The sequence below is a fragment of the Paraburkholderia sp. MM6662-R1 genome, from assembly GCF_050436245.1.
Taxonomy (GTDB): domain Bacteria; phylum Pseudomonadota; class Gammaproteobacteria; order Burkholderiales; family Burkholderiaceae; genus Paraburkholderia; species Paraburkholderia tuberum.
Window position 1 is genome coordinate 1,487,374 of record NZ_JBNDLV010000004.1, and the last position, 57,671, is coordinate 1,545,044.

Below are 57,671 nucleotides of genomic sequence, written 5' to 3' on the forward strand. Positions count from 1 at the left end.
GACGCGACGCTGCGCCTCGGCGGCGAAAACTACGTGTTGTGGGGTGGCCGCGAAGGCTACGACACGCTGCTGAACACCGACCTCGTGCGCGAGCGCGAGCAGTTCGCGCGCTTCCTGCACATGGTCGTCGAACACAAGCACCGGATCGGTTTCAAGGGTGCGCTGCTGATCGAGCCGAAGCCGCAGGAGCCGACCAAGCATCAATACGACTACGACGTCGCGACCGTGCACGGCTTTCTGCTGCAGCACGGCCTCGACAAGGAGATTCGCGTCAACATCGAGGCGAATCACGCGACGCTGGCGGGGCACTCGTTCCATCACGAGATTGCGACCGCATTTGCGCTCGGCATCTTCGGTAGCGTCGATGCGAATCGCGGCGATCCGCAAAATGGCTGGGACACCGACCAATTTCCCAACAGCGTCGAGGAACTCACGCTGGCCTTATACGAAATCCTGCGCCACGGCGGCTTCACGAGCGGCGGCATGAACTTCGATGCGAAAGTGCGGCGCCAGAGTGTCGATGCGGAAGACCTGTTTTATGGCCACGTCGGCGCGATCGACAACCTCGCGCTAGGCCTCGAACGCGCCGCGGTGCTGGTCGAAAACGAGCGCCTCGAGCAGTTCAAGCGGCAACGCTACGCGGGCTGGGATGGCGAGTTCGGCCGCAAGATCCTGTCCGGCGGGTATTCGCTGTCGACGCTCGCCGCGGACACGCTGGCGCGCGATCTGAATCCGCGGCATGTGAGCGGGCAGCAGGAACACATGGAAAACATCGTAAATCAGGCGATTTATAGCGGACGTTGAATAAAGATCGCGCGGCCACGTCGACCGCGCGCACCAGCAAGCTGTGGGTTGTCGCTTGTCCGAGTCTGCGGCTCGCAGCGCAGACCGATATGTCCGGTATTCCGGCTATCACTACACAAAAAGGAGACATCAATGAAATTTGCAATGCGTCGTAACGTCCTGAGTTCGCTGTTGTGCGGCGCGGTACTCGCCAGCCTGTCGCTCGCCGCGCCGCTCGCGCACGCCAGCAAGGCTCATCCGGAAATCGGCTTCTGTATCGACGATCTGCGCGTCGAGCGCTGGTCGCGCGATCGCGACTATTTCGTCGCCGCGGCGGAAAAGCTCGGCGCGAAGGTGTCGGTGCAATCGGCCGATGCGAGCGAAGAGCGCCAGATCTCGCAGATCGAAAACCTGATCTCGCGCGGCGTCGACGTGATTGTGATCGTGCCGTTCAACTCGAAGACGCTCGGCAACGTCGTGGCCGAAGCACGCAAAGCGGGCATCAAGGTCGTGTCGTATGACCGCCTGATTCTCGACGCCGATATCGACGCCTATATCTCGTTCGACAACGAGAAGGTCGGCGAGATGCAGGCGCAGGGCGTCTATGACGTGCGGCCGAAGGGCAACTACTTCCTGCTCGGCGGCGCGCCGACCGACAACAACGCGAAGATGCTGCGCCAAGGCCAACTGAAGGTGCTGCAACCGGCGATCGACAAGGGTGACATCAAGGTGGTCGGCCAGCAGTGGGTGCCGGAGTGGAGCGCATCGACCGCGCTGCGCATCATGGAAGACGCGCTGACCGCGAACAACAACAAGATCGACGCAGTCGTCGCGTCGAATGACGGCACCGCGGGCGGCGCGATCCAGGCGCTCGCCGCGCAGGGCCTCGCGGGCAAGGTACCGATCTCGGGTCAGGATGCCGACCTCGCTGCCGTGAAGCGCGTGGCGGCCGGCACGCAGACGATGACGGTCTACAAGCCGCTGAAGCTGATCGCGAGCGAAGCGGCGAAGCTGTCGGTCGCGCTTGCCAAGGGTGACAAGCCGGCGTTCAACGCGCAATACGACAACGGCAAGAAGAAGGTCGATACGGTGCTGCTGCAGCCGATCAAGCTGACCAAGGCGAACCTCGACACCGTCGTGAAGGACGGCTTCTACACGCAAGAGCAACTCGCGAGCAAATAACACAGAGACGGGCTATGTGAACGCCACGCTCCCGGGTCATCGCGCCCGGGAGCGTGATCGAACATTGGCCCAACTTGCAGCGAGGCATAGCGAATGACCCAACCTGTTCTGACGATGCGCGGCATCGTCAAAGCTTTTTCCGGCGTGAAGGCGCTCGACGGCATTGATCTGACCGTATCGCCGGGCGAATGCGTGGGCCTGTGCGGCGAAAACGGCGCGGGCAAATCGACGCTGATGAAGGTGCTGTCCGGCGTGTATCCGCACGGTACGTGGGATGGCGAAATAACCTGGGAAGGCGAGACGCTAAAGGCCGCGAGCGTACGCGACACCGAACGCGCGGGCATCATCATCATCCATCAGGAACTGATGCTCGTGCCGGAGTTGTCGGTCGCGGAAAATATCTTTCTCGGCAACGAAATCACGCTGCCCGGCGGCCGCATGAACTACGCGGCGATGTATCAGCGCGCCGACGAACTGTTGCGCGACCTCGGCATCAGCGGCATCAACGCCGCGCAGCCCGTGATGAACTACGGGGGCGGCCATCAGCAGCTGATCGAAATCGCAAAGGCGCTGAACAAGCGCGCAAAGCTGCTGATCCTCGACGAACCGTCGTCGTCGCTGACCGCCTCCGAAATCGCGATTCTGCTCGATATCGTGCGCGATCTGAAGCGGCGCGGCATTGCCTGCGTGTACATCTCGCACAAGCTCGACGAAGTCGCGGCCGTCTGCGACACGATCAGCGTGATTCGCGACGGCCGCCATGTCGCGACCGAGCCGATGCACGCCCTGACGACCGAGCGGATCATCTCGCTGATGGTCGGCCGAGAGATCAAGAACCTGTTTCCGCGCGAGCCGCATCCGATCGGCGACGTGATCTTCGAAGCGCGCAACGTGACCTGTTTCGACGTGACGAATCCGCGCCGCAAGCGCGTGGACGACGTGTCGTTCTCGTTGCGGCGCGGCGAAATTCTCGGTGTCGCCGGGCTCGTCGGCGCGGGCCGCACCGAACTGATGCAGGCGGTTTTCGGCGCGTATGCAGGCATCAGCGAGGCGCACGTCGTGCTCGACGGCAAGCCGCTGAAAATTCGCGCGCCCATCGACGCGATTCGCGCCGGCATCGCGATGGTGCCCGAGGATCGCAAACGCCACGGCATCGTGCCGGGCATGAGCGTCGGTCATAACATCACGCTTGCGGTGTTGCAGCGTTTCGCGACGGGCGGACGTATCGATTCCGCGGCCGAACTCGACACGATTCAGACGGAAATGAAGCGGCTTTCCGTGCGCGCCGCCAATCCGATGTTATCGATTGCAAGTCTGTCGGGCGGCAATCAGCAGAAGGCCGTGCTCACGCGCATGCTGCTGACCAACCCGACCGTGCTGATTCTCGACGAACCGACACGCGGCGTCGACGTCGGCGCCAAATACGAGATCTACAAGCTGATCTTCCAGCTGGCGCAGCGCGGCATGTCGATCGTGATGGTGTCGTCCGAATTGCCGGAAGTGCTCGGCATCAGCGACCGAGTGCTCGTGATCGGCGAAGGCGAGTTGCGAGGCGATTTCATCAACGACGGTCTCACGCAGGAAGACATTCTCGGCGCCGCGATCCGCCCCGTGCATCTATCTTCGAACCCAACCGCAGCGAGTGCCGCATGACTCCCGAAGTAACTTCCCAACGCACCGACAACGCTGTGCCGCGAGGCGCATTCGGCGGCACGCAACGGATCCAGCAACTGTTCGCGCGCTACAAGATTCTCGCGCTGCTGATCGCCGTCGCCGTGATCTGGATTTTCTTTTCGGCGCTCACGCACGGCGCGTTCGTCACGCCGCGCAATCTGTCGAATCTGCTGCGGCAGATGTCGATTACCGGCATGCTCGCGTGCGGCATGGTGTTCGTGATCATCGCCGGTGAAATCGATCTGTCGGTCGGTTCGCTGCTTGGTTTGCTCGGCGGCGTTGCGGCGATTCTCGACGTGAACCGGCACTGGCCGATCGGCGTGACGCTTCCGGTCGTGTTGCTGCTCGGCATCGCGGTCGGCGTGTTCAACGGCTGGTGGTCGACATATCGGCGCGTGCCGTCGTTTATCGTCGGGCTCGGCGGCATGCTCGCGTATCGCGGCATTCTGCTCGGCATTACCGGAGGGTCGACGATCGCGCCGGTGTCGGACAGCTTCGTGTTCGTCGGCCAGGGCTACCTGCCGCGGCTCGCCGGCGACACGCTCGCCGTCGTGCTGTTCCTGCTGCTGGCATTCCTGACGATCCGCCAGCGCGCGAATCGGCAGCGTTATCAGTTGCGCGTCGTGCCGTTCTGGCAGGACGTCGCGAAGGTGATCGGCGCAGGCGCGATTCTCGCCGGCTTCATCGCGATGCTCGACAGTTACGGCGGCATTCCGGTGCCGGTGTTGCTGCTGCTCGCGCTGCTCGGCGTCTTCACATGGATCGCGACGCAGACCGTGTTCGGACGCCGCATCTACGCGGTCGGCTCGAACCTCGAAGCGACGCGGCTGTCGGGTGTCAACACCGACCGCGTGAAGCTCGCGATCTTCGCGCTGATGGGGCTGATGTGCGCGTTTGCCGGCATCGTCAACACGGCGCGGCTCGCGGCCGGTTCGCCGTCGGCGGGCTCGATGGGCGAACTCGACGCGATCGCCGCGTGCTTTATCGGCGGCACCTCGATGCGCGGCGGCTCCGGCACCGTGTATGGCGCGCTGATCGGCGCGCTCGTCATGGCGAGCCTCGACAACGGCATGTCCATGCTCGACGTCGACGCGTACTGGCAGATGATCGTGAAGGGCGGCATCCTCGTGCTGGCCGTGTGGATCGACGTGGTGTCGGGTTCGAACCGCCGTTGATCCGGTCGCATGATCGCCTGATTGAATCAAGCGCAAGGTTCGCGGTGTGCCGGCGGTGACTTACGCCGGCACACCGCCGCCTCTGCGCGGTCGCAGTTAATGAAACACCCCACGACTTTCCCCCGCCGCTTTCAGTCCCCGCCTTCCCACGCCGCGCGGCCGCTCGAGGCTCACGCGCGCATTTAAGTCTCACGCTCGCCGATTCGTCTTATTACTATTCGCAGACAAAGACGGGTGCATCGGCGCTGTCGCCGCTTTCCTACCATCGAGCCAGCCGGGCGAGCCATGCCATGTTGACGCGCAGAACCTTTCTGCTTGGCGGCGCCAGTGCGTTGGGCGGGCTGCTGGTCGGCTGGGCCGTAGTGCCGCCGCGCCAGCGCCTGATGACGTCGACGCCGCTGCCGACGCAAGGCACTGAGGTTGGGCTGAACGGCTGGGTCAAGATCGACGCCGACAACCGCGTGACGATCATGGTGCCGAAGGCCGAAATGGGGCAGGGCATCCATACGGGGCTTGCGATGCTGCTCGCCGAGGAGCTCGACGCCGACTGGCCGCAGGTGAAAGTCGAAGAGGCGCCGATCGACCGGATCTACAACGCGGTGCAGAGCATCGTCGACGATCTGCCGTTTCGCCCCGACGACGACAGCTACATCCGGCGCGGCACCGTGTGGATCACGAGCAAGGCAGTGCGTGAGATCGGCACGATGATGACGGGCGGCTCCTCGAGCATGAACGATCTCTGGACGCCGATGCGCGAAGCCGGCGCGTCGGCGCGTGTGATGCTGATCGCGGCGGCGGCCGAGCGCTGGGACGTGCCGGTCCGCGAATGCCGCGCGGAAAAGGGCTGCGTGCTGCACCCGTGGGGGCACAAGGCGACGTTCGGCGAGTTGTCGTCGATGGCCGCGCGCCAGCCGCTGCCGCGCAGCGTCGTCCTGAAGCAGCCGGCCGACTTCAGGCTGATCGGCCAGCCCGTGCGGCGCATCGAAGCCGCGTCGAAAATCGACGGTGCGGCGCGCTTCGGCATCGACGTGTTGCCCGACGGTTTGGTCTATGCAAGCGTCGTGATGTGTCCGACGCTCGGCGGCACGGTCGCGCATTTCGACGCGACGCCCGCGCAAAAGATACGGGGCTTCATCAAGGCGTTCGCCGTGCCGCCGTACGCGGGCGGCACCGGCGGCGTGGCAGTGATCGCGGACAACGCGTTTCGCGCGATGAGCGCGGTCGAGGCGATCAACGTGACCTGGCATGACGGCGCGGCCGCGAAGGTGTCGAGCGCGGCGGTGGACTGCCGCCTCGTCGAGGCGCTCGACCATACGGACGGTCACGTGTATTACCACGTCGGCAACGTCGACAACGCGATGAGTCGCGCGGCGCGCACGATCGAAGCGGTCTATCACGCACCGTATCTCGCGCATGGCGCGGTCGAGCCGCTGAACTGCACGGTGCAGGTCGCGGACGGCGCGGCGACCGTCTGGGTGTCGACGCAGATGCCGCGGCTCGCGCGGCATCATGCGGCGAAAGTGCTCGGCCTCGACGTCGATCTCGTCGATGTACAGACGCAGTTGTTGGGCGGCGCGTTCGGCCGGCGCCTCGAACTCGATTTCGTCGCGCAGGCCGCGGCGATCGCGCGCGAGGCCGATGGCCGTCCGGTGCAAACCATCTGGTCGCGCGCGCAGGACTTCACGCACGACTTCTACCGGCCCGCATGCGCGGCATGGCTTCAGGCCGGCTTCGACGAGCACGGCACGCTGGTCGCCTGGCACGCGAAGTCGGCGGGTCAGGCGATCGTGCCGGATGCGCTCGCGCGTTACTACGGCGTGCCGCACATCCCGATCGACAAGACCACCTGCGAAGGCGCGTTCGATCAGCCCTACGAGTGGCCGGCCGCGCGCGTGTCGCACAAGATAGTCGAATTGCCGGTGCCGATCGGCTTCTGGCGCTCGGTCGGCCACTCGCATCAGGCCTTCTTCACCGAGAGCTTCACCGACGAAGCCGCCGCCGCGGCCGGCCAGGACCCGATCGCGTTTCGCGCGATGCTGCTCGTGCAGCATCCGCGTCATCTGGCGGTCCTGAAGCGTGTCGAGAAGTTGTCCGACTGGGGGCGTCCGCTAAAACCCGCCGCCGATGGCGCGCGTTGCGCTCATGGCGTCGCGTTGCACGAGGCGTTCGGCAGCGTGGTCGCGCAGGTCGCGGAGGTGTCGATCGGCGCGAACCGGCAGATTCGCGTGCATCGGGTGGTGTGCGTGATCGATTGCGGCTTGCCGGTGAATCCGAACCTGATCCGTCAGCAGATGGAAGGCGGCATCGTGTTCGGGTTGTCGAGCGCGTTGCAGAACGAGATCACGATCGTCAACGGCCAGGTGCAGCAGAAGAACTTCGTGGACTTTCCGGTCGTGCGGATGAACGGGTGCCCTGCGATCGAAGTCGACATCATGCCGAGCCAGCTGCACCCGCAAGGTGTCGGCGAGCCGGGCGTGCCGCCGATCGCGCCGGCGGTGGGCAATGCGGTGTTCGCACTGACGGGGCAGCGTTTGCGGACGCTGCCGTTGCGGCTTGCATGACGGACGGTGGATGAGCAAAAGCTTGCGGTGTAGCGCGGCGACTCAGGAGGCAAGCATGGCGGTACTGAATATCAACGGACGCAAGGTGAAGGTCGATGCCGATCCGGACATGCCGCTGCTATGGGTGCTGCGCTGCGATCTCGGCATGACCGGCACCAAGTTCGGCTGCGGCGTGGGCATCTGCGGCGCATGCACGATCAATCTCGACGATGCCGCGTGCTTCGCGTGCCAGACGTTGATGTCGAGCCTGCATACGCAGAAGATCACGACGATCGAGGGTTTGCAGGGACGCGAGGCGCAGGCGCTGAAGGCCGCGTGGATCGAACTCGACGTGGTGCAGTGCGGTTATTGTCAGAGCGCGCAATTGATGGCGGCTTGCGCGTTGCTGAAGCACAAGTCCGATCCGACCGATGCCGACATCGACGAGGCGATGACGCCGGTGGTGTGCCGTTGCGGCACGTACCCGCGGGTGCGGGCGGCGATACATCAGGCGGCGGCGAAAGTGCGGAACAGCTAGCCACTCTTTCGGTCCACCGCCCGCCCAACTCAATTCGCCAACATTTCGACCACCGCAACCACCGCGGTGAAGATACCGATGCATCCGCCCAACGTGACTACACCCTGCATGAATGGCGACATACGAGACCTCGTAGCGTGAAGTGGTGTCACGTATTTAACCGAAAGTGAAAGCAAAAAGAAAGATTGTCAAAAATAAATCGTAAGACGGCCGATCAAGGCGCTTTCGCAGTTGCGGCCGCCGACGCTCCCGACTTCGCGGACGGCTTGGCCGCGACAGGTGTTGCCTTCAGCTGCGGCCGCGTTTCACCCGGCGTGCTTTGCCCGCCAACTTCCCACCCGCCGCCCAGCGACAGGAACAGATTGACCTGATCGATCGCCACCTGGCCCTCCGCCGCCGCGAGCTGCGATTTCGCGGCCGTCAGCGTGCGCGTCGCGTCGAGATCGGAGATGAACGACTCGCGCCCGGCGCGATACAGCCGATGCGTTTCATCCGCCGATTGCGTCGCCGACTTCAGCGCCGCGCGCAGCGATTCGGCGCGCGCGTAATCGGACGCGTAGGTCGCGAGGTTGGTCTCGGTTTCGCGCAGCGCGGTCAGCACCACGCCGTCGAACTTCGCGAGCGCGACCTGGCTCGACGCTTCGGCTTCGTGCACCCGTTGGCGCGCGCCGTTGGTCGGGAAGGTCCAGCTGATCAGCGGACCGAAGGCCCAACGCGCCGTCGGCGAGGTGGGAATGTCTTCCAGAATGCCGGTGAAGCCCGCCGACGCGCCAATGCTGATGCTCGGATAAAGCGCCCCGGTCGCGACGCCGATGCGCGCCGTCGACGCCGCAAGCTGACGCTCGGCTTCGTGCACGTCCGGGCGTCGCCGCAGCAGCCCGGCGCCGTCGCCGATCGGAATCGGCTGGTGGATTTGCGGCAGCCGGTCGCAGGCGAGCACGGCCGGCGGCAATTGCGATGGCGCCTGGGCGAGCAGCATCGCGAGCCGGTATTGTGCGATCTTGCGGCGCGCGGTGTAGCGCGGAATGTCTGCCGTCAGAGTCTCGACCTGAGTCTGGCCGCTCGTGACCGCGGTCTGGTTTCCGCGTCCCGCGTCGCGCAGACGGCGCGACACGTCCACGCGCTCCTTCTGTAGCGCGAGCGATTGCTGCGCGATGCGCAGCTCCTCGGCCGCCGAGCATTGTTCGACGTACGAGCGCACCACGTCCGCGACGACAGTGATGCGCGCGAGGTCGCCTGCGGCTTCCACGGCCTCGGTGTCCGCCGCCGCCGCTTCGACGCCGCGGCGCAGCTTGCCGAACAGGTCGATTTCGTACGAGACGTTGATGCCCATGTCACCCAGGTTGGCGACCGGCAGTTTCTCGAAGAGCAGGTATTGCTCGGCCGATTCCTGCGCGCGCTGGATCGCCACCGACGCGTTGCCCGAAAAACCGCCCTGCGCTTGCGCTATGCCCAGCGCCTCGCGCGAGCGCGCGAGATTCGCGGTCGCGACGCGCAGGTCGGTATTCGATTTCAACGCCTGGTCGACCAGACCGTTCAGCACCGGATCGTCGTACAGCTTCCACCAGACGGTCGGCAGATTGAGGGTTGACGTCAGCATGGGATCGGCGCCCTCGAGCGCTCCGTTCGCGAGCGGGGCATTGACGAGCGCCTGTTTCGGCAGCGTGTAGTTCGGCCCGACGTTGATGCAGCCGTTCAGCGCGACGGTGAGCGGCAATAACGGCAGCAGCGGCAGCAGCGGCAGCAGCGGCAGCAGCGGCAAGCGCGGCGCCAGCGCGGACAAGGTACGCACGAACTTCATTGCGACGCGCCCGACGGTGCGGTGCCCGACCCAGCGGACCCGGACGCCACCGACGAACCCGGCGCCACCGGCGCAACCGAAGCGGCGACCGTGCCAGATGCGCCACCCGTGCCCGACACGGCTCGTCTCCTGAGCGGCGACAGGTCACGCACCGACACCGTCGCGGTACGCCCCGCGATCAGGCGGAAATCAGCGGGCACTTCATCGAGCGCGACCCGCACCGGAATGCGCTGCGCGAGCCGCACCCAGCTGAACGCCGGGTTCACGTTCGGCAGCAGATTGGCGCTTTGCGTGCGGTCGCGGTCTTCGATACCGGCGACGATGCTTTGCACGTGCCCGCGCAGCGGCTTCGGCTCGCCCATTACGATGATGTCGACCGGCTGGCCGATGTCGATGCCGCGCAGCTTGGTTTCCTCGAAGTAGCCGTCGACGCGGAACGAATGCATGTCGACCACCGCGACCACCGCGCGGCCGGCCGCGACGAATTCGCCGGCGCGCGGCGCGCGGTCGTTCAGATAGCCGTCTACCGGGCTTTTGATCGTCGAGCGCTCGAGGTTCAGCTTCGCGGTGTCGATCGCGACGTTCGCGTCGGCAAGCGCGGCTTCGCCCGCCTCGACGCGCGAGCGGCTTTCTTCGAGTACTTCGGCGGCGACGAGATTGCCGAGCTGACGATTGCGCGCGTATTCGCGGCGGGCCTGATCGAGCGTCGCGCGGCGCTGCTGCGCCGTTGCCTCGGCCTGACGCAATGCGAGCGTGTAGCGCGCCTGATCGATCCTGAACAGCACCTGGCCCTGCTTGACTTGCTGGTTGTCCATGACCTCGACCGACGAAATCAGTCCCGACACGTCGGGCGCGACCTGGATCACGTCGGCGCGTACGCGCCCGTCGCGGGTCCACGGCGCGAACATGTAGTAGTTGACGAGTTTCCACAGCACCAATGCTGCGACCACTACGACGATCAGGGTCAGCAGGATCTGACCGACGGAGAACCAGGTTTTTTTCACGTTATTAGTCTGTGCGAAACGACGACGACAAGGCCCAGCACCAGCACATAGACGCCGAGATCGAAGATGGAGCGATGCCAGACGAAGCGGTAAAAGCCGGTGTAATCGAGCGCGGTGCGAATGCCGAGGTTGATCAGATACGCGATCAACATCAGCACCAGCACGGACGGTACGAACACGCCGAAGATATCGATTTCACCGATCATCGCGGGAACTGGGAAAAGGGGGAGGCGGGGTGCGAAGGCGGGCGCAAGCAGGGGCGCAAGCAGGGGCGCAAGAATGGGTGCATCACGCGGCGGCCTCCGGTTCGGTCGGCGTTGGTTTCGTGAGGGTCGCCGGAAACAGCGAAAGACGCAAGCCGACCAGCGCGTGCAGCGCATCGCGCAACTGACGCGCCGAGGTCCGCGAGGTCTCGGTCGGCGCCGCGGCATTGGCGAGCCCCTGCGCGGTGACGCGCGCGACGGCCACGTCGATCAACGACATCAGGCTGTCCGGCACCGGCTCGCGGTGGCGTCGATCGATGCAGCTCTCGTAGTATGTACGCACTCCATCGAGAACATGGTCGATCGCGCCGGCCGCTTCGCCGCCGAGCTTGCGTGTGAGGCGGCGCAGGTCCAGCGCATTGAAGCCGATGCGCAGATCGCGGAAGCTCTCGATCGACGGATGGCGGTAGTCGTCGGTTGCAGCGAGGCGCGGGATCAATTGCATCAGCCGGTCGAGCATGCGCGCGGCGAGATTGCGCGGGTCTTCGATCGGCCGCGTCGACGCGCTCAGCGCGACGTCGGCCCAGCTCGAGCGCAACAGGCGCGCCGCGGCCAGCTCGGCGCCGAATGGGCGCGTTGCACGGGTCCACAAGTATGCATAGAGCAGGCCGGAGAGGCCCGCGAGGTTGGCGTTCAGGAACGTCAGGAAGTTCGCGTCGTACGCGTCCTGAATGCTGATGAAGGTGGCCGTGTTCACCGCGACCAGCACCGTCACCATGTTGAACTGCGGGCGCGGAATCAGCGTGCCGACCAGAATGAACGGCGCGGCGAACAGGATCACCAGCATCGGGAAGTCGTGCACCTGCGGCAGCACGACGAACAGATAGAGGCCCGCGGCCACCACGGCGACGCCAGTCGCGAGGAAGAAGCGGAACACGAACGGCGCGGGTTCGTCGAGCGCGGCGAAGAAGCAGCAGGCGACCGCCGCGAGCGTGACCGCGCTCGCGCCGTCGTTCCAGCCCGAGCCGATCCACAGCGCGCACGCGAGCACCACAGCCGCGGCCGCCGACACGGTCGCGAACAGCATCATGCCGCGATCGTAGAAGCGCTCGGTGCCGCCGAGTCGCCAGTGACGGAAATGCGGCCGCCACGAACCTTCCTCGCGCGTGATGATGATGCGCAGCGAGCGGCAGTCTTGCCACACGTCGATCACTTGCGCGAGGCGCCATAGTGCATTCGACAGCAGCGCGCCGTCCCAATGCGTGAGCGCGGCGGCGGGCGGGTGCATCGCGGCGATGCGCGCGCGCAGCGCGTTGGCGGTCTCGTCCGCGTGATAACCCTCGCTCGGCGCGGGCAGCGGTTGGTTGAACCACTTGATGACGTCGTCGATCAGCGTCTGAAGTCCTTCGGGCCAGTGTTGCGGGCCGTTGTTGTAGAGCGCGAGCAGCGGATCGGCGAGCGACGACATGATCGGCAGCAGCAGTTGCATGCGGCCACGTAGTTCATGCGCGCGCGCGAGGACGTCGGGCCGCGTGTGATCGTAGGCGAGCTGGCTCAGCAGCAGTTCGAGACCGTTGATCGTGCTCGCGAGTCGTTGCCGGGCACCGGAAATCGCCGAGCTTGCGATACGGCCCGACAGCGTTTCGGTCGCGTAGAACGCGGCGTCGCGAAACCATGCGTCGGTGCGCTCGATGATCGTCGGCGCGAGCCGGCTCGGAAACACCGCGCTGCCGACGATACTCGCGCACACGATGCCGAGAATGATCTCCTCGGTCCGGCTCACGGCGAGATCGAAGACGCCGGTCGGATTCGTCACCGACGGCAGCGCGATGATCGGCATCGTATAGGCCGCCAGCATGAACACGTAGCTGCGCGCGGTGCGGTCGGACACCGCGAGGTAGAGCATCGTGCCGATCCACGCCGCGACGACCACGCTGAACAGGTACGGCGATTCGACGAACGGCGGCACCAGCAGCACCGCGCCCGACGCGCCGAGCGCAGTGCCCAGCGCACGATAGATCGCTTTCGAGCGGGTCGCGCCGACGAACGGGTTCGACACGATGTAGACGGTCGCCATCGCCCAGTACGGCCGCGGCAGTTCGAACGCGAGGCCGATGTAAAGCGCGAGCATGGCCGCGGCGAACGTTTTGACGGAAAACAGCCAGTCGCGGAGAGTGGGATAGACCATGAACCGTTACGCGGAATCGGCGTTGTGCGGCGCGGTGGCTCGCGCGCCGCTCTTGGTGGACTTGCGCGCCTTGGCGGTGCCGCGTGATTTGCCGGCCGTTTTGGCAGCGCTTTTGCCGCTCGTCCGTTTGACCTTGCTGGCAAGCGCCTCGCCTTTGGCGGGCTCGCGCTTCGCCGACGAGGTGCGCTTCGTCGCCTCGTGCCTGACCGATTCCGGGCGCACCGGCTGCGCGCGTTCGTGACGCGTGTCGCGCTCGACGCTTCCCGGTTCGGCGCGTCCGGCGGCATCGGCCGTGAATGCGCCGAGCACGCGCAGGGCGGCTTCGAGATCGTCGCGCGATACGCCTTTGAGCGCCTGCGCGCGCAACGTGACCAGCTCCTCTTCCATCTTCGCGGTGATGGCGCGGCCTTCGTCGGTCAGTACGACGGTCTTCGCGCGGCGGTCTTCGGGATCTTCGTCGCGGCGCATCAGGCCGGCCGCGCACAACTGGTCGAGCAGCCGCACGAGGGACGGCCCCTCGATGCCGATGTGATCGGCGAGCGTGACCTGACGCACCGCCGAGCCGAGCCGGCTCGCGGTCAGAAGCGGCGTCGCGCACGCTTCGGATACGTTGAAGGCCGCGAGCACACCGTGACTCGTGCGCCGCCACTTTCTGGCGGCGACGACCAGCGTGCTGCTGACGGTGCGGCGCAGGGCATCGAGATTCGACATGGCCGGTATTGTATTTCCAAAATATTCGTTAGCAAACTATTGAATTGGAAATCGTGACCGAACCGGAGGAGCGTGCGGCGCGAATGCGACAGCGGCATTAAATCGGTGGCCAGGAGGTGGGCTTACAGAATCGTTGGGTGTGCGGTGCGCCGCGATTCAATGGGCATTTTGATGCAAGTGGTCTACTTGATTCACTCGAGCTTGATTCACGCGAGCAGCCCGATCCGCACCGTGCGCGCCAGCTCGTCGAGCTGAAACGGCTTGCGCAGGATCGTGCAATGCTTGACTGCGAGATCGGCAATGTCGACGTCCGCATAACCGGTCGCCAGGACCACCGGTAGATCGGCACGAAGCTTGCGCGCCGCGGCGATCACGTCGATGCCGTTCATGCCCGGCATCGCGAAGTCGACCATCAGCAGATCGGGATGATCGTCGACGAGGCGGTCAAGGCCGGCCTGGCCGTCGGCGGCCTCGGTCACCGTGTAGCCGAGCATGCGCAACGATTCAACGAGCATCGCGCGCACTTCGCTGTCGTCCTCGACCACGAGCACGCGCTTGTCGCCGACCGCGTTCGCTTCCGCATCGGACTCCGCTTCGCTGTGCGCGGCCACTCGCTCGCGCATCGGCAGCCAGATCTGCACCGTGGTGCCGGTACCTTCTTCGCTGAAGATGCGCGCGGCGCCGCCCGCCTGCCTCGCGATGCCATACACCTGGCTCAGGCCTAGCCCCGTGCCCTTGCCGATCGGCTTGGTCGTGAAGAACGGATCGAACACGCGCGACACGACGTCTGGCGGAATGCCCTCACCCGTGTCGGCGACTTCGATCACGACGTAGCGGCCATGCTTCAGCGTCTGGTCGGGCGCGTCGCGCAGGGTCACGTGGATGTCGAGGCGCCCGCCGGCCGGCATCGCGTCGCGCGCGTTGATCGCGAGATTGAGCACCGCGAGCTCGAGCTGATTTGCGTCGGCCTGGGTCCACATTTCGGTGCGCTCGAAGTCGTTGTCATAGCGGATGCTCGAGCCGAGCGACACAGCGATGATGTCGCGCATGCCCTGCAGCAGCGCGACCACGTCGATCGCTTTCAGATTCGGGTTGCTGTTGCGCGAGAAAGTCAGCAACTGGCCGGTCAGTTTCGCGCCGCGCTCGGTCGCGCGCTTGACGGTGGCCGCCATGCCGCGCAGGCGTTCGTCGCCGCTCACGCGCGCGATCAGTTCCGCGTTGACCATGATCACGTTCAGCAGATTGTTGAAGTCGTGCGCGATGCCGCCGGTCAGCTGACCGAGCGCCTCCATCTTCTGCGATTGCACGAGCACGGCCTGAACCTTCGCGCGTTCGTGGATCTCGGCCATCAGCCGGTCGTTGGCTGACGCAAGTTCGTGCGTGCGCGCGGCGATGCGGCTTTCCAGCGAATCGTTCAGCTGCTCCAGCGCGTCCTGTGCCTCGATGCGCTCGGCAAGCAGCCTTCGCGATTCATATTGCCGTCCGCGGGCCCGCAACGACGACACGACCGCGCGCCGCAACGTTTCCGAATTGAGCGGACGTTCGAGCACCACTACGTTGCCGAGCCGTTCGAGCACTTCGAGCCCGCGCGCGGATCGATGGCCGATGCTGCGGGCGGCGAGCAGGATGAACGGGAAGTCGGACCATGCGGGCTGCCGTTCGAGCCACGCATACAGGCTCGAGCCGTGGCCGTTCGCGAGCGCTTCCTCGGTGAGCAGCGCGGTGCCCGCGCCGACGTCGAGCTCGGTGGTGAGCGCGTCGGCGTCGTCGCAGGTCACGCAGGCGCGTGCCTCATTGTGCAGAACGGCGGTGATCACTTCGGCGTCGCGGCCGAACGGTGCGAGGATGAGGACACGCTGCTCCATCGCTCACTGTCCTGACATATCGATCAGATGGTTCGTCGCGCCGAGCATCGTGGTGCTGCCGCGATACGAGGGCAGGCCCGACAGCACGCCCTCGAAGTCGCGCAGCGCTTCGCCGACCTCGACGCCTTCGGTGCCGAGGCGGAACTGGCGGATCGTGCGCTCATGATCGTTCGCGCGGCTCTTGACGGCGGTAATTGCCGTCAGCACTTCGCCGTGGTGCTCGAAATAGCGGAACAGCACGACCACGTCGCTCAGATAACTGACGTCGACCTCGGTCTGCACTTCGCCGATGATGCCGTGCTGCCCGAGCACGAGCATCGTGACCACGCCCTGCTGATTCAGATAGCCGAGCAATTCGTGCATGTGCAGCAGCAGGTAGCGCTCGCCGGGCATCGCCTGCAGATAGGCGTTCAGGCTGTCGACCGCGACATAGCGCACGTGCTCGTTTTCGACCGCGTTGCGCACGTCGCTCGACAGCTCGCCCGGCGAGATTTCCGCGGGATCGATCTGGCGCAGCATCAGCAGACCGCTTTCGACGTGCGGCGCGAGATCCATGCCGAGCGTCGCGCAGCGTGTGACCAGCGTGCTGAGCGTTTCGTCGAATACGTAGTACGCGCAACGCTCGCCGCGTTCGAGTGCGGCAAGCAGGCACGACACGACGGTGGTGGTTTTGCCGACCCCCGACGGGCCGATGATCAGCGAATTGGTGCCGGGGACGAGGCCACCGCCGAGCAGCGCGTCGAGGCCGGGCGTGCCGGTGCTCATCGGGCTCGTGCCGAATTCGCTGCGATGCTCGGCGGCGACCAGACGCGGATAGACGCGCAGACCGCCGGTGTTGAGCGTGAAGTCGTGATAGCCCTCGCGGAACTTGATGCCGCGCATCTTCGCGATGCGCAGACGGCGGCGATTGCCGCCGTAATCATGAGCGACGTTTTCGAGGCTGATCACGCCGTGCACGATGCTGTGAAGCTGAATGCCGGAGGTGCTGGCCGACGTGTCGTCGAGCAGCAGCACCGTGCATTCGCGCGTCGAGAAATGGTGCTTGAGCGCGAGAATCTGCCGACGGTAGCGCAATGGGTTCTCCGCCAGCAGACGCAGTTCGGACAGGCTGTCCAGGACGACGCGCGCCGGCTTCAGTTCGTCGACGTGCTCGATTACGTTGCGCACGCTTTCGCCGAGTTCGACTTCGGCCGGGTGCAGCACGGTCTGTTCGTATTGCGGTTCGAGCCCTTCTTCGGGCAGTTGCTCCAGTATCGTGAAACGGCTCAGATCCCAGCCATGGCTCGCGCCGATCGCGAGCAGTTCAGCACGGGTTTCGGACAGCGCGATATAAAGGCCGGTCTGCCCTTCGTGCAGGCCCTTGAGTAAGAATTGCAACGCGAGGGTGGTCTTACCCGTGCCTGGCACACCCTCCACGAGGTACATGCGGTTCGGCGTAAGACCACCGCCGAGAATGTCGTCGATGCCTTCGATGCCCGACGATATGCGGGCGGGGGTAGGGGCGGCGGTAGTGGTCGACATGATGGTTGAATTGACGTCGGCAGTGGCTTTGATCGAAACGGGCGCGATGTCGCGGCCGGTATGGCGCTACGCAATTTGTGTGCCGTCGTGCATTGCCCGCGTGCTCGGGCCTCGCGCGCATGGGCATGAAGCGTGCTATTAAAGGTGGCTCGCTGCGAGTTTTTCTTCAGCAGCACTTTGGAAGCTTCACGCACACCATGAAAACCTGTCGACTTTCGGCTATCGCGCTTACCGCGGCATCGCTCGTTGCGCTGCTGCCGGTCAGTGCATCCGCCGACGATAGCCCCAGACCTTGCGGTGCGCTCAAACGGATCGTGGCCGCGGCGCCGGACGGCTTTGCCTCGCTGACACCCGACGACGGCAAAGGCGTAGCGCAACCTTATGGCGATGACGCGCAATGTTCGGCCGCGCATCGAAGTTTCCAGTGCACGTGGACGCCGCATCAGGCGGCGGGCTCGAACGCGGATGCATTGGAAGCCGTCGCGGCAGACGTCGCGTCGTGCCTGCCCGATGCAACGCACGATCAGAATTCGCCGGGACGTCAGCACTTTTATCTCGGCGCGAAGGATCGACGCACCGAAATCACGCTGACGCCCGAGGGGTCCAACCGGTTGCGGCTTGTGGTGTCGGGCAGGTAAGCGGCGGTGCCGTTCAGGCGGTGGCGGCCGGGCGCCACGACCAGCCGCGTCGCGAGTGGCGTAATTCGACGACCGACAGCGGCGCGATCTCGATGCGACAGAACACGGTTGGCGATGCGCCGAGGGCGTGCACGATTGCCGCTCGCAGTAGAGTCGCGTGGGTGATGGCGACGATGGTTCGACCTTGCGCAGAGGCCGCGAAGCTTGCTTCGTTGACGGCATTGCATGAACGCACGTCTGCCTGCTGCGCGTCGAGCCACTCTCCAACCCGCTGCACGAGTTGACCGAACGATTCGCCGCCGGGCGGCGCGGTGTCGGGCTCGCGTGTCCAGGCGGCGAGTTCGCGGGGCGTTGCGTCGGCAATGGCCGCGAGGCGCTGGCCGCGCCATTTGCCATAGTCGATATCCACCAATGCGTCGGCAGGCGTGGCGCTCAGACCGAGCGCGGCGGCCGTTTCGCGCGCGCTGGCGGCGGGGCTGGTGAACACCGCGCCGTGGGCGGGAAGCGCGAGACGCGGTCGCGCCGCTTCGACTTCGGCGCGACCGCGCGCGTCGAGCGGATCGTCGTCAGGGAAGCGGCCCGCGCGCTGCGCGGCCGTTGCCGCGTGGCTCACCAGTAATAGTCGCGTATCCATTCTTTGCGTTGGCGCCTCATTCGTACTTGCCTGCGTGGTTTCATCGCCTCGCGGCTCGCGGCGCGCGTTGCGAGGTAGCCCTCGCCGTCACGGAAGCCGCAGTTTAGCGCGTAGAATACCGACACTGCGAAGCACGGAAGCCGGTGAGAGCCCGGCGCGGTCGCGCCACTGTAATCGGCATTGCAATCCACAAGAGCCGAAAGCCAGACCCGAGCTTCGCACCATTCCTCTGCAATCGACTTTCGGGGCGCGTCACCCCAGGAGATGTCCATCATGACCGAAGCTGTTCTTGATCGCGCCGCGCAACCGGCGGCCCAGCCCACTCCCATTCCTTTGCGCGAACTGCTGCCGTGGGTCGTGTTCGGCGGCTTGCTGCTGTTGCTCGCGCTTTACTTCGTTGGTGCGGAACAGGGCGCGACGTCGCTCGTGCCCGGCATGTACGTGCATGAGTTCGTGCACGACGGCCGCCATCTGCTCGGCTTTCCCTGCCACTAACGGAGTTCGACATGGTAGGTAAATTGTTGGTGCGCGGGATGCTCGCGGGCATCGTCGCGGGCTTGCTCACGTTCGCGTTCGCGCGAATCGTCGGCGAACCACAGGTCGATCAGGCCATTTCATTCGAAGAAAAAGCGGCCGCCGCGCGCGGCGAGGCGCCCGAGCCCGAAATCGTGAGCCGTCAGACGCAGGCTGGCCTCGGCCTGCTGACTGGCGTGGTCACGTATGGCGCGGCATTTGGCGGCCTGTTCTCGCTGGTGTTTGCGTATGCGTATGGACGCGCGGGGACGTTGAGCGTGCGCGCGCTGTCCGCGTGGCTCGCGCTTGGCGCGTTCATCACGCTCGTGATCGTGCCGAATATCAAGTATCCGGCCAATCCGCCGTCGGTCGGTGATCCGGAGACGATCGGCACGCGCACGGGCCTGTTCTTTCTGATGATCGCGATTTCGCTCGCGACGATGGTGTTTTCGCTGAAGGTGCGGCGTCGCGCGGCGGCGAAGCTGGGTGCGTGGAACGGTTCGATCGTCGCGGGGCTCGTGTTCGTCGTGGTCATCGCGGCCGTGCAACTGTCGATGCCGGTCATCAATGAAGTGCCGGCCGCGTTCCCGGCTGTGCTGCTGTGGAAGTTCCGCGTCGCGGCGATCAGCATGCAGGTGGTCATGTGGACGACGATCGGGCTGCTGTTTGGCGCGATGGTCGAGCGCAGCGCTTTTATGCGTACGAATGCGCGGGTGACGATGAAGTCCGCCTGATGGTGACGGTGACACGCGGCCGCGCAAGCGGCCATTCTCGCGCGCAACGCGCGAGAATGGTTTTGCATCAAGTACTTGGCGCAGTTGTGGAGTGGTTATCCACAGCCTTGCGAACATTTTCTGTGGAAAAGCTGCTTAACGGCTTTTCGCAACTCCACTCATCTCTCCCTTTCGCCGCGGCGCTCCGGAGAATTCAATTGGAAGCCTAACTAATTCAGGTTGCACGCGGCACTGCTCAATTTTTAAGCTCTTCAACTTTTTAAAATAAATTGTGAGAAGGGTATTGACGTGTTGTCGACCGCTCTCCATAATCTCGTTTCTCTGCTGCAGACGCAGCGACGCAAACGAAGCGGTGCCGGGTAGTGGTGGTTCAGGCGCGGCGGGTTTGGCGGACCGATCTTTAAAAACTAACAGTCGATAAGTGTGGGCGCTTGATGCGGAATGCGGCGGCGGATTCTCCGGAGTCTGCTGTCAGGCAGAAGTATCAGAAGCCTCACACAGTATTAGAGGAAGGTTTGTCTGTCGAAAGACGGATCAATCATCGTCAGTACGTTGAGTGAGCGACCGGGTTCGAGAGAGCCCGAACACAGTAACAGGTTTGAACTGAAGAGTTTGATCCTGGCTCAGATTGAACGCTGGCGGCATGCCTTACACATGCAAGTCGAACGGCAGCACGGACTTCGGTCTGGTGGCGAGTGGCGAACGGGTGAGTAATACATCGGAACGTGTCCTGGAGTGGGGGATAGCCCGGCGAAAGCCGGATTAATACCGCATACGCTCGGGAGAGGAAAGCGGGGGATCTTTCGGGACCTCGCGCTCAAGGGGCGGCCGATGGCAGATTAGGTAGTTGGTGGGGTAAAGGCCTACCAAGCCGACGATCTGTAGCTGGTCTGAGAGGACGACCAGCCACACTGGGACTGAGACACGGCCCAGACTCCTACGGGAGGCAGCAGTGGGGAATTTTGGACAATGGGCGCAAGCCTGATCCAGCAATGCCGCGTGTGTGAAGAAGGCCTTCGGGTTGTAAAGCACTTTTGTCCGGAAAGAAAACCTCGTGGCTAATATCCGAGAGGGATGACGGTACCGGAAGAATAAGCACCGGCTAACTACGTGCCAGCAGCCGCGGTAATACGTAGGGTGCGAGCGTTAATCGGAATTACTGGGCGTAAAGCGTGCGCAGGCGGTGCTGTAAGACCGATGTGAAATCCCCGGGCTTAACCTGGGAACTGCATTGGTGACTGCAGCGCTGGAGTATGGCAGAGGGGGGTGGAATTCCACGTGTAGCAGTGAAATGCGTAGAGATGTGGAGGAACACCGATGGCGAAGGCAGCCCCCTGGGCCAATACTGACGCTCATGCACGAAAGCGTGGGGAGCAAACAGGATTAGATACCCTGGTAGTCCACGCCCTAAACGATGTCAACTGGTTGTCGGGCCTTCATTGGCTTGGTAACGTAGCTAACGCGTGAAGTTGACCGCCTGGGGAGTACGGTCGCAAGATTAAAACTCAAAGGAATTGACGGGGACCCGCACAAGCGGTGGATGATGTGGATTAATTCGATGCAACGCGAAAAACCTTACCTACCCTTGACATGTATGGAATCCTGCCGAGAGGCGGGAGTGCCCGAAAGGGAGCCATAACACAGGTGCTGCATGGCTGTCGTCAGCTCGTGTCGTGAGATGTTGGGTTAAGTCCCGCAACGAGCGCAACCCTTGTCCCTAGTTGCTACGCAAGAGCACTCCAGGGAGACTGCCGGTGACAAACCGGAGGAAGGTGGGGATGACGTCAAGTCCTCATGGCCCTTATGGGTAGGGCTTCACACGTCATACAATGGTCGGAACAGAGGGTTGCCAAGCCGCGAGGTGGAGCCAATCCCAGAAAACCGATCGTAGTCCGGATCGCACTCTGCAACTCGGGTGCGTGAAGCTGGAATCGCTAGTAATCGCGGATCAGCATGCCGCGGTGAATACGTTCCCGGGTCTTGTACACACCGCCCGTCACACCATGGGAGTGGGTTTTACCAGAAGTGGCTAGTCTAACCGCAAGGAGGACGGTCACCACGGTAGGATTCATGACTGGGGTGAAGTCGTAACAAGGTAGCCGTATCGGAAGGTGCGGCTGGATCACCTCCTTTCCAGAGCTGTGCATTCATTGCACTCAAGTGCTCACGCTTATCGGCTGTGGTTAGAAGAAACGCAGGCAGGCTCAGGGGTCTGTAGCTCAGCCGGTTAGAGCACCGTCTTGATAAGGCGGGGGTCGATGGTTCGAATCCATCCAGACCCACCAGTGTCTTGTCTGGTGAGCTGAAGGGCTGGGGCCGCTGGAGTATCTGTGAGACTGGGGGATTAGCTCAGCTGGGAGAGCACCTGCTTTGCAAGCAGGGGGTCGTCGGTTCGATCCCGTCATCCTCCACCAATCCTCAATGCCAAGGGTTCAGCACGAAGTGATGCTGAGTACTTTGCATTGGCGATTGAGCCAGTCAGAGCGGTATGAGGCACAGGCTTCATACCGGCTGCCGTTCTTTAACAATCAGGAAGAAGTAGTAAAGAGATTCACGAAAGGCACCTGGAGATGGGTGCGGAGTAGGTGAATCAGGGTTGTGATTGTATCGATGTATTTTAAAGGTGATCGAAAGATTGCTTTGGAATACGGCGCAACACGAATACTCAACCTGTAGCGAGTGCGTCTATCCCCTGCGGGGATGGGACCCACGTAAGCGCTAAAGCGCTAGCGTGGGTCGACACAGAGACACACCCGTTATAGGGTCAAGCGAACAAGTGCATGTGGTGGATGCCTTGGCGATCACAGGCGATGAAGGACGCGGTAGCCTGCGAAAAGCTCCGGGGAGCTGGCAAACGAGCATTGATCCGGAGATGTCCGAATGGGGAAACCCACTCCTAATGGAGTATCCGTAGCTGAATCCATAGGCTACGTGAGGCGAACGCGGTGAACTGAAACATCTAAGTAACCGCAGGAAAAGAAATCAACCGAGATTCCCAGAGTAGTGGCGAGCGAAATGGGATCAGCCGGTACACGTTATCTGTATTGTTAGTCGAACGCTCTGGAAAGTGCGGCCATAGCAGGTGATAGCCCTGTAGACGAAAACAGCATGGAAGAACTGGGTGTACGAGAAGTAGGGCGGGACACGTGAAATCCTGTCTGAAGATGGGGGGACCATCCTCCAAGGCTAAATACTCGTGATCGACCGATAGTGAACCAGTACCGTGAGGGAAAGGCGAAAAGAACCCCGGGAGGGGAGTGAAACAGATCCTGAAACCGCATGCATACAAACAGTCGGAGCCTCTGCGAAGGGGTGACGGCGTACCTTTTGTATAATGGGTCAGCGACTTACATTCAGTGGCGAGCTTAACCGATTAGGGCAGGCGTAGCGAAAGCGAGTCCGAACAGGGCGTCCAGTCGCTGGGTGTAGACCCGAAACCAGGTGATCTATCCATGGCCAGGTTGAAGGCACGGTAACACGTGCTGGAGGACCGAACCCACTAACGTTGAAAAGTTAGGGGATGAGCTGTGGATAGGGGTGAAAGGCTAAACAAACCTGGAAATAGCTGGTTCTCTCCGAAAACTATTTAGGTAGTGCCTCGTGTATCACCTTCGGGGGTAGAGCACTGTCATGGTTGTGGGGTCCATTGCGGATTACTACGCCATAGCAAACTCCGAATACCGAAGAGTGCAATCACGGGAGACAGACATCGGGTGCTAACGTCCGGTGTCAAGAGGGAAACAACCCAGACCGCCAGCTAAGGTCCCCAAATATGGCTAAGTGGGAAACGAAGTGGGAAGGCTAAAACAGTCAGGAGGTTGGCTTAGAAGCAGCCACCCTTTAAAGAAAGCGTAATAGCTCACTGATCGAGTCGTCCTGCGCGGAAGATGTAACGGGGCTAAGCCATATACCGAAGCTGCGGATGCACAGTAATGTGCATGGTAGGAGAGCGTTCCGTAAGCCTGCGAAGGTGCACTGGAAAGTGTGCTGGAGGTATCGGAAGTGCGAATGCTGACATGAGTAGCGATAAAGGGGGTGAAAGGCCCCCTCGCCGTAAGCCCAAGGTTTCCTACGCAACGTTCATCGGCGTAGGGTGAGTCGGCCCCTAAGGCGAGGCAGAAATGCGTAGCTGATGGGAAGCAGATTAATATTTCTGCACCATTGTGAAATGCGATGGGGGGACGGATCGCGGAAGGTTGTCCGGGTGTTGGAAGTCCCGGTCCTTGCATTGGAGAAGGCGCTTTGGCAAATCCGGGCGCAGAATTCAAGGGTGCGAGGCGAGCCACTTCGGTGGCGAAGCAACTGGAAGGGGTTCCAGGAAAAGCCTCTAAGCTTCAGTTTCACAGTGACCGTACCGCAAACCGACACAGGTGGGCGAGATGAGTATTCTAAGGCGCTTGAGAGAACTCGGGAGAAGGAACTCGGCAAATTGGTACCGTAACTTCGGGATAAGGTACGCCCTCATAGCCTGACTGGCCTGCGCCAGAAGGGTGAAAGGGTTGCAATAAACTGGTGGCTGCGACTGTTTAATAAAAACACAGCACTCTGCAAACACGAAAGTGGACGTATAGGGTGTGACGCCTGCCCGGTGCCGGAAGATTAAATGATGGGGTGCAAGCTCCTGATTGAAGTCCCGGTAAACGGCGGCCGTAACTATAACGGTCCTAAGGTAGCGAAATTCCTTGTCGGGTAAGTTCCGACCTGCACGAATGGCGTAACGATGGCCACACTGTCTCCTCCCGAGACTCAGCGAAGTTGAAGTGTTTGTGATGATGCAATCTCCCCGCGGCTAGACGGAAAGACCCCATGAACCTTTACTGTAGCTTTGCATTGGACTTTGAACCGGTCTGTGTAGGATAGGTGGGAGGCTATGAAGTTGGGACGCCAGTCTCAATGGAGCCGTCCTTGAAATACCACCCTGATCTGTTTGAGGTTCTAACCTTGGCCCGTGATCCGGGTCGGGGACAGTGCATGGTAGGCAGTTTGACTGGGGCGGTCTCCTCCCAAAGTGTAACGGAGGAGTACGAAGGTACGCTAGGTACGGTCGGAAATCGTGCTGATAGTGCAATGGCATAAGCGTGCTTGACTGTGAGACTGACAAGTCGAACAGGTGCGAAAGCAGGTCATAGTGATCCGGTGGTTCTGTATGGAAGGGCCATCGCTCAACGGATAAAAGGTACTCTGGGGATAACAGGCTGATACCGCCCAAGAGTTCATATCGACGGCGGTGTTTGGCACCTCGATGTCGGCTCATCTCATCCTGGGGCTGTAGCCGGTCCCAAGGGTATGGCTGTTCGCCATTTAAAGAGGTACGTGAGCTGGGTTTAAAACGTCGTGAGACAGTTTGGTCCCTATCTGCCGTGGGCGCTGGATATTTGAAGGGGGCTGCTCCTAGTACGAGAGGACCGGAGTGGACGAACCTCTGGTGTACCGGTTGTCACGCCAGTGGCATCGCCGGGTAGCTATGTTCGGAAGAGATAACCGCTGAAAGCATCTAAGCGGGAAACTCGCCTTAAGATGAGATATCCCCGGGGCTTCGAGCCCCTTGAAGGGTCGTTCAAGACCAGGACGTTGATAGGTCAGGTGTGCACGTACAGTAATGTACTGAGCTAACTGATACTAATTGCCCGTAAGGCTTGATCCTATAACAGGTGTGTCTCGACCCGCGTGAGTGCTTCAGCACTTACGCGGGTCCGATCCCCGAAGGGGATTTGTGTGACCTCCCGCGGGAGCTCACAGAAACGCACGGTTGGGATTCAGTGTTGTGCCAGAAACAACACAACCCCCCACACTCGAATCCTTTACGCTTCTTCCCGATTGGCTGTGGCGCAACCGGTTGACTCCAGCCCTGCGACGCAGCAACCCGTCATGCCTGATGACCATAGCGAGTCGGTCCCACCCCTTCCCATCCCGAACAGGACCGTGAAACGACTCCACGCCGATGATAGTGCGGATTGCCCGTGTGAAAGTAGGTAATCGTCAGGCTCCCCTCCAGTCAGAAACCCCACCCGCCGCGGTGGGGTTTTTGCGTTTACGCGGCCGTCATCGGCAGAGATGACGTTTCGGAGACAATCCAGCCGCCACAATTCGACAATACGACGCCGGAAAGTGCGCGCGTCAACTCTCTTTCAATTGTTCGCGCTATGCTCACGTATTCCTTTCGGAAGCGCTGGCATCGAACGACCTATGAAATCAGATCTGGCAATGCAAACCTACGGCGCGGATTCGTCGGGTATGGTCTGCGGTTTCCGGTTTTCGCCGACGCTCGCCGGGCGGCCGATCGACGCGGACGAAGTCATCGAGTGGTACCGCGAGCGCGAGGACGATGCCGGCACTAGCGCGACGGACGCTGGCGAGTTTCTATGGCTTCACTTCAATCTCGCGCATAGCGCGAGCGAGCGCTGGATGCGCACGCAACTCGATCTGCCCGAAACCTTTTTCGACGCCTTGCGCGAAGGCTCGCATTCGACGCGGATCGAGCATGCGGACGGCGCACTGCGCGCGGTCGTCAACGACGTCATGTTCAACCTCGAATTCCTCCCGTCAGAAATCGCGACGCTGTGGATCTACGCACATAAGCGGCTCATCGTGACGGCGCGGCTGAAGCCGCTGCGCTCGGTCGACCGTTTGCGCGCGTCGGTGCGCGAAGGTGAAATATTCAGGTCACCTGCCGAACTGCTAGTTCATCTGATGCGCGACCAGGCCGACCTGCTCGTGCAGATCGTCCGCCGAACCAGTGCCGACGTCGATCGAATCGAGGATCGCTTTCTGTCGCAACGGCCGACGCAAAACCGCCTGGACCTCGGCGCGATGCGTCGCACGCTGACACGCCTGCAACGCATGCTGGCACCCGAACCGGGCGCGATTTTCCGCTTGCTGGCGAGGCCGCCTCGGTGGCTTCATGCGGAAGACGTGCAAGATCTGCGTGAATCGACGGAGGAGTTCTCGGTCGTGCTTTCGGACGTAGCGGGATTGATCGAGCGGGTCAGATTGCTGCAGGAAGAAATCACCTCGGGCCTCGAGGAGCAGAACAACCGGACGCTATTTACCCTGACGCTAGTCACGGTACTGGTGATGCCGATCAATATCGTCGCCGGTTTCTTCGGCATGAACGTCGGTGGCATTCCGCTCGCCGAGAACAAGCATGGCTTCTGGCTGATGGTGGTGCTGGTCGCCGGCTTTACCGGGCTGACGGGCTGGTGGGCGTTTCGCCGCAGGAGGGAGCGCTAGAAGGCGCGGCAAATTTGGCCCGCTTTTTACGAGGCCAAACCCGCCGGCGTGATCGAAGCCCGAACATGCCCGTCTTCGAATACGCTTCGCAGCGGTTCAAAGTGGGCAAGTACCCGTCGATTACTCGAGTGCGTTATTCGAGCGCGGCAGCCGGCCCAAAGAACTCATAACGGCTCTGCGATTCCGGCACGCCGATCGCCTTCAGGCCTTTCTTGATCGCCTTCATGAACGCGACGGGCCCGAGAAAATACACCTCGACATCGCGCGTTTCCGGCAACCACTTCTTCAGATTCGCTTCGTCGACGTAACCGAGCGCGTGCGCTTCGGCATCGCCATCACGGCGCTCCTCGTAGCAATAGAAGCGCTTCAGTTGCGGATGGCGTGCGGCCAATGCATCGATTGCGCCGCGGAATGCATGCACGCCACCATGACGGGCCGCGTGAATGAAATGCACCGTACGATTGGTCTTCAGCGCGGCCTCCAGCATCGCCATCGTCGGCGTAATGCCAACACCGCCGCTGATCAGCACCAACGGCTTGTCGCCAGGTTGCAGCGTAAATTCGCCGGACGGCGCGAACAGATCGAGCGAGTCGTTTTCCTTGATCTGCTCGTGCAGATACTTCGACACGGTGCCATTCGGTTCACGCTTCACGCTGATGCGATATTCGCGGCCATCGCTCATTGCGGACAGCGAATAGTTGCGACGCACTTCTTCGCCGTCGATCACCAGACGCACGCCAATGTACTGACCCGGCTGAAACGCGAGCAATTCGCCGCCGTCATCGGGACGCAGATAGAACGACGTGATCTCGTTGCTTTCACGCATTTTGCGCGCGACGCGGAACAACCGCGTGCCGCGCCAGCCGCCGGGCGCTGCTGCGCTTTCGGCGTAGATCTTTTCTTCGAGGCCGATCAGCAGATCGGCGAGTTGTTGATACGCGGCGGCCCACGCTTCGATCACGGCGTCGGTTGCGACGTCCGCGCCGAGTACTTCGCGAATCGCGCGCAGCAGACACTTGCCGACGATCGGATAGTGCTCAGGCTGCACGTTCAGCGACACGTGCTTGTTGATGATCTGCGCGACGAGCCCGCCCAACTGCTCGAGCTGATCGATATAGCGCGCATACATCAGCACGCCGTTGGCCAACGCGCGCGGTTGCGCGCCGCTTGCCTGATTGGCTTGATTGAACATCGGGCGCACTTCCGGATGCTCGCTGAGCATCAGATTGTAGAAGTGCGTGGTGAGCGCCTCGCCGCCGCTTTCCAGGAGCGGCACGGTTGCTTTGATGATGGCGCGGTGTTCGGCGGATAGCATGTTTTTAAGTCCTGGTGAGAGTCTGAGTGAGCGTCTGCCTATCAGCGAATGTCACAGCCGGTTTCGGCAGACTGCGTCTACTACCCACGATTCGTGCCAGGTATAAAATGCATTTAGATCAACGATCTGGCAATTAAGATGGTTCATTCGACCCTAGTCGAAAAGACTCAATCCGCAGTCGATCTGACTACAGGGGCGGTCCTCGATGTTCTTACCCCGCTGATTCTCGACCTGTCGCGCGAGCTGTCCGAGCGCGAGCGTTATCGGCGGCTGCTCAGCGCGCTGCGCTCGCTATTTCCGGGCGACGCGGCGGCTCTGCTACGCCTCGAAGGCGATACGCTGGTGCCGCTCGCCATCGACGGCTTGAGCAGCGATACGCTCGGGCGGCGTTTTCGCGTCGCCGAGCATCCGCGCTTTCAGGAGCTGCTGGCCCAGCCAGGGCCGACGCGCTTCGCCGCCGACTCCGATCTGCCCGATCCCTACGATGGCCTCGTGCAAGGCATGGCGCCCGGGCACCTCGAAGTGCACGACTGTCTGGGGTGCCCGCTGTTCATCCGCGGCGAGCCTTGGGGCTTGCTCACGCTCGACGCACTCGACCCGGCGCGCTTCGACACACTCGACATGGCCTCGCTGCAGGCGTTTCTCGGCCTCGCGGCCGCGACCGTGAGCGTCGTCGAACGCATCGACGCGTTGGCGCGCAATGGCGAGGAGGCGCAGCGCCGCGCGGAAGCGTATCGGCTGGCGAGCAGCGAGAGCCGGCGCGAGCTGATCGGCAGCAGCGACGCGCATCGCCGCATGATCAAGGAGATCGAGGTAGTGGCCGCCAGCGATCTGACCGTGCTCGTCACCGGCGAGACCGGCGTCGGCAAGGAACTTGTCGCCAATGCGATCCACGCGCTGTCGCCACGCGCGAACAAGCCGCTGATCAGCCTGAACTGCGCGGCGTTGCCCGATACGCTCGTCGAGAGCGAACTGTTTGGGCACGTGCGCGGCGCGTTTTCGGGAGCCTCGGCGGATCGACGCGGCAAGTTCGAACTCGCGCACGGCGGCACCATTTTCCTCGACGAAGTCGGTGAGTTGCCCCTCGCGGTGCAGGCAAAGCTGTTGCGCGTGCTGCAGAACGGCCAGTTGCAGCGCATCGGCTCGGACCACGAACACAGAGTCGACGTGCGGCTCATCGCCGCAACCAATCGCGACCTCGCCGAAGAAGTGCGCGCGGGCCGCTTTCGCGCCGACCTCTATCATCGCCTCAGCGTGTATCCGCTGCGCGTGCCGCCGTTGCGCGAGCGTGGCCGCGACGTGCTACTGCTGGCGGGCTTCTTCCTCGAAGACAATCGCTCCCGGCTCGGTTTGCTGAGCCTGCGTCTTGCGGCTGACGCGCAGGCCGCATTGCTGCACTACACATGGCCCGGCAATGTGCGCGAACTGGAGCATCTGATCGGACGTAGTGCGCTGAAAGCGTTGGCGGCCAATCGTGAGCGCCGCCGTATTCTGACGTTGACGGCCGCGGACTTCGCGTTGTCGGACGCACGAGATCATGAAGCCAATCAAATCGCCACGCAGAGCGAGGAAAGCGAGACGAAAGACTTTCGCAGCGCGGTCACCGAGTTCGAACGCAATCTCGTTCTCGAAGCGCTGATCCGCAACAGGCAGAACTGGGCGGCGGTCGCGCGCGAGCTGGGGCTGGACCGGGCGAATCTGAATCGGCTGGCTAAACGGCTCGGGCTCAAATGAGCGAACAGGCGCAGGGGTGCCGTCGCGGCCCGGCACGAAGGTCAAGCCACATCGAACCGCCGATCGCGCTGACAACAGATCGTCAGCGCCCCTCGCTGGGCTCAACGTCTTAACGAAAAACAAAGGCCCGCTTCGGAAAATCGAACTTCGCGGAACGCAGCGCGTCGGTCATAGTGGGTCCTAACGAGGACCAACACACTGAATCTGGAGACTTTGTCATGTCCGCTGCCCCAGAGAAACTCGACGATTGGCTCAACAAGCAGGCGGTGGCCGAAGACGACATCACCGCGTTTCCATTGAAGGCGCTTGCCGCCACGCTCGATCGCGAGGAAAGCGGTAACACCGTACCGCCGTTGTGGCACTGGCTGTACTTTCTGCCGGTCGCGCCGCTCTCCGAAGTCGGTCCCGACGGACATCCGAAGCGTGGCGGTTTTCTGCCGCCCGTGCCACTGCCGCGCCGCATGTGGGCTGGCGGCCGGCTCACGTTTCATGCGCCGCTGAAGATCGGCGAGCATGCGCGGCGCACGTCGACGATCGCCAATATCGAGGACAAGACCGGCCGCTCGGGCCGCCTCGTGTTCGTCACCGTGCAACATACGATCGAAGTCGATGGCGAGTTGAAGCTCGAAGAGGAGCACGACATCGTCTATCGCGACGCGCCCCAGGAGGGCGCGCGGCCGCAACAGCCGGCGCCCGCGCCCGAAGACGAAACATGGCGCCGCACGATCGACGCCGATGCCGTGATGCTGTTGCGCTACTCGGCGCTGACTTTCAACGGCCATCGCATTCACTACGACCATCCTTATGTCACGCAGGTCGAAGGCTATCCGGGCCTCGTCGTGCATGGCCCGCTGATCGCGACGCTGCTGGTCGATCTCGTGCGCCGAGAACTGCCGCAAGCGACGCTGCAAAGCTTCGCGTTTCGCGCGCTTCGCCCCACGTTCGCGGACCAGCCGTTCACGGTATGCGGCAAGCCCGCCGCCGACGGCAAGACCATCGACCTGTGGGCGAAGGACCACGAAGGTTATCTGACCATGCGCGCGACCGCCGCGCTCGCCTGAATTCCGCGAGACCCGACTATGCAAACCACGCAACACGATTCGTTCCAGGACATTCGCGAGGCCGTGCGCGATCTGTGTCAGCAGTTTTCCGGCGAGTACTTTCGCAAGATCGACGAGGCGCGCGGCTATCCGGAAGAGTTCGTCGAGGCGCTGACGAAGGCCGGCTGGCTCGCCGCGCTGATTCCGCAGGACTTCGGCGGCTCGGGGCTCGGGCTCACGGAAGCGTCGGTGATCATGGAGGAGATCAATCGCGCGGGCGGCAACTCGGGCGCGTGCCACGGGCAGATGTACAACATGGGCACGCTGCTGCGGCACGGTTCGGAAGAACAGAAGCGCAGGTATCTGCCGAAGATCGCGAACGGCGACCTGCGTTTGCAATCGATGGGCGTGACCGAGCCGACCACCGGCACCGATACGACGAAGATCAAGACGACCGCGGAGCGGCGCGGTGACCGTTACGTGATCAACGGTCAGAAGGTGTGGATCTCGCGCGTGCAACACTCGGACCTGATGATTCTGCTCGCACGCACCACTTCGCTCGCGGACGTGAAGAGGAAATCAGAGGGCATGTCGATCTTCATCGTCGATCTGCGCGAGGCGATCGGTCATGGCCTGACCGTGCAGCCGATTCTGAACATGGTCAATCACGAGACCAACGAGCTCTTTTTCGACAACCTCGAAATTCCGGCCGAGAATCGGATCGGCGAGGAAGGGCAAGGCTTCAAATACATTCTCGATGGCCTGAACGCGGAGCGCACGCTGATCGCCGCGGAATGCATCGGCGACGGTTACTGGTTTGTCGATAAAGTCACCGAATACGCGAAGGAGCGCGTCGTGTTCGGCCGGCCGATCGGACAGAACCAGGGCGTGCAGTTTCCGATCGCGCGCTCGTTCATCAACGTCGAGGCAGCGAGCCTGATGCGCTTCGAAGCGGCACGTCGTTTCGACGCACATCAACCGTGCGGTGCGCAGGCGAATATGGCGAAGCTGCTCGCGGCGGATGCGTCGTGGGAAGCGGCCAATGCGTGCCTGCAATTTCACGGCGGCTTCGGCTTCGCGTGCGAGTACGACGTCGAGCGCAAGTTTCGTGAAACGCGTCTGTATCAAGTCGCGCCGATATCGACCAATCTGATTCTCTCGTACGTGGCCGAGCATATCCTCGGGCTGCCGCGTTCGTTCTGACCCGCTGACGGACATCATGAGACCACTCGACGGTATCAAGGTCATCACGCTCGAACACGCGATTGCCGCGCCGTTCTGCACGCGTCAACTGGCCGATCTCGGGGCGCGCGTGATCAAGATCGAACGGCCCGGCGTCGGCGATTTCGCGCGCGGCTATGACGAACGTGTGCATGGGCTGTCGTCCCACTTCGTGTGGACCAATCGCTCGAAGGAGAGTCTTTCGCTCGATCTGAAGCAGCCCGCGGCGGCCGGGATTCTCGATGCATTGGTTGCCGATGCCGACGTGCTCGTGCAGAACCTCGCGCCAGGCGCGGCCGAACGGCTTGGCCTCGGCTACGGCACATTGAGCCACAAGTATCCGAAGTTGATCGTCTGCGATATTTCCGGCTACGGCGCGGACGGTCCGTATCGCGACAAGAAGGCGTACGACCTGCTGATTCAAAGCGAGTCCGGCTTCCTGTCGATCACCGGTTCGCCCGGCGCGCCAGCGAAAGCGGGCTGTTCGATCGCCGATATCGCGGCGGGCATGTACGCGTATTCGAACATCCTGAGCGCGCTGTTGCAGCGTGGGCGCACAGGGCGCGGTTGCCGCATCGATGTATCGATGCTCGAGAGCATGGTCGAGTGGATGGGTTATCCGCTCTACTACGCGATCGACGGTCAGTCGCAGCCCGCGCTTGCGGGCGCCGCGCATGCAACGATCTATCCTTATGGCCCGTTTCCCGCTGGCGACGGCAAGACGGTCATGCTTGGCCTGCAGAACGAACGCGAATGGAAGCTGTTCTGCGAGCGCGTGCTCGAACACCCTGAACTGGCAACCGACGAACGCTTCGCATCGAACTCGAAACGCACTGCGGCGCGCGACGCCCTGCGCGAGGTGATCGTCGCGGCGTTCGCGAAGCAGAGCGCGGCGCACGTGATCGATCGACTCGATGAGGCAGGCATCGCGAACGCGCAGATGAATACGCTCGCCGACGTGTGGGCGCATCCGCAACTGAAGGCGCGCGAGCGCTGGCAGGAAGTCGGCACGGCAACGGGGACGATACCCGCATTGCGGCCGCCCGGTCTGCCTTCCGACCTCGAGCCGCGAATGGACCCTGTGCCCACGCTTGGTCAACATACGGAAGCAATTCTGCGTGAGCTCGGCTACGACAATGGGCGTATCGACGCGCTGCGCGCGGCGGGCACGATCTGATTCGGTAACGACCCCATGAACGACCATCCCAGTCTCACGCTTGCCACTTTCGCCGCGCAACTCGACTTCGACCGCATCCCGCACGGGGTCGTCGAGCGTACCGTCAACCTGTACGTCGATTGGCTCGGCTCGGCGCTGGCCGGCAAAGGCGCGCGCCCGGTCGAGACGATCGCGCGGTTCGCACGCGCGGCAGCCGGGGCGACGAACGAGGGCCTCTGCGAGGTGCTGATCGACCGCGGTCGAACCACGCCGTATTTCGCCGCGATGATCAACGGCGCCGCATCGCATTTCGCCGAACAGGACGATGTGCACAATGGCTCGGTGTTTCATCCGGCGACCGTGGTGTTTCCGGTTGCGCTTGCGTTGGCACAGGCAAAGCGAGCGTCGGGGCGCGACTTCATCGCGGCGGCGGTGGCGGGATACGAGGTCGGCATTCGCATCGGCGAATTTCTCGGGCGCTCGCACTACAAGGTGTTTCACACCACGGGCACGGTCGGCACGGTCGCGGCCGCGGCAACGGCAGGACGCTTGCTGGGTTTGTTGCCGTCCCAAATGCTCGATGCGTTCGGCTCGGCGGGCACGCAGGCGAGCGGCCTATGGGAATTTCTGCGCGACGCCGCCGACTCGAAGCAACTGCACACCGCGATGGCCGCCGCGAACGGCCTGATGGCCGCGCAACTCGCCGCCGACGGCTTCAAGGGCGCGACGCACATTCTCGAAGGCGCCCAGGGCATGGCCGCGGGCATGTCGAGCGACGCCGATCCGGCGCGCCTCGTCGATCGGCTTGGCAGCCGCTGGGCGACCGCGGAGACGTCGTTCAAGTATCACGCGGCGTGCCGCCATACGCATCCGGCCGCCGATGCGCTGCTCGCCGTCGTGCAGACGCATCGTTTCGCGCCGCGCGACATCGCGAAGGTCGTCGCGCACGTGCATCAAGGCGCGATCGATGTGCTCGGTCCCGTGGTCGCGCCGCGCACCGTACATCAGGCGAAGTTCAACATGGGCACAGTGCTCGGGCTGGTCGCGCATCACGGCTATGCCGGCGTGACCGAATTCGAGCAGGGTTTCGACGCGAGCGAGATCGCCGCGTTTCGCGACAAGGTCACAATGGCGCTCGACGCTGAAGTCGACGCCGCCTATCCCGCACGCTGGATCGGCAAGGTCACGGTGACGACGACCGACGGCCGCGTGTTCGATGGACGTGTCGATGAGCCGAAGGGCGATCCAGGCAATACCTTGTCGCGCGACGAGATTGCGACGAAGCTGCATCGGCTGGCGGCGTTTTCGGGTGCGGCTAGCGAAGAGGAGGCGGCGCAACTGCTTCGCCGCGCATGGCAGATTGCCGAAGAGAAGCAGATTGGCTCGGTATTCGATGCAACTTCGCGCACGATGGTGGCGGCATGAGCGCGTTGCCCCGGTCGTATCTGTTCGTGCCTGGGAATCGGCCTGAGCGGTTTGACAAGGCTTATGCGGCCGGCGCGGATGCGGTGATTCTCGATCTGGAAGACGCGGTGCAGCCGGATCAGAAGGTGCCGGCGCGTGCGGCGGTTGTGGCCGCGGTGTCGGCTAACGCATCGCGGGCCGCCTGGGTGCGTATCAATGGCTCGGATACGCCATGGTTTCCAGATGACGTTGCGGCGCTCGTTGGGCAGACCGGCGTGGCCGGAATCGTGCTGCCGAAGGCTCAGACGCGCGAACAGATCAACGCGGTGCTGGCGAACGCGCATCCGGCGTTGAGCGTGCTGCCGATTGTCGAGACTGCGCGCGGGTTCGCGAATCTTGCGGAGTTATGCTGCGCGCCGCGCGTGCTGCGTATCGTCTTCGGTACGCTGGATTTTCAGATCGATCTCGGCATCGATGGGGATGGCGAGGAGTTGCATCTGTTTCGCTCGCAGATCGTGCTTGCGTCGAGGCTGGCTGGCATTGGTGCGCCGGTGGATGGCGTGTCGACGACCATTACCGATGCTGATGCGGTGCAAGCTGATGCGCGGCGCGGCCGGCGGTTCGGTTTCGGCGGCAAGCTTTGCATTCATCCGAAGCAGATCGAGCCGGTGCATCGCGCGTATGCATGGAGTGACGCCGAGGTGGAGTGGGCGCAACGCGTGCTTGCGGCTGTCGAGGCGAGCCATGGCGCCGCGGTTGCCGTGGATGGGAGGATGGTCGATATGCCGGTGATTCTGCGGGCGCGGAAGGTTGTGGGCGATTCCGAAAGCTTCTGACAATGCGGTTTTCCGTCGCCCCTACCCCCCATCGTCGCACTTGAATAGTTAGCAGGTCACATGCTAGATTAAATTGTTATCGGTAACACATTTCGACAGAAAGTTTCCGTTCGCAACGTTGTCGATGAAGAAGATCTGTTCCTCTCAGCACGTCAAAAAATACCCTCCCGATGAGTACTATTCAAAATCCAGTTCTGCGCGGCTTCAACCCGGATCCTTGCGTGTGCCGTGGCAAGGATGCGTGGCATATCGCGGTTTCAACGTTTGAATGGTATCCGGGCGTTCTCATTTACGAATCAAAAGATTTCGTCAACTGGGAACTCAAGGCCACGCCTCTCGACAGACTATCGCAATTGAACCTGATCGGAGAGCAGCCCTCCGGAGGCATATGGGCGCCAGCCCTCTCCTATCACGACGGTCTTTATTGGCTCGTCTATACCGACACCAAGGCATGGAAAGCGCGAGCAGAAGATCTCTCCGCTTCGTGACATGCACAACTACCTCGTCACCGCCCCGGACATCACCGGACCCTGGTCGGAGCCCGTGCATCTCGTGTCCGGTGGATACGATCCATCCCTGTTCCACGACGAATCTGGCAAAAAGTGGCTCGCCTATATCCGGCGCGATTTCAGAGGTATCTACGAAGACCTGTTCGTCGGAATCGTTCTGCGGGAATACTCGGTGCAGGAGGAAAAGCTGATCGGCGAAGAGCACGTCATCTATAAAGGCGCCAACCTCAAGACCGATTACTTCATGAAATGTCAGATCTACGAGGCTCCGCATTTGCTGAAGAAGGGAGACTGGTACTACCTGATCACAGCGGAGGGGGGCACAGGCTATACACATGCAACGTGTGTATCCAGGTCCCGCGGCATTTTCGGTCCATACGAGTTTCATCCTGATACGCCGATGCTCACGTCGCGCGACGCGAATGGACGGATTCAGCGGACCGGCCACGGCAATCTGGTCGAGGGTCCCAACGGCCAGTGGTACATGACGTACCTCGGATCGAGACCAATCGATGCGCACACGAAGCGCTCGCCGCTAGGCCGTGAAACCTGTGTCGCACCTATCGAATGGCATGCCGACTGGCCCCGCCTCGCCAGTGGCGGAGTGGTTCCCGCCGAATCTTTTGCGATCGGCTCGGATATCGAGCAAAGGCTCGACAGCAGTTGGACGATCGATTTCGGACAACGTGCCGCGCTGCCCCTGGAACTGCAGAGTCTGCGCATCCCCATCGGCGACGACTGGTGCAATCTTCACGAACGTCCGGGCTATCTGCGGATAAGGGGGCAAGAGTCGCCGACTTCGCGGTTCCATCAAAGCTTGTTGGCCTGTCGCATCCGTGACTGGCAGTTCGAAGTCGAAACCGCGCTGGAATTTTCACCCAGGTCATATCTGCACATGGCTGGGCTCATGGCGCGTTACGACGAGAACACCTTCTTCTATCTGTTCGTCACGCGCGACGACGACGGCACAAAAATCCTGTCCTACATGGAAATGGATGCCGGCAGCTTCGCCTACAGCAATCGACTGGCGACGCTGCCCGAGGCCACCGGGATCGAACTGCGGATTCGCGTCGTGGACGCGAAACTGCGCTTCTTCTATCGCTTGACGCACGGTGACTGGAAGGACCTTGAACTGGAAAAGGATTTCACGAAACTCAGCGATGAATATGCAACCCCCATCGGCTTCACGGGGGCATTCGCGGGTATCACCGTCAACGACATGCTTGGCTTTCGCGAGCCTGCCGATTTCAAGTCGTTCTCGTACCGCCAATTGATCGGCTAAAGCTCGGATTTCGTGTCATCGCTGTCATTTAATAATAAGGAAGATCTCATGCGCTTTCGTTGGAGACATCGCTACCTCGTGCTGTTTATTTTGTTCGCAATCTATCTGCTCTGTTACATGGACAGAATGATCATGGCAGCGGCTATTCCATTCATTGCGTCCGAGTTTCATCTGTCCGCGATGGAAATGGGTGGAATCCTGAGCGCGTTCTTCTTTAGCTACGCGCTATGTCAGATCCCGGCTGGCCTGCTTGCAGACAGATTCGGTCCGCGGCTGATGACGACGATCGGCATCACCTGGTGGACGATTTTCACCGCGCTTACCGGACTGTGCAATTCGCTCGGCTTGATGCTGGTGGTGCGGGTCGCGTTTGGCATCGGCGAAGCGCTTTTTCCTCCCGCCGCGTTCAAGGCACTGTCGGCGTGGTTCCCAAAGCGCGAAGTGGGACGGGCAACCGGGCTGATGATGACCACTAATGCACTGGGACCCGCATTGGCGCCGCTGTTCGTGGCGGCCGTGATGGCCGCGTGGGGATGGCGCGCGATTTTCACGAGTCTGTTCATACCCGGTGTCGCGATGGCCGTATTCGGCTGGATCTATATCAGAAACAGCCCGAAAGACAGCAAGCACGTTTCGAAGATCGAATTGGAGGAAATCGGTACCAGCGAAAAGTCTTTGTCTGCCTCTGCCGGCAAAGCGGATTTTGCTGGTTTGGTGAAAACGCCGCTGGTCTGGTGGTGCTTCGTCACCTTGTTCGTTTTCAGCATCGCCTCGTGGGGCATCATGAGCTGGTTCCCGACGTATCTGCTGAAAGCGCGCGGCCTTTCGACGGCCAGAATGGGCATTATGGCGTCGGTGCCATTTCTCGTCGGCACGATTGCCTATTGCATCACGGGCTTTCTTTCCGACAAGTTCTTCCGCAATCGTCGCGAATTGCTTGTCGTCCTCGGCTGCGTCGTGGCCGCCATCTTTGCCTATCTGACGGCCCATGCGGAGACCGCGGAAACGGCGGTATTCTTTCAGACGATCGGCTACTTCTTCTCAACCATGGCCGGCTGTTCGCTCTACACCATCCCGAACGTCGCGCTGCCGAACAAGGTCGTCGGGTCGGCAATCGGCTTTGTCAATGCGGCGGGTCAGCTGGCAGGATTTCTTTCCCCGCTGATCGTCGGTTACATCCTGACCAGGACGAATGACGACTTCAATGTCGTATTCCACCTCTTCGTCGGCTGCTTCTTGTTGGCTTCGGTCTCCGCCTGGTTCATCAATACGAGGACGGACCTCAGCGACTCTGTCACACGCAGCGCCGGCGCAGACGTGCCCGTGCAGAACCGGACAGCGGGATAAATGGCGCGACGGGGCTTGAGCCGGCGATAATTCCGGCTCAGTCACCGGCTTTGGGCAACGACTCGATCAGTTCATGGATGCGCATCCTGAACTCGAAATCGAGTTCATCGCGCGCGACCATTTCGACGATCTCGTTCTCGAGGGCTTTGACCTCGCGCTGCGGTTCGGCGCTGCCGCCTTTCGGGTATGCAAATCGCTTCTTTACCATTCCCTTAAGCAAACCGGAACACTCACCTCCAAAAAGCCCAATTCCCAGCCCACGTCACCTGTCGCACTCTTGAAGCCAACGGCCCTGCACGATCCGACAACGGCCGTTCAGCGCTCTGCCCCGAGCCGCCACATCGAACGAAGGCGGTCTCGCAGAACTGTTCCGCGCTCGCGCCTCTCGCCCGCGCGCAGCCTAAAAAGACAGGAGACACAATTTGCCAGCCCCCATCAACTCCGGCGCACGCCTCGACCGCCTGCCGATCACCCGCTTCCACTGGAACATCCTCGGCCTGATCGGCGCGGGTGCTTTCCTCGACGCCTTCGACATCTATCTCGCCAACGGCGCGCTCGCGGCGATGGTCAAAACCGGCTTCACCGATCTCCGCCTCGGCTCGTTCTTCATCTCCGCGACCTTCATGGGCATGATGATCGGCGCGGGGCTGGCAGGCTATCTCGGCGACCGCTTCGGTCGACGCTATTCGTATCAGGCCAATCTCGCGATCTTCGGCATCGCGTCGCTCGCCGCCTGCTTCGCGCCGAACATCTACTGGCTGATTCTGCTGCGCTTCGTCATGGGCATTGGCCTTGGCGCCGAACTCGTGGTCGCGGCCGGCACGCTGTGTGAGTTCGTGCCACCCGCCACACGCGGCCGCTGGACCGCGCTGCTCGCGCTGATCATCAACTCCGGTTTGCTCGGCGCGACCGCAGTCGGCTATTGGGTAATTCCACATCTCGGCTGGCGCTACATGTTCGCGATCGCGGGGGTTGGCGCGATGGTCGTGTGGTTCCTGCGGCATCGGATGCCGGAGTCGCCGCGCTGGCTCGAAACGGTCGGCCGGCTCGAAGAGGCGGAGGCCACCGTCTCGGCAATCGAGCGACAGGTCGAGGCGCGCGTCGGCAAGTTGCCGCCGGTTTCGCGCGTGGTCAGTCACGAGGTGCCGGCCGCGCCGTTCTCGGCGCTGTTCGCGCGCGGCATGATCGGCCGCACGCTGGTCGCCGCGCTGACCTGCATGGCGATCAACATGTCGCTGTACGGTTTCGTCGCGTGGCTGCCGACGTTCTTCGTCAAGGAAGGCCTGACCATCGTGCAGTCGCTTGGCTTCGTGCTGCTGATGTCGTTCGGTGCGCCGGCCGGCGCTGTCGTCGGTTATCTCGTGACGGACCGCCTGGGGCGACGCAACGGCATCGTGCTGTTCTCGCTTGCAACGATCGTGCTCGGCTTCGTCTACGTGCAGATGCGCGCGCCAGTGCCGATCGCGGTCGTCGGTTTCGCGCTCGTCACGACGATCTACACGGTCTGCACGCTCGGCCTGTTCGGCTATATCCCCGAGCTATTTCCGACCGCGCATCGCTTGCGCGGCACCGGCGTGGCCGGCACGTGCGGCCGCGCGGCGTCGATGTCGACACCCTACGTCGCGCTGCTGCTCTACACGGAGTTCGGCGTGACGGGTGTGCTGACGATGGTCGGTGGCGTGCTGTTGTTGCTGAGTATCGCGATTCTCGCGCTGCGCATCGAAACGAGTCAGCAGACGCTCGAAGAGATTTCGCCCGATGCCGAGCTGATACCGCAAGCGGAGATGATGCGAGAGTCGGCTTGAGCCGTGCGCGCATCAAGGTGATCTGTCGATTCGGATCTTTCCCCGGCTAAATTTTCACTTCACCTGGTTAAGATGAAAGTTTGCTTTGCGCATGCTTCGCTAGCAGCTTTCATCATGCACTTCGATTTCGTCGATTTACGCCTGCTCCTGCATATCGCCGACACGCGCAACCTCGCGCGTGCGGCGGAGCGTTCGCACCTGTCGGCGCCGGCCGCCAGCAACCGGGTCAAGAATCTCGAGGAGCAACTCGGCATCAAGCTGCTCTATCGAACCAGCCAGGGCGTGACGCCGACACCCGCGGGCGAAGCCTTCGTGCATCACGCGCGGCTCGTGCTCGAACGCGTCGAGCATCTGGCCGGCGACATGCAGGAGTATGGCGAGGGCATCAAGGGCCACGTGCGCATCTGGGCCAACACGACCGCGATCAGCGAGTTTCTGCCGGCCGTGCTGAGCCGTTTCCTGCGCGATCACCCGGACGTGAACATCGATCTGCGCGAAGTGCTGAGCGGCGAGATCGTCAAGGGCGTCGCCGACAGCGCGACCGATATCGGCATCGTCGCGGGCAATGTGCATGCCGAGCATCTGCAGATGCTGCCATATCGCGACGATCGGCTCGTGCTGGTTACGTCGTGCGAGCATCCGTTCGCGAGACAAGCGTCGGTCGATTTTTCGCAGGTGCTGAACGCGAACTTCGTGAGCCTGCCGACGTCGAGCGCGATTCACGCGTTCATCACGAGTGCCGCCGATGCGCTCGGCGCGCGTCTCAAACTTCGCATCCAGGTCGGCAACTTCGAGGCCGCGTGCCGGATGATCGAGGCGGGTGTCGGAATCGGCATCGTGCCGGAGTCGGTCGCGCTGCGGCACAGAAAGACGATGCAGATCGCGATCGTCGGCCTGACCGATCCGTGGGCCGTGCGCAAGCTGAAGATCTGCGTGCGCAGTCTGAAGGACTTGCCGCCGTTCGCGCGTGTGCTGGTCGACCGGTTGATGGCGGTGCTGGAGGAGGATGGCGGGTCAGATGCTTGACGCGCGGGCGTAACACCCGCCCGAAGTCTGACGAAGTTTCCTTCTGGAAACATCGCGCCCCCTTTTGTCAACCGGTATTTCATTCCCAACCATCTTCTTGCCGTCACAAAAACCGGCGTGTATAGTTTCCGAACTTACTCTTGTTTCGTATCGGAAATTAAAGGGGTTCACATGGACGCGTCCACTATCCTCGCGGATCTCGGCATTGCCCAAGCCGCGCAAGCCGGCGATATCGCCGTTCATTCGCCGATCACCGGCGAGCTCATCGGCCGTGTGGCCAGCCAGACGGCGGTCGAGGTCGACGCGGCGCTCGCCCGGGCCAAAGACGCGTTTGCCGTGTGGCGTAACGTGCCGGCGCCGCGCCGCGGCGAGCTGGTGCGGCTGCTCGGCAATCGGCTGCGCGAACAGAAGCAGGCGCTCGGCAGCCTCGTCTCGCTGGAGACGGGCAAGATCCTGCAGGAAGGCATGGGCGAAGTGCAGGAAATGATCGACATCTGCGATTTCGCGGTCGGTCTGTCGCGTCAGCTGTACGGTTTGACGATCGCGTCCGAGCGCCCGGGTCATCGGATGGCGGAGTCGTGGCATCCGCTCGGCACCTGCGTCGTGATCTCGGCGTTCAATTTCCCGGTGGCGGTCTGGTCATGGAATGCGGCGCTCGCGCTGGTGTGTGGCAACGCGGTGATCTGGAAGCCGTCGGAAAAGACGCCGCTCTCGGCGCTGGCTGTGAACAGGATTCTCGAAGACGCGCTGAAGGAATTCGGCGACGCGCCAGCCGGCCTGGCCGCATTGATCAACGGCGGGCGCGACGTGGGCGAAAAGCTCGTGGCCGATCCGCGCGCGTCGATCGTCAGCGCGACGGGCAGCACGGAAATGGGTCGCAAGGTTGGCGTCGAAGTGGCGAAGCGCTTCGGCCGCTCGCTGCTCGAACTCGGTGGCAACAACGCCGGCATCGTCACGCAGACGGCCGACCATGAACTCGCGATGCGCGGCATCCTGTTCTCGGCGGTCGGTACGGCCGGTCAGCGCTGCACGTCGCTGCGGCGTCTGTTCGTGCACGACAGCGTGTACGAGAAGACCGTCGAGCGTCTGAAGCAGTTGTATAGCCGCGTGCCGATCGGCAATCCGCTCGAAAAGGGCGCGCTGATGGGGCCGCTGATCGACCGTCAATCGTTCGACCGCATGCAGGAAGCGCTGCAGCAGGCGAAGGCCGAGGGCGGCAACGTGTTCGGCGGCGAGCGAGTCGAAGTGAAGGGTTATGAGGGCGGCTACTACGTGCGTCCGGCCATCGTCGAGATGCCGTCGCAAACGTCGGTCGTGCTGAAGGAAACGTTCGCGCCAATTCTGTACGTGCTGCGCTATGCCGATTTCGCCGATGCGGTCGAGGCGAACAACGCAGCGCATCACGGCTTGTCGTCGTGCGTGTTCACGAGCGACCTGCGCGAAGCGGAACGCTTCGTGTCCGCGTCGGGCAGCGACTGCGGCATCGCGAACGTCAACATCGGACCGAGCGGTGCGGAGATCGGCGGTGCGTTTGGCGGCGAAAAGGAAACGGGCGGCGGGCGCGAGTCGGGTTCGGATGCGTGGAAGGCTTATATGCGTCGCGCGACCAATACCGTGAACTACTCGTCGGCGTTGCCGCTTGCGCAGGGTATCGACTTCAATCTCGACTGAGCGCGCAAGTGTGACGTCGTAAACGTTGGCGGCGCATCGCGTTGATGCCGGTGCGCCGCCGTCGCCGTCCGGCGCGCCACGGCCGCGCATTCCAGATAGCAATCCGTTTGCGCCGCCCGGCGTTCCGGAGCGGCCACGTTACTCGTGGAGTAAGACGTGAGTTCGAAAGTCGTGATCGTCGGCGGTGGGGTGATCGGCAGTTCGATTGCGTATTTCTTGCGGCTGTCCGATCCGACAGTCGGCGTCACGGTAATCGAGCGCGACCCGACCTATGCGCGTTCGTCGTCGGCCTTGTCGGCGGCGTCGATCCGGCAGCAGTTTTCTACGCCGCTTTCCATTCAGATGTCGCTGTTCGGCATCGAGTTTCTTCGCTCGATCGGCGAGCGGCTCGAAGTCGACGGCACCCGGCCCTCGATCGATCTGCACGAAGGCGGCTACCTGTTTCTCGCGACACCTGCCGGTGAAGCGACGCTGCGCGAGAATCACGCGCTGCAAAAAAGCCTCGGCGCAGATATCAGCCTGCTCGACACGCATGGCTTGCAAACGCGCTTCCCTTGGCTCAATACCGACGACCTCGTTGCCGGCGCTTATGGCGAAAGCGGCGAGGGCTGGTTCGACGGTTACGGTTTAGTACAGGCGCTGCGCAAGAAAGCGCAGGCGCTCGGCGCGCGCTATGTCGCGGCAGACGTCACCGCGCTGCATCGCGAGGGCAATCGCGTCACGCAGGTACAAACCGCGGACGGTGAGACCTATGCTTGCGACGTCGTCGTCAACGCGGCCGGCGCATGGTCGCGCAAGGTCGCACAGATGGCCGGCATCGATCTGCCCGTCTATGCGCGGCGGCGCAGTATCTTCAACGTCACGTCGCCGGCAAAGCTTGAACGCTGTCCGCTGCTGATCGATCCGAGCGGCGTGTACTTCCGGCCTGAAGGCAATTCGTATATCTGCGGCACGTCGCCGTCGGCCGATAACGATCCCGACGATCTACCGCTCGATGAAGTCGATCACGTGCTATTCGACGACGTGATCTGGCCGACGCTCGCCAATCGCGTGCCGCAATTCGAGGCGCTGCGCGTGCAGAACTGCTGGTCCGGCTATTACGAATACAACGTGCTCGATCAGAACGCGATCATTGGCCATCACCCGGATATCGATAACTGCATTTTCGCGAACGGCTTCAGCGGCCACGGTTTGCAGCAAGGGCCGGCAACCGGACGCGGCATCAGCGAATTGGTTCTGCATGGCCGCTATGCGACGCTCGATCTCAGTTCACTAAGCTTTGCGCGCGTGCTCGAAAACCGGCCGATCGTCGAAAAGAACGTGGTGTAGCGCCTTATATGGCTCGATGCGTGGTCGCCAAGCAGACCGTCGATCTATGCAGCGCGCCCAGGACCCAGGCGATTGCCGCCGAGTACCTCGCGAGCGGCAGGTTGGAGCGGCATCTGCCGCGCATTGTCGATGCGTATTCCGTCAAATGCCGCGCGCTATGCGATGCGCTCGACACGCATCTCGCGCGGCACATCGCATTTCATCGTCCGGCCGGCGGCATGTTCGTGTGGGCGCGTCTGAACGCGGCACGCGATGCGTCCGACTATCTGCGCGCGTGCATCGAACAGAACGTGATGTTCGTGCCGGGTGTGGAGGAGATTGAAACCGGCGTGCACCGAATGAACCGCGCGCTCGAGCAGTACTTCGACGAGCAATAAAATCCTGATTGCATCAACACAATCAGTGGAATGCGGCAGATTACCCGGCGAGCATCTAATGTGCAGCCGGGTTTTTTTATCCAAATGCCAAAAATTGTGGTGCTTTAACAGAATTCACCGCATTCCTGATTAATCGCGAATCGCGTTGAGTTCGAATACGCAATCGTTTTCGTCCGCGCGTGCCTTCTATGAGACCGATCGTGGCAAGCCGCAGATGAAACCGCTCGGGATTGCCACGTCGAACGGCGCGTACGCGCGAGTGGACCCTCCAATGATTGCCCCCAATGAAATCGTTATTGCACGTCTTAATCTCAAGATTATGCAATTCGAATAAATTCGGGCGTTGCCAAATCTTGTAATGGAAGTGGTCGATTTATATGCGGAAATGCCATTTATAAAGATAAGAAACCGTGTAATTATCGTGCTTGCCGGCCGGCTTCCGTTTTGCGTGATTCCCGGAATGTCTGAAAGACAGGTTTTACACGGGTTCGCGCCATACGAGTCGGCTTTCGCACGGGAAAGCATCGTCGCCCGTCGCGTTCGCCCATGCATGCCGCATATGAGTGCCGCAGGAGAATGCGTGAGTGGGCCACAAAAACGTTAAATGAGGAAAAGGGGGCAACGCAATGAATTCACTCGACGAGAAGCGGCCGCTGCTGATCTACGACGGCACGCTCGGCGACCTCTACGGCATCTTTTTCAGAAACCTTGTGCTGCAAATCGTGACGCTCGGTATTTACCGCTTCTGGGCGACCACGAACAACCGCCGATATGTCTGGTCGCGCATGCGGTTTCAGGACGAGCGCTTCGAGTACACGGGCACCGGGGGCGAGCTATTCAAGGGCTTTCTGTTCGCGATCGTGGTCGTGTTCAGCGCGGTGTTCGCGGCTGGCGCGCTAAGCGTGGTCTTGCGCATGCTGACGAAAAGCGCGGCACTCGGTTCGCTGCCTGTCATCGCGTTGTATCTGCTGATCGTCGTGCTCGCGGCGGGTGCGTTTTTCGGCGCGCAGCGCTATCGGCTGAGCCGGACGCAGTGGTGCGGTATTCGCGGCGGCATGACCGGCTCGGCGCTCGGCTTCGGCGTGCGCGCGTTGCTGTACGCGCTGTTGTGCGTTGTCACGCTTGGCCAGATGATGCCGTGGACATCGATGCGTCTAATGGAGTGCCGCATCAACGCGAGCAGCTTCGGTAGCCTGGCGTTTCGCTTCAAGGGGCGCGCGTGGGTCGTCTACGGTCTGTTCCTCGTTACGTTCGTCGGCGTGGTCGTGTTGTTCGCGGTGCTGTTCATGGTGTTTCTGAAGGGCGCTCTCGCATCGATGCATGTCGGCCAGGTGCCGGGGGCGAGTACGGCGCCGTCGCGGGCCGCGCTCGGATCGCTGTTTTTGTTTTATGCGCTGTTCTCCATCGGCACGATGCTGATCCGCGGCTTCTATGTCGCCGCGCTGACGCGCCACGTGATGGGCAATACGTCGCTCGGCTCGCAATTGCATTTCGGCAGTAACGTCAGCGTGGCGCGTCTGCTCAGTTTGCAGTGCGGCAACCTTGCGATCATCGTGTTCACCCTCGGCCTTGGGACACCAATCGTGCTGCATCGGCTGATGCGCTTTGCCGTCGACACGCTGCAGGTTTCCGGCTACCTCGATCCGCATATGCTGGGGCAAAGCACCGTGGCGGCGCCGCTGACTGGCGAGGGCATGCTGAATCTGCTCGATCATGGTGGCGCCTTCTGAGATTGGACTCGCGTTGAGAGCGCGGCAATGGGCGGAGGGCGCACGATGTGCGACAAGTAATGGGACACGCGACTCATCTCAGGCGCGAGCGCGAAACGCAGTACGCTCAATGAGTTAGCGCAGTCATGCGCAGGTTGTCCACAAGCTTGTGCCCAAAATCTGTGGACAACAGGGGGAAGCGAAGCGGAAAATTCGCGCCTGGAGAATTGTGGAAAGGTACAGCACAAAAGCAAACAGCGGGACTCACCGTCGACCGGTTCATCCCGCTGCTGTGTATGACGATGTGGGCGGCTTGCCGTGCAGCGCGCACGGCAAGCGTGGCAAACGCTTATCGGTCGAGGAACGACTTCAGACGGTCCGCGCGGCTCGGATGCATGAGCTTGCGCATCGCCTTGCTCTCGATCTGGCGGATCCGCTCGCGGGTCACGTCGAACTGCTTGCCCACTTCTTCAAGCGTGTGATCCGACTTAGTGTTGATGCCGTAGCGCATGCGCAGCACCTTCGCTTCGCGCGGGGACAGCGAGTCGAGCGCGTCGTCGATCGCGGCACGCAGGTCGGCCTGCATCGCGGCATCCGCCGGCGACGATACGCCAGCGTCTTCGATCATGTCGCCCAGCGTCGCATCGCCGTCGTCGCCGACCGGCGTTTCGAGCGATACGGGTTGCTTCGCGATCTTCAGAATGCCGCGCACCTTCTCTTCCGACAGTTCCATGCGTTCCGCGAGCACCGCAGGATGCGCTTCCTGGCCGGTCTGCTGCAGGATCTCGCGCGAAATGCGGTTCAGCTTGTTGATCGTTTCGATCATGTGCACCGGCACGCGGATCGTGCGCGCCTGATCGGCGAGCGAACGAGTGACGGCCTGACGGACCCACCAGGTCGCGTACGTCGAAAACTTCCAGCCACGACGGTATTCGAACTTGTCCACGGCCTTCATCAGACCGATGTTGCCTTCCTGGATCAGGTCGAGGAACAGCATGCCGCGGTTCACGTACTTCTTCGCGATCGAGATCACGAGACGCAGGTTCGCCTCGATCATCTCGCTCTTGGCCTTGCGCATCTTCGATTCGGCCGCGACCATCTGGCGGTTGATTTCTTTCAGATGCTTGAGCGGCAGCGACACCGTCGCTTCGATGTCGATCAGCTTCTGCTGTTCGGACTGGATGGCCGGCAGGTGACGCTCGAGCGCCGCACCATAGGTCGACGCGCCGGTGCGCGCGGCACGCTCGGTCCAGCCGAGGTCGGCCTCGCTGCCCGCGAACGTTTCGATGAACTTCTCGCGCGGCATGCCGGCCTTCGAGACGACGATCTGCAAAATGTTGCGCTCGATCGCGCGCACTTGCGCGACCTGGCGCTGCACGTCGCCGCACAGACGGTCGATCGTGCGTGCGGTGAAGCGGATCTTCGCGAGGTGCTGCTGAATGTCTTCGCGTGCGCGCAGATAGGCCTTCGACGTGACGTCGCCGCGCGCGTGCGACGCGTTCATCTGGTCGTACAGAATGCCGACCTGGGCGAAGATTTCGAGGCAGTCGCTCGTGAGCTGCTTCAGGCGAGCTTCGTCCGCCGCCGACGAATCTTCCGGACCGACGTCGTCGTCTTCTTCGTCTTCGCTGTCTCCGTCGGCGTCGCTGTCTTCATCGGCATCCGTGTCGGCGCTCGCGACTTCTTCCGCGGCGGCCGTCTCTTCATTCAGGCCGTCGACGAGTTCGTCGATGCGCAGCTCGCCGTCGACAACCTGCTGCGCGCTCGCGAGGATCGCGGAGATCGCGAGCGGGCACGCGGCGATCGCTTGCACCATTTCGTGCAGGCCGTCTTCGATGCGCTTCGCAATCGCGATTTCGCCTGCGCGGGTGAGCAGCTCGGTCGCGCCCATTTCGCGCATGTACATACGCACGGGGTCGGTGGTGCGGCCGAACTCGGAGTCGACGGTCGACAGCGCGACTTCGGTTTCCTCGTCCGCCTGGTCGTCCGACACCACGGCGGGGGAATTCGAGTTGAGCAGCAGCGTTTCCGCGTCCGGGGCCTGCTCGTAGACCTGCACGCCCATGTCGCTGAACGCGCTGACGATGCTGTCGATCGCGGCGGTTGCGGTGAAGTTGTCGGGCAGGTGGTCGTTGATCTGCGCGTGGGTCAGGTAGCCTTGCTCTTTACCCAGCTGGATCAGTGCGCGCATCAGGCGCTGGCGTTCTTCGGCTTGTTGCGGCAGCAGCTCGGCTGCCACGGGAATCGCTTTGCCGGCGCCCTTGCCTTTGGCCGAACGGCCGGACGGAACTTTGGCAGTGAAGGCGGTGTCGTGTTGCGAATCTTCGCGATCGAAAGGGTTCACGTAATTTCCTCTAGAGGCTTCGCTATGAGACGCAAGACGCTACCGTCAGGCGTTTCGAGCAGGGCTCAGCATCACCTGATGTGACTCAACGCGGTTGTTGGGCTGTGCTCTGGGGAGCAAAAAAGATGAGCCCGCTCGAAGCGGGCCGATGGACATGCGAAATTTTGCGCGGCTCGCATTATATACGAGCTTGGGGGTTCGCGCTCATGGGTGCACATCAAATCATCGTCGCTGTTGTCGCAGGCATTGCGTGAGGCTACGCAGGTGCATAGTCCGTGGCCAGACGCGCGACCTAACCTAGATAGGGGCGAGTTGCTCCTTGCGCAAGGGGGCTCCATGTCGTTTTCCTGTATATGGAGTCGTATCCTCGCATGCTGTCCCCAAAAGAAATTCGCAGAAGGGTATTGACGTGTTGTCGACCGCTCTCCATAATCTCGTTTCTCTGCTGCAGACGCAGCGACGCAAACGAAGCAGTGCCGGGTAGTGGTGGTTCAGGCGCGGCGGGTTTGGCGGACCGATCTTTAAAAACTAACAGTCGATAAGTGTGGGCGCTTGATGCGGAATGCGGCGGCGGATTCTCCGGAGTCTGCTGTCAGGCAGAAGTATCAGAAGCCTCACACAGTATTAGAGGAAGGTTTGTCTGTCGAAAGACGGATCAATCATCGTCAGTACGTTGAGTGAGCGACCGGGTTCGAGAGAGCCCGAACACAGTAACAGGTTTGAACTGAAGAGTTTGATCCTGGCTCAGATTGAACGCTGGCGGCATGCCTTACACATGCAAGTCGAACGGCAGCACGGACTTCGGTCTGGTGGCGAGTGGCGAACGGGTGAGTAATACATCGGAACGTGTCCTGGAGTGGGGGATAGCCCGGCGAAAGCCGGATTAATACCGCATACGCTCGGGAGAGGAAAGCGGGGGATCTTTCGGGACCTCGCGCTCAAGGGGCGGCCGATGGCAGATTAGGTAGTTGGTGGGGTAAAGGCCTACCAAGCCGACGATCTGTAGCTGGTCTGAGAGGACGACCAGCCACACTGGGACTGAGACACGGCCCAGACTCCTACGGGAGGCAGCAGTGGGGAATTTTGGACAATGGGCGCAAGCCTGATCCAGCAATGCCGCGTGTGTGAAGAAGGCCTTCGGGTTGTAAAGCACTTTTGTCCGGAAAGAAAACCTCGTGGCTAATATCCGTGAGGGATGACGGTACCGGAAGAATAAGCACCGGCTAACTACGTGCCAGCAGCCGCGGTAATACGTAGGGTGCGAGCGTTAATCGGAATTACTGGGCGTAAAGCGTGCGCAGGCGGTGCTGTAAGACCGATGTGAAATCCCCGGGCTTAACCTGGGAACTGCATTGGTGACTGCAGCGCTGGAGTATGGCAGAGGGGGGTGGAATTCCACGTGTAGCAGTGAAATGCGTAGAGATGTGGAGGAACACCGATGGCGAAGGCAGCCCCCTGGGCCAATACTGACGCTCATGCACGAAAGCGTGGGGAGCAAACAGGATTAGATACCCTGGTAGTCCACGCCCTAAACGATGTCAACTGGTTGTCGGGCCTTCATTGGCTTGGTAACGTAGCTAACGCGTGAAGTTGACCGCCTGGGGAGTACGGTCGCAAGATTAAAACTCAAAGGAATTGACGGGGACCCGCACAAGCGGTGGATGATGTGGATTAATTCGATGCAACGCGAAAAACCTTACCTACCCTTGACATGTATGGAATCCTGCCGAGAGGCGGGAGTGCCCGAAAGGGAGCCATAACACAGGTGCTGCATGGCTGTCGTCAGCTCGTGTCGTGAGATGTTGGGTTAAGTCCCGCAACGAGCGCAACCCTTGTCCCTAGTTGCTACGCAAGAGCACTCCAGGGAGACTGCCGGTGACAAACCGGAGGAAGGTGGGGATGACGTCAAGTCCTCATGGCCCTTATGGGTAGGGCTTCACACGTCATACAATGGTCGGAACAGAGGGTTGCCAAGCCGCGAGGTGGAGCCAATCCCAGAAAACCGATCGTAGTCCGGATCGCACTCTGCAACTCGGGTGCGTGAAGCTGGAATCGCTAGTAATCGCGGATCAGCATGCCGCGGTGAATACGTTCCCGGGTCTTGTACACACCGCCCGTCACACCATGGGAGTGGGTTTTACCAGAAGTGGCTAGTCTAACCGCAAGGAGGACGGTCACCACGGTAGGATTCATGACTGGGGTGAAGTCGTAACAAGGTAGCCGTATCGGAAGGTGCGGCTGGATCACCTCCTTTCCAGAGCTGTGCATTCATTGCACTCAAGTGCTCACGCTTATCGGCTGTGGTTAGAAGAAACGCAGGCAGGCTCAGGGGTCTGTAGCTCAGCCGGTTAGAGCACCGTCTTGATAAGGCGGGGGTCGATGGTTCGAATCCATCCAGACCCACCAGTGTCTTGTCTGGTGAGCTGAAGGGCTGGGGCCGCTGGAGTATCTGTGAGACTGGGGGATTAGCTCAGCTGGGAGAGCACCTGCTTTGCAAGCAGGGGGTCGTCGGTTCGATCCCGTCATCCTCCACCAATCCTCAATGCGCAGGGTTCTGCATGAAGGCAGAGCGTTGCGCATTGGCGATTGAGCCAGTCAGAGCGGTATGAGGCACAGGCTTCATACCGGCTGCCGTTCTTTAACAATCAGGAAGAAGTAGTAAAGAGATTCACGAAAGCATACCTGGAGATGGGTGTGTGAGTAGGTGAATCAGGGTTGTGATTGTATCGATGTATTTTAAAGGTGATCGAGAGATCGCTTTGGAATACGGCGCAACACGAATACTCAACCTGTAGCGAGTGCGTCTATCCCCTGCGGGGATGGGACCCACGTAAGCGCTAAAGCGCTAGCGTGGGTCGACACAGAGACACACCCGTTATAGGGTCAAGCGAACAAGTGCATGTGGTGGATGCCTTGGCGATCACAGGCGATGAAGGACGCGGTAGCCTGCGAAAAGCTCCGGGGAGCTGGCAAACGAGCATTGATCCGGAGATGTCCGAATGGGGAAACCCACTCCTAATGGAGTATCCGTAGCTGAATCCATAGGCTGCGTGAGGCGAACGCGGTGAACTGAAACATCTAAGTAACCGCAGGAAAAGAAATCAACCGAGATTCCCAGAGTAGTGGCGAGCGAAATGGGATCAGCCGGTACACGTTATCTGTATTGTTAGTCGAACGCTCTGGAAAGTGCGGCCATAGCAGGTGATAGCCCTGTAGACGAAAACAGCATGGAAGAACTGGGTGTACGAGAAGTAGGGCGGGACACGTGAAATCCTGTCTGAAGATGGGGGGACCATCCTCCAAGGCTAAATACTCGTGATCGACCGATAGTGAACCAGTACCGTGAGGGAAAGGCGAAAAGAACCCCGGGAGGGGAGTGAAACAGATCCTGAAACCGCATGCATACAAACAGTCGGAGCCTCTGCGAAGGGGTGACGGCGTACCTTTTGTATAATGGGTCAGCGACTTACATTCAGTGGCGAGCTTAACCGATTAGGGCAGGCGTAGCGAAAGCGAGTCCGAACAGGGCGTCCAGTCGCTGGGTGTAGACCCGAAACCAGGTGATCTATCCATGGCCAGGTTGAAGGCACGGTAACACGTGCTGGAGGACCGAACCCACTAACGTTGAAAAGTTAGGGGATGAGCTGTGGATAGGGGTGAAAGGCTAAACAAACCTGGAAATAGCTGGTTCTCTCCGAAAACTATTTAGGTAGTGCCTCGTGTATCACCTTCGGGGGTAGAGCACTGTCATGGTTGTGGGGTCCATTGCGGATTACTACGCCATAGCAAACTCCGAATACCGAAGAGTGCAATCACGGGAGACAGACATCGGGTGCTAACGTCCGGTGTCAAGAGGGAAACAACCCAGACCGCCAGCTAAGGTCCCCAAATATGGCTAAGTGGGAAACGAAGTGGGAAGGCTAAAACAGTCAGGAGGTTGGCTTAGAAGCAGCCACCCTTTAAAGAAAGCGTAATAGCTCACTGATCGAGTCGTCCTGCGCGGAAGATGTAACGGGGCTAAGCCATATACCGAAGCTGCGGATGCACAGTAATGTGCATGGTAGGAGAGCGTTCCGTAAGCCTGCGAAGGTGCACTGGAAAGTGTGCTGGAGGTATCGGAAGTGCGAATGCTGACATGAGTAGCGATAAAGGGGGTGAAAGGCCCCCTCGCCGTAAGCCCAAGGTTTCCTACGCAACGTTCATCGGCGTAGGGTGAGTCGGCCCCTAAGGCGAGGCAGAAATGCGTAGCTGATGGGAAGCAGATTAATATTTCTGCACCATTGTGAAATGCGATGGGGGGACGGATCGCGGAAGGTTGTCCGGGTGTTGGAAGTCCCGGTCCTTGCATTGGAGAAGGCGCTTTGGCAAATCCGGGCGCAGAATTCAAGGGTGCGAGGCGAGCCACTTCGGTGGCGAAGCAACTGGAAGGGGTTCCAGGAAAAGCCTCTAAGCTTCAGTTTCACAGTGACCGTACCGCAAACCGACACAGGTGGGCGAGATGAGTATTCTAAGGCGCTTGAGAGAACTCGGGAGAAGGAACTCGGCAAATTGGTACCGTAACTTCGGGATAAGGTACGCCCTCATAGCCTGACTGGCCTGCGCCAGAAGGGTGAAAGGGTTGCAATAAACTGGTGGCTGCGACTGTTTAATAAAAACACAGCACTCTGCAAACACGAAAGTGGACGTATAGGGTGTGACGCCTGCCCGGTGCCGGAAGATTAAATGATGGGGTGCAAGCTCCTGATTGAAGTCCCGGTAAACGGCGGCCGTAACTATAACGGTCCTAAGGTAGCGAAATTCCTTGTCGGGTAAGTTCCGACCTGCACGAATGGCGTAACGATGGCCACACTGTCTCCTCCCGAGACTCAGCGAAGTTGAAGTGTTTGTGATGATGCAATCTCCCCGCGGCTAGACGGAAAGACCCCATGAACCTTTACTGTAGCTTTGCATTGGACTTTGAACCGGTCTGTGTAGGATAGGTGGGAGGCTATGAAGTTGGGACGCCAGTCTCAATGGAGCCGTCCTTGAAATACCACCCTGATCTGTTTGAGGTTCTAACCTTGGCCCGTGATCCGGGTCGGGGACAGTGCATGGTAGGCAGTTTGACTGGGGCGGTCTCCTCCCAAAGTGTAACGGAGGAGTACGAAGGTACGCTAGGTACGGTCGGAAATCGTGCTGATAGTGCAATGGCATAAGCGTGCTTGACTGTGAGACTGACAAGTCGAACAGGTGCGAAAGCAGGTCATAGTGATCCGGTGGTTCTGTATGGAAGGGCCATCGCTCAACGGATAAAAGGTACTCTGGGGATAACAGGCTGATACCGCCCAAGAGTTCATATCGACGGCGGTGTTTGGCACCTCGATGTCGGCTCATCTCATCCTGGGGCTGTAGCCGGTCCCAAGGGTATGGCTGTTCGCCATTTAAAGAGGTACGTGAGCTGGGTTTAAAACGTCGTGAGACAGTTTGGTCCCTATCTGCCGTGGGCGCTGGATATTTGAAGGGGGCTGCTCCTAGTACGAGAGGACCGGAGTGGACGAACCTCTGGTGTACCGGTTGTCACGCCAGTGGCATCGCCGGGTAGCTATGTTCGGAAGAGATAACCGCTGAAAGCATCTAAGCGGGAAACTCGCCTTAAGATGAGATATCCCCGGGGCTTCGAGCCCCTTGAAGGGTCGTTCAAGACCAGGACGTTGATAGGTCAGGTGTGCACGTACAGTAATGTACTGAGCTAACTGATACTAATTGCCCGTAAGGCTTGATCCTATAACAGGTGTGTCTCGACCCGCGTGAGTGCTTCAGCACTTACGCGGGTCCGATCCCCGAAGGGGATTTGTGTGACCTCCCGCGGGAGCTAACAGAAACGCACGGTTGGGATTCAGTGTTGTGCCAGAAACAACACAACCCCCACACTCGAATCCTTTACGCTTCTTCCCGATTGGCTGTGGCGCAACCGGTTGACTCCAGCCCTGCGACGCAGCAACCCGTCATGCCTGATGACCATAGCGAGTCGGTCCCACCCCTTCCCATCCCGAACAGGACCGTGAAACGACTCCACGCCGATGATAGTGCGGATTGCCCGTGTGAAAGTAGGTAATCGTCAGGCTCCCCTCCAGTCAGAAACCCCACCCGCCGCGGTGGGGTTTTTGCGTTTACGCGGCCGACTTTGCGCGCTTCACTACTTTCCGATCCGCAACGCATCCGCGTAACCCGGCGACTTCCGACGCGGTCGTCCAAAATCCATGTCCTTCCGGCTCGGCCGGCCAGCACCTCCTCCAAACACGCTAAGCCCGCTTACGCGCCGGCGCTCGATCGGATCCCCCTGCGATAAAGCAGTCGAGTCTTTCGCTGGCCTCCGTAATCGCCCAAAGCGGAGCGCGATGCAGCTGCCGATCGTAGCTCGTTGCGATCGATGCAAAGAGCGCGAATCCCGCTTCGTCAAGTTTCCATTCGTTGCGTTCCCGACCTGCGTCGAACATCATCGCCGAGGCGCGGTCCGCGGCGTGGAGCTCTTCGTGGCTCATCGAGCCAAAGCCGGCATCAGCGAGGTAGCTGGTCAACAGCATGATCTGCGTGACCGTCTGCGCATCGCTCTTCGTACCGAGGCCACGGCGCAGTGCGTCGAGCGACAGATGAACTCGCAACGCGAGATCGTCGGCGATCTGGCGCGCGATGGGCAACAGCATGGCTTTGGCATGCCGCGCGCGGGCGGCGCCAGTGTTGCGGAAAGGAATTGGTTGTGCCATGGAGATCCGAGGGGTTTGCCTGAGCACATGCAATAACGGCGCGCTTCGCAAAAGGTTGAGCCTTCATTGCGTTTTAGCCGCTTCCTTCGACGAAAACGTTTGCTGGCGGCCACTTGCGCGCAGATTGCCGGCACGTCGCGGCGTCCGTCGTCGAGCGAATTGGCACCTGCATCGCCCGCGATGCGCCGTTCACTCCCCACGAACCCAGCGGCTTTGCTTTCTATGCTTGCCCACGGAAAGGCGTCGCGCCGCATTGCCACCTCGCGCGCGTCCGGCCATCTACCTCGGCGAAACCTCTCTATCATGACGATTGGAACAACCTCGGCCAGCAAGCCGGAACGGAGCAAGTCCCGCCGGCAAGCGCCATCCAGCTGTCTTCGACCCGAGGATGCATCGATGCAGACTCATTCATCCAACGTTGTCTCGACGCCCGCCGATTTGCGGATCGACGGCGCGCGGCTGTGGGACTGTCTCATGCAGCTCGCGCGGATCGGCGCGACCGACAAACGCGGTGTCTGCCGTCCAGCACTGACCGAACTCGACCGTGAGGCACGCGATTAGTTCATCGCGTGGACGAAGGGGATCGGCCGCACGGTGCCGGTCGACGCGATCGGCAATATTTTCGCGCGGAGGACGGGGCTGCGTGACGATCTGCCGCCCATAATGACGGGCAGCCATCTCGACACGCAGCCGACCGGCGGCAAATTCGACGGCAATTATGGTGTGCTGGCAGGGCTGGAGGTGCTGCGCCCGCTGGCCGAGGCCAACGTGCAGACCATCGCGCTGCTCGAGGTTGCCATGTGGACCAACGAGGAGGGCTCACGATTCTTGCCGGTGATAATGGGCTCCGGCGTGTTCGCCGGCGCATTCACGCTCGAGCACGCGCTAGCGCAACGCGATCGCGACGGCGTAGCGGTGCGCCACGCGCTAGCGGCGATCGGCTATGCCGGCGAGCATCGCAAGTCGCACGCTGTCGGCGCATATTTCGAGGTGCATATCGAACAGGAGTCCGTGCTCGAAGCGCACGACAAGGTCATCGGCGTCGTGCAGGGAGCGCTCGGGCAGCGCTGGTACGACCTGACCGCGCACGGCATGGAAGCGCACGCGGGGCCGATGGCGCTGCGCCGCGACGCGCTGCTCGTCGCCGCGGATCCGATCCATGCGGTGAACCGTATCGCACTCGATCACGCGCCGCATGGCCGTAGCACGGTCGGCTGGCTCGACGTGCATTCAAACTCGCGCAACGTCATTGCGGGCCGCGTGAAATTCAGCGTCGACCTGCGCGCAGCCGATGACGCATCGCTCACTGCGATGGACCTCGCATGGCGTGCAGCGTGCGCGCAGGCGGGCAGCAATGGGGGCAACGCCGCCATCAACGCCGCCGCCACCCGCGCGAGCAGCAGCTTGGACGCCCCCGTCACTACCGACATCGAGCAGGTCGTCTACTTCCCGCCGCAGCGATTCGCCGCGCAATGGATCGCCGAGGTCAGACAGAGCGCGGAGCGGCTCGGTGTGTCGTCGATGGACGTGATCAGCGGCGCGGGACACGACGCCGCCTACCTCGCGCGCGGCGCACCCAGCGCGATGATCTTCGTTCCCTGCAAGGACGGCATTAGCCACAACGAAATCGAGGACGCGCGCGCCGATCATCTGGAAGCCGGCTGCAATATGCTGCTGCAGGTGATGCCGAGCGCGGCGTCGAGAACGGGGAGCATGCGCGCATGAAGATCCTGATCGCACGAATGAACCACGAGACCAACACGTTCTCGCCAGTAGAGACCCCGCTGGCCGCATTCGGCCGCAACGGTCCGAGCTACGGCCGCGCCGCGTTCGACGAAAACAAGGGCATGCAAACCGCGATGGCCGCGTTCATCGACGCCGCCGAGCGC

General features: G+C 61.7%; 39 protein-coding genes, 4 tRNA genes, 6 rRNA genes, 1 pseudogene and 1 riboswitch (2 of these 51 only partly in view). Of the genes and pseudogenes, 38 read left to right on the forward strand and 12 right to left on the reverse strand.

Annotation, left to right across the window (positions count from 1 at the left end; all coding sequences use genetic code 11):
- From xylA to OKW39_RS36795, 6 genes are all read left to right on the forward strand, one after another.
- On the forward strand, nucleotides 1-804 hold the 3' portion of the coding sequence (xylA, locus tag OKW39_RS36770; protein ID WP_429564857.1) for a xylose isomerase. 519 nt of this gene lie to the left of the window's left edge; 804 of the gene's 1,323 nt are visible here — the last part of the coding sequence; its start codon lies off the left edge, out of view; the stop codon is at nucleotides 802-804.
- A 132-nt stretch (nucleotides 805-936) separates the two neighbouring features.
- Nucleotides 937-1,965: a D-xylose ABC transporter substrate-binding protein gene (xylF, locus tag OKW39_RS36775; RefSeq protein ID WP_429564858.1), complete on the forward strand. Its 1,029-nt coding sequence runs from the start codon at nucleotides 937-939 to the stop codon at nucleotides 1,963-1,965.
- Between the two features lie 93 nt (nucleotides 1,966-2,058).
- Complete coding sequence (gene xylG, locus OKW39_RS36780; protein WP_429564859.1) at nucleotides 2,059-3,618, forward strand: D-xylose ABC transporter ATP-binding protein; 1,560 nt, start codon at nucleotides 2,059-2,061, stop codon at nucleotides 3,616-3,618.
- A complete protein-coding gene (locus OKW39_RS36785) occupies nucleotides 3,615-4,814 on the forward strand; it encodes a sugar ABC transporter permease (RefSeq protein ID WP_429364919.1) in 1,200 nt (399 codons plus the stop codon). Before xylG ends, OKW39_RS36785 begins: the two co-directional genes overlap by 4 nt.
- A gap of 290 nt (nucleotides 4,815-5,104) precedes the next feature.
- Nucleotides 5,105-7,375 (forward strand): molybdopterin cofactor-binding domain-containing protein, encoded by a 2,271-nt coding sequence (locus OKW39_RS36790; RefSeq protein WP_429564860.1) that lies wholly within the window; start codon nucleotides 5,105-5,107, stop codon nucleotides 7,373-7,375.
- Between the two features lie 55 nt (nucleotides 7,376-7,430).
- A complete protein-coding gene (locus tag OKW39_RS36795; protein ID WP_429352620.1) occupies nucleotides 7,431-7,892 on the forward strand; it encodes a (2Fe-2S)-binding protein in 462 nt (153 codons plus the stop codon).
- Between the two features lie 214 nt (nucleotides 7,893-8,106).
- On the opposite strand, the gene OKW39_RS36800 is transcribed toward OKW39_RS36795, so the two are convergent.
- From OKW39_RS36800 to OKW39_RS36830, 7 genes are all read right to left on the reverse strand, one after another.
- Entirely contained in the window at nucleotides 8,107-9,693 is a 1,587-nt protein-coding gene (locus OKW39_RS36800) for an efflux transporter outer membrane subunit (protein ID WP_429564861.1), read from the reverse strand.
- Nucleotides 9,690-10,697 (reverse strand): efflux RND transporter periplasmic adaptor subunit, encoded by a 1,008-nt coding sequence (locus OKW39_RS36805; protein WP_429564862.1) that lies wholly within the window; start codon nucleotides 10,695-10,697, stop codon nucleotides 9,690-9,692. The genes OKW39_RS36800 and OKW39_RS36805 overlap by 4 nt, the downstream gene beginning before the upstream one ends.
- Complete coding sequence (locus tag OKW39_RS36810) at nucleotides 10,694-10,903, reverse strand: DUF1656 domain-containing protein (protein WP_090808477.1); 210 nt, start codon at nucleotides 10,901-10,903, stop codon at nucleotides 10,694-10,696. Before OKW39_RS36810 ends, OKW39_RS36805 begins: the two co-directional genes overlap by 4 nt.
- An 82-nt stretch (nucleotides 10,904-10,985) precedes the next feature.
- Nucleotides 10,986-13,088: an FUSC family protein gene (locus OKW39_RS36815; RefSeq protein ID WP_429333029.1), complete on the reverse strand. Its 2,103-nt coding sequence runs from the start codon at nucleotides 13,086-13,088 to the stop codon at nucleotides 10,986-10,988.
- Nucleotides 13,089-13,094: 6 nt separating this feature from the next.
- Entirely contained in the window at nucleotides 13,095-13,799 is a 705-nt protein-coding gene (locus OKW39_RS36820; RefSeq protein WP_429564863.1) for a MarR family winged helix-turn-helix transcriptional regulator, read from the reverse strand.
- A 206-nt stretch (nucleotides 13,800-14,005) separates the two neighbouring features.
- Nucleotides 14,006-15,664 carry an ATP-binding protein gene (locus tag OKW39_RS36825; protein WP_429564864.1) on the reverse strand — a complete coding sequence of 553 codons (1,659 nt, stop codon included), beginning with the start codon at nucleotides 15,662-15,664 and terminating at the stop codon, nucleotides 14,006-14,008.
- 3 nt (nucleotides 15,665-15,667) lie between these two features.
- Complete coding sequence (locus tag OKW39_RS36830; RefSeq protein WP_429564865.1) at nucleotides 15,668-17,185, reverse strand: ATPase domain-containing protein; 1,518 nt, start codon at nucleotides 17,183-17,185, stop codon at nucleotides 15,668-15,670.
- 197 nt (nucleotides 17,186-17,382) lie between these two features.
- Here OKW39_RS36830 and OKW39_RS36835 point away from each other — a divergent pair, with 197 nt between their 5' ends.
- Nucleotides 17,383-17,823 (forward strand): hypothetical protein, encoded by a 441-nt coding sequence (locus tag OKW39_RS36835; RefSeq protein ID WP_184072145.1) that lies wholly within the window; start codon nucleotides 17,383-17,385, stop codon nucleotides 17,821-17,823.
- Between the two features lie 13 nt (nucleotides 17,824-17,836).
- Here the strand turns inward: OKW39_RS36835 and OKW39_RS36840 are convergent, their stop codons facing one another.
- Complete coding sequence (locus OKW39_RS36840) at nucleotides 17,837-18,457, reverse strand: histidine phosphatase family protein (protein WP_429564866.1); 621 nt, start codon at nucleotides 18,455-18,457, stop codon at nucleotides 17,837-17,839.
- Nucleotides 18,458-18,544: 87 nt separating this feature from the next.
- Nucleotides 18,545-18,690: riboswitch (cobalamin riboswitch) on the forward strand.
- 40 nt (nucleotides 18,691-18,730) lie between these two features.
- On the opposite strand from OKW39_RS36840, the gene OKW39_RS36845 reads away from it, so the two are divergent.
- The 8 genes from OKW39_RS36845 (at nucleotide 18,731) to OKW39_RS36880 (ending at nucleotide 26,934) form a co-directional block, all read left to right on the forward strand.
- Nucleotides 18,731-18,952: a CbtB domain-containing protein gene (locus tag OKW39_RS36845; RefSeq protein WP_184011521.1), complete on the forward strand. Its 222-nt coding sequence runs from the start codon at nucleotides 18,731-18,733 to the stop codon at nucleotides 18,950-18,952.
- 11 nt (nucleotides 18,953-18,963) lie between these two features.
- Nucleotides 18,964-19,704: a CbtA family protein gene (locus OKW39_RS36850; RefSeq protein WP_429564867.1), complete on the forward strand. Its 741-nt coding sequence runs from the start codon at nucleotides 18,964-18,966 to the stop codon at nucleotides 19,702-19,704.
- Between the two features lie 600 nt (nucleotides 19,705-20,304).
- Nucleotides 20,305-21,837, forward strand: a 16S ribosomal RNA gene (locus OKW39_RS36855).
- Nucleotides 21,838-21,912: 75 nt separating this feature from the next.
- A tRNA-Ile gene (locus tag OKW39_RS36860) sits at nucleotides 21,913-21,989 on the forward strand.
- Nucleotides 21,990-22,042: 53 nt separating this feature from the next.
- Nucleotides 22,043-22,118 (forward strand) — tRNA-Ala (locus OKW39_RS36865).
- Between the two features lie 348 nt (nucleotides 22,119-22,466).
- Nucleotides 22,467-25,348: ribosomal RNA gene (locus tag OKW39_RS36870) — 23S ribosomal RNA — on the forward strand.
- A 227-nt stretch (nucleotides 25,349-25,575) separates the two neighbouring features.
- A 5S ribosomal RNA gene (rrf, locus tag OKW39_RS36875) occupies nucleotides 25,576-25,689 on the forward strand.
- Together the 16S, 23S and 5S rRNA genes with 2 tRNA genes alongside form the textbook arrangement of a ribosomal RNA operon.
- Nucleotides 25,690-25,890: 201 nt before the next feature.
- Nucleotides 25,891-26,934, forward strand: a complete 1,044-nt coding sequence (locus OKW39_RS36880) for a transporter (RefSeq protein WP_429564868.1) — start codon at nucleotides 25,891-25,893, stop codon at nucleotides 26,932-26,934.
- A 133-nt stretch (nucleotides 26,935-27,067) separates the two neighbouring features.
- Here OKW39_RS36880 and hmpA read toward each other — a convergent pair whose 3' ends face one another.
- On the reverse strand, nucleotides 27,068-28,249 hold the full coding sequence (gene hmpA, locus OKW39_RS36885) for an NO-inducible flavohemoprotein (RefSeq protein WP_429564869.1): 1,182 nt from the start codon (nucleotides 28,247-28,249) through the stop codon (nucleotides 27,068-27,070).
- Nucleotides 28,250-28,387: 138 nt separating this feature from the next.
- On the opposite strand from hmpA, the gene norR reads away from it, so the two are divergent.
- From norR to OKW39_RS36930, 9 genes are all read left to right on the forward strand, one after another.
- Nucleotides 28,388-29,983 (forward strand): nitric oxide reductase transcriptional regulator NorR, encoded by a 1,596-nt coding sequence (norR, locus tag OKW39_RS36890; RefSeq protein WP_429564870.1) that lies wholly within the window; start codon nucleotides 28,388-28,390, stop codon nucleotides 29,981-29,983.
- A 218-nt stretch (nucleotides 29,984-30,201) separates the two neighbouring features.
- The gene (locus tag OKW39_RS36895) at nucleotides 30,202-31,044 is read left to right on the forward strand and encodes an FAS1-like dehydratase domain-containing protein (protein WP_187614394.1); all 843 of its coding nucleotides are present in this window, start codon (nucleotides 30,202-30,204) and stop codon (nucleotides 31,042-31,044) included.
- An 18-nt stretch (nucleotides 31,045-31,062) separates the two neighbouring features.
- Nucleotides 31,063-32,226: an acyl-CoA dehydrogenase family protein gene (locus OKW39_RS36900; protein WP_429564871.1), complete on the forward strand. Its 1,164-nt coding sequence runs from the start codon at nucleotides 31,063-31,065 to the stop codon at nucleotides 32,224-32,226.
- 16 nt (nucleotides 32,227-32,242) lie between these two features.
- Entirely contained in the window at nucleotides 32,243-33,421 is a 1,179-nt protein-coding gene (locus OKW39_RS36905; protein WP_429564872.1) for a CaiB/BaiF CoA transferase family protein, read from the forward strand.
- Between the two features lie 15 nt (nucleotides 33,422-33,436).
- The gene (locus OKW39_RS36910) at nucleotides 33,437-34,825 is read left to right on the forward strand and encodes an MmgE/PrpD family protein (protein WP_429333015.1); all 1,389 of its coding nucleotides are present in this window, start codon (nucleotides 33,437-33,439) and stop codon (nucleotides 34,823-34,825) included.
- Entirely contained in the window at nucleotides 34,822-35,640 is an 819-nt protein-coding gene (locus tag OKW39_RS36915) for an HpcH/HpaI aldolase/citrate lyase family protein (protein ID WP_429564873.1), read from the forward strand. Before OKW39_RS36910 ends, OKW39_RS36915 begins: the two co-directional genes overlap by 4 nt.
- 170 nt (nucleotides 35,641-35,810) lie before the next feature.
- Complete coding sequence (locus OKW39_RS36920; RefSeq protein WP_429564874.1) at nucleotides 35,811-36,128, forward strand: family 43 glycosylhydrolase; 318 nt, start codon at nucleotides 35,811-35,813, stop codon at nucleotides 36,126-36,128.
- A gap of 1 nt (nucleotide 36,129) precedes the next feature.
- Nucleotides 36,130-37,431 carry a family 43 glycosylhydrolase gene (locus tag OKW39_RS36925; protein ID WP_429564875.1) on the forward strand — a complete coding sequence of 434 codons (1,302 nt, stop codon included), beginning with the start codon at nucleotides 36,130-36,132 and terminating at the stop codon, nucleotides 37,429-37,431.
- Between the two features lie 48 nt (nucleotides 37,432-37,479).
- Nucleotides 37,480-38,778, forward strand: coding sequence for an MFS transporter (locus OKW39_RS36930; RefSeq protein WP_090808510.1), 1,299 nt, complete (start codon nucleotides 37,480-37,482; stop codon nucleotides 38,776-38,778).
- Between the two features lie 37 nt (nucleotides 38,779-38,815).
- Here OKW39_RS36930 and OKW39_RS36935 read toward each other — a convergent pair whose 3' ends face one another.
- Nucleotides 38,816-38,986 carry a hypothetical protein gene (locus OKW39_RS36935; RefSeq protein WP_184068939.1) on the reverse strand — a complete coding sequence of 57 codons (171 nt, stop codon included), beginning with the start codon at nucleotides 38,984-38,986 and terminating at the stop codon, nucleotides 38,816-38,818.
- A 214-nt stretch (nucleotides 38,987-39,200) separates the two neighbouring features.
- Here OKW39_RS36935 and OKW39_RS36940 point away from each other — a divergent pair, with 214 nt between their 5' ends.
- The 6 genes and pseudogenes from OKW39_RS36940 to OKW39_RS36965 all read left to right on the forward strand — a co-directional run bounded on the left by OKW39_RS36940 (nucleotide 39,201) and on the right by OKW39_RS36965 (nucleotide 46,716).
- Entirely contained in the window at nucleotides 39,201-40,583 is a 1,383-nt protein-coding gene (locus tag OKW39_RS36940) for an MFS transporter (RefSeq protein WP_429292065.1), read from the forward strand.
- Nucleotides 40,584-40,697: 114 nt separating this feature from the next.
- Entirely contained in the window at nucleotides 40,698-41,609 is a 912-nt protein-coding gene (locus OKW39_RS36945; RefSeq protein ID WP_429564876.1) for a LysR family transcriptional regulator, read from the forward strand.
- A 171-nt stretch (nucleotides 41,610-41,780) separates the two neighbouring features.
- Nucleotides 41,781-43,280: an L-piperidine-6-carboxylate dehydrogenase gene (amaB, locus tag OKW39_RS36950; protein ID WP_429333013.1), complete on the forward strand. Its 1,500-nt coding sequence runs from the start codon at nucleotides 41,781-41,783 to the stop codon at nucleotides 43,278-43,280.
- 156 nt (nucleotides 43,281-43,436) lie between these two features.
- Entirely contained in the window at nucleotides 43,437-44,609 is a 1,173-nt protein-coding gene (locus OKW39_RS36955) for an NAD(P)/FAD-dependent oxidoreductase (protein ID WP_429564877.1), read from the forward strand.
- Nucleotides 44,609-44,986, forward strand: a pseudogene (locus OKW39_RS36960) (PLP-dependent aminotransferase family protein); the annotation flags it as partial. The gene OKW39_RS36955 and the pseudogene OKW39_RS36960, both read left to right, overlap by 1 nt.
- Before the next feature lie 626 nt (nucleotides 44,987-45,612).
- Entirely contained in the window at nucleotides 45,613-46,716 is a 1,104-nt protein-coding gene (locus OKW39_RS36965) for a YjgN family protein (RefSeq protein WP_429333011.1), read from the forward strand.
- A gap of 328 nt (nucleotides 46,717-47,044) precedes the next feature.
- On the opposite strand, the gene rpoD is transcribed toward OKW39_RS36965, so the two are convergent.
- Nucleotides 47,045-49,039 carry an RNA polymerase sigma factor RpoD gene (gene rpoD / locus OKW39_RS36970; protein WP_184068954.1) on the reverse strand — a complete coding sequence of 665 codons (1,995 nt, stop codon included), beginning with the start codon at nucleotides 49,037-49,039 and terminating at the stop codon, nucleotides 47,045-47,047.
- A 721-nt stretch (nucleotides 49,040-49,760) separates the two neighbouring features.
- Here rpoD and OKW39_RS36975 point away from each other — a divergent pair.
- The 5 genes from OKW39_RS36975 (at nucleotide 49,761) to rrf (OKW39_RS36995) (ending at nucleotide 55,142) form a co-directional block, all read left to right on the forward strand.
- A 16S ribosomal RNA gene (locus tag OKW39_RS36975) occupies nucleotides 49,761-51,293 on the forward strand.
- Between the two features lie 75 nt (nucleotides 51,294-51,368).
- Nucleotides 51,369-51,445 (forward strand) — tRNA-Ile (locus OKW39_RS36980).
- A gap of 53 nt (nucleotides 51,446-51,498) precedes the next feature.
- Nucleotides 51,499-51,574, forward strand: a tRNA-Ala gene (locus OKW39_RS36985).
- Nucleotides 51,575-51,920: 346 nt separating this feature from the next.
- Nucleotides 51,921-54,802 (forward strand): 23S ribosomal RNA (locus OKW39_RS36990).
- Nucleotides 54,803-55,028: 226 nt separating this feature from the next.
- A 5S ribosomal RNA gene (gene rrf, locus OKW39_RS36995) occupies nucleotides 55,029-55,142 on the forward strand.
- A gap of 178 nt (nucleotides 55,143-55,320) precedes the next feature.
- Here rrf (OKW39_RS36995) and OKW39_RS37000 read toward each other — a convergent pair.
- Complete coding sequence (locus tag OKW39_RS37000; RefSeq protein ID WP_090808528.1) at nucleotides 55,321-55,782, reverse strand: hypothetical protein; 462 nt, start codon at nucleotides 55,780-55,782, stop codon at nucleotides 55,321-55,323.
- 396 nt (nucleotides 55,783-56,178) lie between these two features.
- Here OKW39_RS37000 and OKW39_RS37005 point away from each other — a divergent pair, with 396 nt between their 5' ends.
- The 3 genes in view from OKW39_RS37005 to OKW39_RS37015 are tightly spaced (at most 33 nt apart) and all read left to right on the forward strand, a layout consistent with a single transcriptional unit that may run on beyond the window.
- Nucleotides 56,179-56,343 carry a hypothetical protein gene (locus OKW39_RS37005; RefSeq protein ID WP_429564878.1) on the forward strand — a complete coding sequence of 55 codons (165 nt, stop codon included), beginning with the start codon at nucleotides 56,179-56,181 and terminating at the stop codon, nucleotides 56,341-56,343.
- Nucleotides 56,344-56,376: 33 nt separating this feature from the next.
- Entirely contained in the window at nucleotides 56,377-57,507 is a 1,131-nt protein-coding gene (locus OKW39_RS37010) for an allantoate amidohydrolase (RefSeq protein WP_429564879.1), read from the forward strand.
- Nucleotides 57,504-57,671, forward strand: the start of a protein-coding gene (locus tag OKW39_RS37015; RefSeq protein WP_429564880.1) for a M81 family metallopeptidase. It continues 1,323 nt past the right edge of the window; 168 of the gene's 1,491 nt are visible here — the first part of the coding sequence; the start codon lies at nucleotides 57,504-57,506; its stop codon lies beyond the right edge, outside the window. The genes OKW39_RS37010 and OKW39_RS37015 overlap by 4 nt, the downstream gene beginning before the upstream one ends.

What these genes read in the sequence shown, in the direction of transcription:
- xylF (WP_429564858.1), top strand. Translation starts at nt 937, where the DNA reads ATGAAATTTGCAATGCGTCGTAACGTCCTGAGTTCGCTGTTGTGCGGC.
- xylG (WP_429564859.1), top strand. Translation starts at nt 2,059, where the DNA reads ATGACCCAACCTGTTCTGACGATGCGCGGCATCGTCAAAGCTTTTTCC.
- OKW39_RS36785 (WP_429364919.1), top strand. Translation starts at nt 3,615, where the DNA reads ATGACTCCCGAAGTAACTTCCCAACGCACCGACAACGCTGTGCCGCGA.
- OKW39_RS36790 (WP_429564860.1), top strand. Translation starts at nt 5,105, where the DNA reads ATGTTGACGCGCAGAACCTTTCTGCTTGGCGGCGCCAGTGCGTTGGGC.
- OKW39_RS36795 (WP_429352620.1), top strand. Translation starts at nt 7,431, where the DNA reads ATGGCGGTACTGAATATCAACGGACGCAAGGTGAAGGTCGATGCCGAT.
- OKW39_RS36800 (WP_429564861.1), bottom strand. Translation starts at nt 9,693, where the DNA reads ATGAAGTTCGTGCGTACCTTGTCCGCGCTGGCGCCGCGCTTGCCGCTG.
- OKW39_RS36810 (WP_090808477.1), bottom strand. Translation starts at nt 10,903, where the DNA reads ATGATCGGTGAAATCGATATCTTCGGCGTGTTCGTACCGTCCGTGCTG.
- OKW39_RS36815 (WP_429333029.1), bottom strand. Translation starts at nt 13,088, where the DNA reads ATGGTCTATCCCACTCTCCGCGACTGGCTGTTTTCCGTCAAAACGTTC.
- OKW39_RS36820 (WP_429564863.1), bottom strand. Translation starts at nt 13,799, where the DNA reads ATGTCGAATCTCGATGCCCTGCGCCGCACCGTCAGCAGCACGCTGGTC.
- OKW39_RS36825 (WP_429564864.1), bottom strand. Translation starts at nt 15,664, where the DNA reads ATGGAGCAGCGTGTCCTCATCCTCGCACCGTTCGGCCGCGACGCCGAA.
- OKW39_RS36830 (WP_429564865.1), bottom strand. Translation starts at nt 17,185, where the DNA reads ATGTCGACCACTACCGCCGCCCCTACCCCCGCCCGCATATCGTCGGGC.
- OKW39_RS36835 (WP_184072145.1), top strand. Translation starts at nt 17,383, where the DNA reads ATGAAAACCTGTCGACTTTCGGCTATCGCGCTTACCGCGGCATCGCTC.
- OKW39_RS36840 (WP_429564866.1), bottom strand. Translation starts at nt 18,457, where the DNA reads ATGGATACGCGACTATTACTGGTGAGCCACGCGGCAACGGCCGCGCAG.
- OKW39_RS36845 (WP_184011521.1), top strand. Translation starts at nt 18,731, where the DNA reads ATGACCGAAGCTGTTCTTGATCGCGCCGCGCAACCGGCGGCCCAGCCC.
- OKW39_RS36850 (WP_429564867.1), top strand. Translation starts at nt 18,964, where the DNA reads ATGGTAGGTAAATTGTTGGTGCGCGGGATGCTCGCGGGCATCGTCGCG.
- OKW39_RS36880 (WP_429564868.1), top strand. Translation starts at nt 25,891, where the DNA reads ATGAAATCAGATCTGGCAATGCAAACCTACGGCGCGGATTCGTCGGGT.
- hmpA (WP_429564869.1), bottom strand. Translation starts at nt 28,249, where the DNA reads ATGCTATCCGCCGAACACCGCGCCATCATCAAAGCAACCGTGCCGCTC.
- norR (WP_429564870.1), top strand. Translation starts at nt 28,388, where the DNA reads ATGGTTCATTCGACCCTAGTCGAAAAGACTCAATCCGCAGTCGATCTG.
- OKW39_RS36895 (WP_187614394.1), top strand. Translation starts at nt 30,202, where the DNA reads ATGTCCGCTGCCCCAGAGAAACTCGACGATTGGCTCAACAAGCAGGCG.
- OKW39_RS36900 (WP_429564871.1), top strand. Translation starts at nt 31,063, where the DNA reads ATGCAAACCACGCAACACGATTCGTTCCAGGACATTCGCGAGGCCGTG.
- OKW39_RS36905 (WP_429564872.1), top strand. Translation starts at nt 32,243, where the DNA reads ATGAGACCACTCGACGGTATCAAGGTCATCACGCTCGAACACGCGATT.
- OKW39_RS36910 (WP_429333015.1), top strand. Translation starts at nt 33,437, where the DNA reads ATGAACGACCATCCCAGTCTCACGCTTGCCACTTTCGCCGCGCAACTC.
- OKW39_RS36915 (WP_429564873.1), top strand. Translation starts at nt 34,822, where the DNA reads ATGAGCGCGTTGCCCCGGTCGTATCTGTTCGTGCCTGGGAATCGGCCT.
- OKW39_RS36920 (WP_429564874.1), top strand. Translation starts at nt 35,811, where the DNA reads ATGAGTACTATTCAAAATCCAGTTCTGCGCGGCTTCAACCCGGATCCT.
- OKW39_RS36925 (WP_429564875.1), top strand. Translation starts at nt 36,130, where the DNA reads ATGCACAACTACCTCGTCACCGCCCCGGACATCACCGGACCCTGGTCG.
- OKW39_RS36930 (WP_090808510.1), top strand. Translation starts at nt 37,480, where the DNA reads ATGCGCTTTCGTTGGAGACATCGCTACCTCGTGCTGTTTATTTTGTTC.
- OKW39_RS36935 (WP_184068939.1), bottom strand. Translation starts at nt 38,986, where the DNA reads ATGGTAAAGAAGCGATTTGCATACCCGAAAGGCGGCAGCGCCGAACCG.
- OKW39_RS36945 (WP_429564876.1), top strand. Translation starts at nt 40,698, where the DNA reads ATGCACTTCGATTTCGTCGATTTACGCCTGCTCCTGCATATCGCCGAC.
- amaB (WP_429333013.1), top strand. Translation starts at nt 41,781, where the DNA reads ATGGACGCGTCCACTATCCTCGCGGATCTCGGCATTGCCCAAGCCGCG.
- OKW39_RS36965 (WP_429333011.1), top strand. Translation starts at nt 45,613, where the DNA reads ATGAATTCACTCGACGAGAAGCGGCCGCTGCTGATCTACGACGGCACG.
- OKW39_RS37000 (WP_090808528.1), bottom strand. Translation starts at nt 55,782, where the DNA reads ATGGCACAACCAATTCCTTTCCGCAACACTGGCGCCGCCCGCGCGCGG.
- OKW39_RS37005 (WP_429564878.1), top strand. Translation starts at nt 56,179, where the DNA reads ATGCAGACTCATTCATCCAACGTTGTCTCGACGCCCGCCGATTTGCGG.